At 60.7% G+C, this 54,622-nt stretch carries 60 protein-coding genes and 1 pseudogene; 29 read left to right on the forward strand and 32 right to left on the reverse strand.

What is annotated here, in order from left to right:
* Nucleotides 1-222 precede the first annotated feature (222 nt).
* A complete protein-coding gene (locus AC1DTN_RS27525) occupies nt 223-1,110 on the reverse strand; it encodes an alpha/beta fold hydrolase (protein WP_477923441.1) in 888 nt (295 codons plus the stop codon).
* A gap of 77 nt (nt 1,111-1,187) precedes the next feature.
* Between AC1DTN_RS27525 and AC1DTN_RS27530 the strand changes: the two genes are divergently transcribed.
* Both AC1DTN_RS27530 and AC1DTN_RS27535 read left to right on the forward strand, forming a co-directional pair.
* Entirely contained in the window at nt 1,188-1,790 is a 603-nt protein-coding gene (locus AC1DTN_RS27530) for a TetR/AcrR family transcriptional regulator (RefSeq protein WP_439015386.1), read from the forward strand.
* A gap of 263 nt (nt 1,791-2,053) precedes the next feature.
* Nucleotides 2,054-4,546, forward strand: a complete 2,493-nt coding sequence (locus AC1DTN_RS27535; RefSeq protein ID WP_477923442.1) for an arylsulfatase — start codon at nt 2,054-2,056, stop codon at nt 4,544-4,546.
* A gap of 130 nt (nt 4,547-4,676) precedes the next feature.
* Here the strand turns inward: AC1DTN_RS27535 and AC1DTN_RS27540 are convergent, their stop codons facing one another.
* Complete coding sequence (locus tag AC1DTN_RS27540; protein WP_477923443.1) at nt 4,677-5,915, reverse strand: alpha-D-ribose 1-methylphosphonate 5-triphosphate diphosphatase; 1,239 nt, start codon at nt 5,913-5,915, stop codon at nt 4,677-4,679.
* A gap of 321 nt (nt 5,916-6,236) precedes the next feature.
* Here AC1DTN_RS27540 and AC1DTN_RS27545 point away from each other — a divergent pair, with 321 nt between their 5' ends.
* Nucleotides 6,237-9,056, forward strand: coding sequence for an ATP-binding protein (locus AC1DTN_RS27545; RefSeq protein WP_477923444.1), 2,820 nt, complete (start codon nt 6,237-6,239; stop codon nt 9,054-9,056).
* Between the two features lie 166 nt (nt 9,057-9,222).
* Nucleotides 9,223-10,218, forward strand: a complete 996-nt coding sequence (locus tag AC1DTN_RS27550; RefSeq protein WP_442205592.1) for an alpha/beta hydrolase — start codon at nt 9,223-9,225, stop codon at nt 10,216-10,218.
* Nucleotides 10,219-10,324: 106 nt separating this feature from the next.
* Here the strand turns inward: AC1DTN_RS27550 and AC1DTN_RS27555 are convergent, their stop codons facing one another.
* From AC1DTN_RS27555 to AC1DTN_RS27575, 5 genes are all read right to left on the reverse strand, one after another.
* Nucleotides 10,325-10,894: a GNAT family N-acetyltransferase gene (locus AC1DTN_RS27555; protein WP_477923445.1), complete on the reverse strand. Its 570-nt coding sequence runs from the start codon at nt 10,892-10,894 to the stop codon at nt 10,325-10,327.
* A gap of 79 nt (nt 10,895-10,973) precedes the next feature.
* Entirely contained in the window at nt 10,974-11,624 is a 651-nt protein-coding gene (locus AC1DTN_RS27560; protein WP_477923447.1) for a pyridoxamine 5'-phosphate oxidase family protein, read from the reverse strand.
* 161 nt (nt 11,625-11,785) lie between these two features.
* Nucleotides 11,786-12,187, reverse strand: coding sequence for a type II toxin-antitoxin system VapC family toxin (locus AC1DTN_RS27565; protein ID WP_113325234.1), 402 nt, complete (start codon nt 12,185-12,187; stop codon nt 11,786-11,788).
* Nucleotides 12,184-12,417: an AbrB/MazE/SpoVT family DNA-binding domain-containing protein gene (locus AC1DTN_RS27570; RefSeq protein WP_113325233.1), complete on the reverse strand. Its 234-nt coding sequence runs from the start codon at nt 12,415-12,417 to the stop codon at nt 12,184-12,186. The genes AC1DTN_RS27565 and AC1DTN_RS27570 overlap by 4 nt, the downstream gene beginning before the upstream one ends.
* 134 nt (nt 12,418-12,551) lie before the next feature.
* Nucleotides 12,552-13,439 carry a LysR family transcriptional regulator gene (locus tag AC1DTN_RS27575; RefSeq protein ID WP_113325232.1) on the reverse strand — a complete coding sequence of 296 codons (888 nt, stop codon included), beginning with the start codon at nt 13,437-13,439 and terminating at the stop codon, nt 12,552-12,554.
* A 115-nt stretch (nt 13,440-13,554) separates the two neighbouring features.
* Between AC1DTN_RS27575 and AC1DTN_RS27580 the strand changes: the two genes are divergently transcribed.
* Complete coding sequence (locus AC1DTN_RS27580; RefSeq protein WP_113325231.1) at nt 13,555-13,911, forward strand: antibiotic biosynthesis monooxygenase; 357 nt, start codon at nt 13,555-13,557, stop codon at nt 13,909-13,911.
* A 380-nt stretch (nt 13,912-14,291) separates the two neighbouring features.
* A complete protein-coding gene (locus tag AC1DTN_RS27585; RefSeq protein WP_477923450.1) occupies nt 14,292-16,907 on the forward strand; it encodes an autotransporter family protein in 2,616 nt (871 codons plus the stop codon).
* 123 nt (nt 16,908-17,030) lie between these two features.
* On the opposite strand, the gene AC1DTN_RS27590 is transcribed toward AC1DTN_RS27585, so the two are convergent.
* From AC1DTN_RS27590 to pdxR, 3 genes are all read right to left on the reverse strand, one after another.
* Nucleotides 17,031-17,426 (reverse strand): type II toxin-antitoxin system VapC family toxin, encoded by a 396-nt coding sequence (locus AC1DTN_RS27590; RefSeq protein WP_113323546.1) that lies wholly within the window; start codon nt 17,424-17,426, stop codon nt 17,031-17,033.
* Complete coding sequence (locus AC1DTN_RS27595; protein ID WP_113323545.1) at nt 17,423-17,677, reverse strand: type II toxin-antitoxin system VapB family antitoxin; 255 nt, start codon at nt 17,675-17,677, stop codon at nt 17,423-17,425. Before AC1DTN_RS27595 ends, AC1DTN_RS27590 begins: the two co-directional genes overlap by 4 nt.
* 188 nt (nt 17,678-17,865) lie before the next feature.
* The gene (gene pdxR / locus AC1DTN_RS27600) at nt 17,866-19,374 is read right to left on the reverse strand and encodes a MocR-like pyridoxine biosynthesis transcription factor PdxR (protein ID WP_477923452.1); all 1,509 of its coding nucleotides are present in this window, start codon (nt 19,372-19,374) and stop codon (nt 17,866-17,868) included.
* Between the two features lie 133 nt (nt 19,375-19,507).
* Here pdxR and AC1DTN_RS27605 point away from each other — a divergent pair, with 133 nt between their 5' ends.
* The 3 genes from AC1DTN_RS27605 to AC1DTN_RS27615 all read left to right on the forward strand — a co-directional run bounded on the left by AC1DTN_RS27605 (nt 19,508) and on the right by AC1DTN_RS27615 (nt 21,792).
* A complete protein-coding gene (locus AC1DTN_RS27605; RefSeq protein WP_113323543.1) occupies nt 19,508-20,128 on the forward strand; it encodes a C39 family peptidase in 621 nt (206 codons plus the stop codon).
* A gap of 23 nt (nt 20,129-20,151) precedes the next feature.
* Nucleotides 20,152-21,219 (forward strand): D-alanine--D-alanine ligase family protein, encoded by a 1,068-nt coding sequence (locus AC1DTN_RS27610; RefSeq protein ID WP_477923453.1) that lies wholly within the window; start codon nt 20,152-20,154, stop codon nt 21,217-21,219.
* Between the two features lie 114 nt (nt 21,220-21,333).
* The gene (locus AC1DTN_RS27615; RefSeq protein ID WP_113323542.1) at nt 21,334-21,792 is read left to right on the forward strand and encodes a helix-turn-helix domain-containing protein; all 459 of its coding nucleotides are present in this window, start codon (nt 21,334-21,336) and stop codon (nt 21,790-21,792) included.
* Between the two features lie 382 nt (nt 21,793-22,174).
* Here the strand turns inward: AC1DTN_RS27615 and AC1DTN_RS27620 are convergent, their stop codons facing one another.
* On the reverse strand, nt 22,175-22,585 hold the full coding sequence (locus AC1DTN_RS27620) for a winged helix-turn-helix transcriptional regulator (protein WP_477923455.1): 411 nt from the start codon (nt 22,583-22,585) through the stop codon (nt 22,175-22,177).
* Between the two features lie 121 nt (nt 22,586-22,706).
* Here AC1DTN_RS27620 and AC1DTN_RS27625 point away from each other — a divergent pair, with 121 nt between their 5' ends.
* The 6 genes from AC1DTN_RS27625 (at nt 22,707) to AC1DTN_RS27650 (ending at nt 27,287) form a co-directional block, all read left to right on the forward strand.
* Entirely contained in the window at nt 22,707-23,690 is a 984-nt protein-coding gene (locus AC1DTN_RS27625; RefSeq protein ID WP_442205580.1) for an MDR family oxidoreductase, read from the forward strand.
* A gap of 141 nt (nt 23,691-23,831) precedes the next feature.
* Entirely contained in the window at nt 23,832-24,662 is an 831-nt protein-coding gene (locus tag AC1DTN_RS27630; protein ID WP_477923457.1) for an alpha/beta fold hydrolase, read from the forward strand.
* Between the two features lie 25 nt (nt 24,663-24,687).
* Nucleotides 24,688-25,407: a hypothetical protein gene (locus tag AC1DTN_RS27635; protein WP_477923459.1), complete on the forward strand. Its 720-nt coding sequence runs from the start codon at nt 24,688-24,690 to the stop codon at nt 25,405-25,407.
* 6 nt (nt 25,408-25,413) lie between these two features.
* The gene (locus AC1DTN_RS27640; protein ID WP_477923460.1) at nt 25,414-25,833 is read left to right on the forward strand and encodes a GlcG/HbpS family heme-binding protein; all 420 of its coding nucleotides are present in this window, start codon (nt 25,414-25,416) and stop codon (nt 25,831-25,833) included.
* Nucleotides 25,834-25,845: 12 nt separating this feature from the next.
* On the forward strand, nt 25,846-26,565 hold the full coding sequence (locus AC1DTN_RS27645) for a hypothetical protein (protein WP_477923461.1): 720 nt from the start codon (nt 25,846-25,848) through the stop codon (nt 26,563-26,565).
* 338 nt (nt 26,566-26,903) lie between these two features.
* A complete protein-coding gene (locus AC1DTN_RS27650; protein ID WP_442205576.1) occupies nt 26,904-27,287 on the forward strand; it encodes a VOC family protein in 384 nt (127 codons plus the stop codon).
* A 95-nt stretch (nt 27,288-27,382) separates the two neighbouring features.
* Here AC1DTN_RS27650 and AC1DTN_RS27655 read toward each other — a convergent pair whose 3' ends face one another.
* Together AC1DTN_RS27655 and AC1DTN_RS27660 are read right to left on the reverse strand one after the other, a co-directional pair.
* Nucleotides 27,383-27,880, reverse strand: coding sequence for an SRPBCC family protein (locus AC1DTN_RS27655; protein WP_442205575.1), 498 nt, complete (start codon nt 27,878-27,880; stop codon nt 27,383-27,385).
* On the reverse strand, nt 27,870-28,223 hold the full coding sequence (locus tag AC1DTN_RS27660; RefSeq protein ID WP_113323533.1) for a helix-turn-helix domain-containing protein: 354 nt from the start codon (nt 28,221-28,223) through the stop codon (nt 27,870-27,872). The genes AC1DTN_RS27655 and AC1DTN_RS27660 overlap by 11 nt, the downstream gene beginning before the upstream one ends.
* A 280-nt stretch (nt 28,224-28,503) precedes the next feature.
* On the opposite strand from AC1DTN_RS27660, the gene AC1DTN_RS27665 reads away from it, so the two are divergent.
* The 5 genes from AC1DTN_RS27665 (at nt 28,504) to AC1DTN_RS27685 (ending at nt 32,166) form a co-directional block, all read left to right on the forward strand.
* Nucleotides 28,504-29,259, forward strand: coding sequence for an SDR family oxidoreductase (locus AC1DTN_RS27665; protein ID WP_477923462.1), 756 nt, complete (start codon nt 28,504-28,506; stop codon nt 29,257-29,259).
* An 87-nt stretch (nt 29,260-29,346) separates the two neighbouring features.
* Nucleotides 29,347-29,724 (forward strand): cupin domain-containing protein, encoded by a 378-nt coding sequence (locus AC1DTN_RS27670; protein WP_477923464.1) that lies wholly within the window; start codon nt 29,347-29,349, stop codon nt 29,722-29,724.
* A 113-nt stretch (nt 29,725-29,837) separates the two neighbouring features.
* Nucleotides 29,838-30,590: an SDR family oxidoreductase gene (locus AC1DTN_RS27675; RefSeq protein ID WP_477923465.1), complete on the forward strand. Its 753-nt coding sequence runs from the start codon at nt 29,838-29,840 to the stop codon at nt 30,588-30,590.
* A gap of 100 nt (nt 30,591-30,690) precedes the next feature.
* Nucleotides 30,691-31,389, forward strand: coding sequence for an HAD family hydrolase (locus AC1DTN_RS27680; protein ID WP_477923466.1), 699 nt, complete (start codon nt 30,691-30,693; stop codon nt 31,387-31,389).
* Between the two features lie 126 nt (nt 31,390-31,515).
* A complete protein-coding gene (locus tag AC1DTN_RS27685) occupies nt 31,516-32,166 on the forward strand; it encodes a LysE family translocator (protein ID WP_477923467.1) in 651 nt (216 codons plus the stop codon).
* A 59-nt stretch (nt 32,167-32,225) separates the two neighbouring features.
* Here the strand turns inward: AC1DTN_RS27685 and AC1DTN_RS27690 are convergent, their stop codons facing one another.
* Entirely contained in the window at nt 32,226-32,570 is a 345-nt protein-coding gene (locus AC1DTN_RS27690) for an ArsR/SmtB family transcription factor (RefSeq protein WP_310388527.1), read from the reverse strand.
* A 106-nt stretch (nt 32,571-32,676) separates the two neighbouring features.
* Between AC1DTN_RS27690 and AC1DTN_RS27695 the strand changes: the two genes are divergently transcribed.
* Entirely contained in the window at nt 32,677-33,423 is a 747-nt protein-coding gene (locus tag AC1DTN_RS27695; RefSeq protein WP_477923468.1) for a glucose 1-dehydrogenase, read from the forward strand.
* An 86-nt stretch (nt 33,424-33,509) separates the two neighbouring features.
* On the opposite strand, the gene AC1DTN_RS27700 is transcribed toward AC1DTN_RS27695, so the two are convergent.
* Complete coding sequence (locus tag AC1DTN_RS27700; protein ID WP_477923469.1) at nt 33,510-33,986, reverse strand: GNAT family N-acetyltransferase; 477 nt, start codon at nt 33,984-33,986, stop codon at nt 33,510-33,512.
* Between the two features lie 213 nt (nt 33,987-34,199).
* Here AC1DTN_RS27700 and AC1DTN_RS27705 point away from each other — a divergent pair.
* The 3 genes and pseudogenes from AC1DTN_RS27705 (at nt 34,200) to AC1DTN_RS27715 (ending at nt 37,764) form a co-directional block, all read left to right on the forward strand.
* A pseudogene (locus AC1DTN_RS27705) lies at nt 34,200-35,313 on the forward strand (IS110 family RNA-guided transposase).
* 444 nt (nt 35,314-35,757) lie between these two features.
* Complete coding sequence (locus tag AC1DTN_RS27710; protein WP_477923470.1) at nt 35,758-37,353, forward strand: serine hydrolase domain-containing protein; 1,596 nt, start codon at nt 35,758-35,760, stop codon at nt 37,351-37,353.
* A 57-nt stretch (nt 37,354-37,410) separates the two neighbouring features.
* Nucleotides 37,411-37,764 carry a hypothetical protein gene (locus AC1DTN_RS27715; RefSeq protein ID WP_477923471.1) on the forward strand — a complete coding sequence of 118 codons (354 nt, stop codon included), beginning with the start codon at nt 37,411-37,413 and terminating at the stop codon, nt 37,762-37,764.
* A 62-nt stretch (nt 37,765-37,826) separates the two neighbouring features.
* Here AC1DTN_RS27715 and AC1DTN_RS27720 read toward each other — a convergent pair whose 3' ends face one another.
* A complete protein-coding gene (locus AC1DTN_RS27720; RefSeq protein WP_477923473.1) occupies nt 37,827-38,381 on the reverse strand; it encodes an NUDIX hydrolase in 555 nt (184 codons plus the stop codon).
* Nucleotides 38,382-38,528: 147 nt separating this feature from the next.
* Between AC1DTN_RS27720 and AC1DTN_RS27725 the strand changes: the two genes are divergently transcribed.
* Nucleotides 38,529-39,293 (forward strand): alpha/beta hydrolase family protein, encoded by a 765-nt coding sequence (locus AC1DTN_RS27725; protein ID WP_477923474.1) that lies wholly within the window; start codon nt 38,529-38,531, stop codon nt 39,291-39,293.
* A gap of 194 nt (nt 39,294-39,487) precedes the next feature.
* On the opposite strand, the gene AC1DTN_RS27730 is transcribed toward AC1DTN_RS27725, so the two are convergent.
* Both AC1DTN_RS27730 and AC1DTN_RS27735 read right to left on the reverse strand, forming a co-directional pair.
* Nucleotides 39,488-39,937, reverse strand: coding sequence for a DUF4168 domain-containing protein (locus AC1DTN_RS27730; RefSeq protein ID WP_477923553.1), 450 nt, complete (start codon nt 39,935-39,937; stop codon nt 39,488-39,490).
* A 300-nt stretch (nt 39,938-40,237) separates the two neighbouring features.
* Nucleotides 40,238-41,386 (reverse strand): helix-turn-helix domain-containing protein, encoded by a 1,149-nt coding sequence (locus AC1DTN_RS27735; protein WP_477923475.1) that lies wholly within the window; start codon nt 41,384-41,386, stop codon nt 40,238-40,240.
* Between the two features lie 667 nt (nt 41,387-42,053).
* Between AC1DTN_RS27735 and AC1DTN_RS27740 the strand changes: the two genes are divergently transcribed.
* Nucleotides 42,054-42,254, forward strand: a complete 201-nt coding sequence (locus AC1DTN_RS27740) for a hypothetical protein (protein WP_113323520.1) — start codon at nt 42,054-42,056, stop codon at nt 42,252-42,254.
* A gap of 156 nt (nt 42,255-42,410) precedes the next feature.
* Here AC1DTN_RS27740 and AC1DTN_RS27745 read toward each other — a convergent pair whose 3' ends face one another.
* Entirely contained in the window at nt 42,411-42,887 is a 477-nt protein-coding gene (locus tag AC1DTN_RS27745) for an Lrp/AsnC family transcriptional regulator (protein ID WP_477923554.1), read from the reverse strand.
* A 103-nt stretch (nt 42,888-42,990) separates the two neighbouring features.
* Here AC1DTN_RS27745 and AC1DTN_RS27750 point away from each other — a divergent pair, with 103 nt between their 5' ends.
* Nucleotides 42,991-43,524: an RBBP9/YdeN family alpha/beta hydrolase gene (locus AC1DTN_RS27750; RefSeq protein ID WP_477923477.1), complete on the forward strand. Its 534-nt coding sequence runs from the start codon at nt 42,991-42,993 to the stop codon at nt 43,522-43,524.
* A 61-nt stretch (nt 43,525-43,585) separates the two neighbouring features.
* Here the strand turns inward: AC1DTN_RS27750 and AC1DTN_RS27755 are convergent, their stop codons facing one another.
* Complete coding sequence (locus tag AC1DTN_RS27755; protein WP_477923478.1) at nt 43,586-44,557, reverse strand: quinone oxidoreductase family protein; 972 nt, start codon at nt 44,555-44,557, stop codon at nt 43,586-43,588.
* An 82-nt stretch (nt 44,558-44,639) separates the two neighbouring features.
* On the opposite strand from AC1DTN_RS27755, the gene AC1DTN_RS27760 reads away from it, so the two are divergent.
* Nucleotides 44,640-45,500 carry a LysR family transcriptional regulator gene (locus tag AC1DTN_RS27760; protein WP_477923480.1) on the forward strand — a complete coding sequence of 287 codons (861 nt, stop codon included), beginning with the start codon at nt 44,640-44,642 and terminating at the stop codon, nt 45,498-45,500.
* 79 nt (nt 45,501-45,579) lie between these two features.
* Here the strand turns inward: AC1DTN_RS27760 and AC1DTN_RS27765 are convergent, their stop codons facing one another.
* The 3 genes from AC1DTN_RS27765 to AC1DTN_RS27775 all read right to left on the reverse strand — a co-directional run bounded on the left by AC1DTN_RS27765 (nt 45,580) and on the right by AC1DTN_RS27775 (nt 46,832).
* On the reverse strand, nt 45,580-45,885 hold the full coding sequence (locus AC1DTN_RS27765; protein ID WP_477923482.1) for an MliC family protein: 306 nt from the start codon (nt 45,883-45,885) through the stop codon (nt 45,580-45,582).
* Between the two features lie 64 nt (nt 45,886-45,949).
* Nucleotides 45,950-46,414 carry a GNAT family N-acetyltransferase gene (locus tag AC1DTN_RS27770; RefSeq protein ID WP_477923483.1) on the reverse strand — a complete coding sequence of 155 codons (465 nt, stop codon included), beginning with the start codon at nt 46,412-46,414 and terminating at the stop codon, nt 45,950-45,952.
* A gap of 214 nt (nt 46,415-46,628) precedes the next feature.
* Entirely contained in the window at nt 46,629-46,832 is a 204-nt protein-coding gene (locus AC1DTN_RS27775) for a hypothetical protein (protein ID WP_477923484.1), read from the reverse strand.
* 12 nt (nt 46,833-46,844) lie between these two features.
* Between AC1DTN_RS27775 and AC1DTN_RS27780 the strand changes: the two genes are divergently transcribed.
* The gene (locus AC1DTN_RS27780; protein ID WP_439015429.1) at nt 46,845-47,045 is read left to right on the forward strand and encodes a hypothetical protein; all 201 of its coding nucleotides are present in this window, start codon (nt 46,845-46,847) and stop codon (nt 47,043-47,045) included.
* A gap of 249 nt (nt 47,046-47,294) precedes the next feature.
* Here the strand turns inward: AC1DTN_RS27780 and AC1DTN_RS27785 are convergent, their stop codons facing one another.
* The 9 genes from AC1DTN_RS27785 to napE form a co-directional block, all read right to left on the reverse strand.
* On the reverse strand, nt 47,295-47,801 hold the full coding sequence (locus tag AC1DTN_RS27785) for a hypothetical protein (protein WP_477923486.1): 507 nt from the start codon (nt 47,799-47,801) through the stop codon (nt 47,295-47,297).
* Nucleotides 47,802-48,021: 220 nt separating this feature from the next.
* Entirely contained in the window at nt 48,022-48,948 is a 927-nt protein-coding gene (locus AC1DTN_RS27790; RefSeq protein ID WP_439015431.1) for an alpha/beta fold hydrolase, read from the reverse strand.
* Between the two features lie 107 nt (nt 48,949-49,055).
* On the reverse strand, nt 49,056-49,418 hold the full coding sequence (locus AC1DTN_RS27795; RefSeq protein WP_477923489.1) for a DUF2200 domain-containing protein: 363 nt from the start codon (nt 49,416-49,418) through the stop codon (nt 49,056-49,058).
* 210 nt (nt 49,419-49,628) lie between these two features.
* Entirely contained in the window at nt 49,629-50,336 is a 708-nt protein-coding gene (locus tag AC1DTN_RS27800) for a NapC/NirT family cytochrome c (RefSeq protein ID WP_113323512.1), read from the reverse strand.
* Entirely contained in the window at nt 50,333-50,827 is a 495-nt protein-coding gene (locus AC1DTN_RS27805; RefSeq protein WP_477923491.1) for a nitrate reductase cytochrome c-type subunit, read from the reverse strand. Before AC1DTN_RS27805 ends, AC1DTN_RS27800 begins: the two co-directional genes overlap by 4 nt.
* Nucleotides 50,797-53,301: a periplasmic nitrate reductase subunit alpha gene (napA, locus tag AC1DTN_RS27810; RefSeq protein ID WP_477923493.1), complete on the reverse strand. Its 2,505-nt coding sequence runs from the start codon at nt 53,299-53,301 to the stop codon at nt 50,797-50,799. Before napA ends, AC1DTN_RS27805 begins: the two co-directional genes overlap by 31 nt.
* Nucleotides 53,276-53,557: a chaperone NapD gene (locus AC1DTN_RS27815; RefSeq protein ID WP_310388564.1), complete on the reverse strand. Its 282-nt coding sequence runs from the start codon at nt 53,555-53,557 to the stop codon at nt 53,276-53,278. The genes napA and AC1DTN_RS27815 overlap by 26 nt, the downstream gene beginning before the upstream one ends.
* Nucleotides 53,550-54,050, reverse strand: a complete 501-nt coding sequence (locus AC1DTN_RS27820) for a ferredoxin-type protein NapF (RefSeq protein ID WP_477923495.1) — start codon at nt 54,048-54,050, stop codon at nt 53,550-53,552. The genes AC1DTN_RS27815 and AC1DTN_RS27820 overlap by 8 nt, the downstream gene beginning before the upstream one ends.
* A 9-nt stretch (nt 54,051-54,059) precedes the next feature.
* The gene (napE, locus tag AC1DTN_RS27825; protein WP_029868513.1) at nt 54,060-54,269 is read right to left on the reverse strand and encodes a periplasmic nitrate reductase, NapE protein; all 210 of its coding nucleotides are present in this window, start codon (nt 54,267-54,269) and stop codon (nt 54,060-54,062) included.
* Nucleotides 54,270-54,622: the final 353 nt, after the last annotated feature.

Here is a 54,622-nt window from a genome sequence, read left to right on the forward strand (position 1 = left end):
GCCTCAATCAACTGTTCAGGTTGGGATTTTGAAGCGGGCGGAGGACCAAGAGCCAGCAAACGGTCTCTCACGACCAGGATTCCGACGGCCTTCCGCCCGCAACCCTTCTACYACAGTTCCAACACACAGGATTCCTGTGACATCCCTTGTGCTAGCACGAGGGCACAGGAATGAGGAGGTTGGGGTGGGCCGCGCCACCAGCCCTGCCCCCTCTCTCCAAATTCACTCGCTGGCAATCGCATCTCTGAACTTCGCCAGATCACCGTTGAAGCGCTGCGCCTCTTCCAGGAATGGCGCATGCCCCGACTTTGGATAGATCTTGGTCTGGACGGCCGGATTGAGCTCCCGCGCCCTTGCGATGCTCGGCTCGACATTGACCAGAACGTCCTTGCCGCCATAGAGCAGCAGAACCGGCACGCGCGCCTTAGGCAAACCGGCAGAAACGGTCATCGAAGGGATGGTCCGCGTCATGATCCACGAGGCCATCGCGGCATTTGACAGCAGCCGTTCGAACGTCGCCGTATCAGGCTTGGTCTCGAAACACAGGCCAAGGAACGTCCTGATGGCATCGAGGTGCACCGTCAGGTCATCCGAAGCCATGCCCGCATAGACATCAGGATGCGATGTGATCAGCGCGGCGTTGAGTTCGATGACGCCGTCGACATAGACGATGCCGCCAAGGCCATCGTCTCCATATGCGGCAAGATAGTTGGAGAGAACGACACCGCCGAGCGACCAGCCGACCAGAACCGGATTTTTCGCGCCTGTCTCCTTGAGGACGGCCGAGAGATCGTCGGCCCAGCGGCGCCCGTCATGATAGGCCTCTGCATCATCGGGCTTGCCCGACAGGCCGTGGCCGCGCAGGTCATAGGTGATCAGCCGATACTTCTGCAGATTGGCACTGCCCACCTGCATGTCCCAGTTCAGATGGCTGCCGAGCAAGCCGTGGATGAAAACGATCGCCGGCCCGGCGGGATCGCCCGATTCCTGAACAGCGATCTCGACGCCATCAGGCGCCTTCACCGTGTAATTCTTCTCCGCGGCCATCGCCATGGAAGACAGGCCCATCAGCAGGACCACCACCCAAATTCCGCGCATTATTCGTATCATGCCAAAATCCTTATGTTTAGTGATCACTACAAACTAACGGCTTGCTTTTTGCTGTCAAGCAGTCTTTAGTGATCACTATGGATAAGGTTGTGAAAACACGCCGCAGCGGCCCGCGAACCTTCGACAGGGATCAGGCGATCGATATCGCCATGCGCCTCTTCTGGAGGCATGGATATGAAGGTGTCTCGCTGAACGACCTGACGGCCGCAATCGGCGTCGCGCCCCCAAGTCTCTATGCGGCTTTCGGCAGCAAGGCTGGGCTCTACCGCGAGGCGCTCGATCGCTATTTCGGCCTGCGGGGGCCGGTGTGGGATATCAGAACGGCCACGACCCTTCAGGAGACGATCGAGACGCTGCTGCACAAGGCGATCGACGCCGTTACCGACCCAGCCGGGGAGCGCGGCTGCATGATATCAAGCGGCTTGATCCAGTGCGGGCCTGATCATGCGGACCTGGCTCGCGAAACGGCAGAGCGGCGAAACACGATGCGGGAGATGATCGCGGAGACGCTCGAGCGGTGGCTGGACCAGGAACGCGCCGTCTCGCTCGCCCGCTATCTCGTGGCCGTCCTGCAGGGATTGTCCGTCCAGGCATATGACGGCGCCTCGCGGCAGGAACTGCGGCAGGTCTCGGACGAAGTCATCGCGGGTGTGCAGGCCAGGGCGTTGAAGGGCATCTAGCGGGGCTTTCGCCCACATCCACTAGCGCGGGTGCCGGGACGGAATAGAGTTCGCTCGTCGCCCTTCGCCGTAGTGATGAAACCCATCGGACATGCTATGTTACAACCAAGGCGTATCTGCTGTGGCCTCCATCTCGAGTTGATTTCGTTGCGTCGATGGCCAGGGCGAAAGGAGGGGGAGACCGATCTCGAGCAGCATTGTACTCGTGGAAACCGCAATCGGCGGCGCTGACATGCCTACACCACAACTCGGGAGGATGTCTAATGATACGTGCAGCGCTTCTGGCCGCCTCCGCGGCCCTTTTTGCAGCCGTGCCTGCAAACGCTCAGCAGGTTACCGGGACGCTCGGCTCGCCCAACGCCACGACGACGATCGACGGGCGTTATCTCCCGCCGCCGCCGCAGCCGTTTGAGGGCACCATCAATCTCAACGCCTTGCAGTCCAAACAGGCATGGCCAGCGCGTGTCGTGCCGCCAAGGGGCGCGCCAAATGTGCTCTTGATTATCACCGATGACGTTGGCTTTGGCGCTCCTTCGACGTTCGGAGGCGYCATTCCGACACCCACTCTGGATCGCATCGCCGCGGATGGCCTGCGTTTCACGAACTTTCACACAACATCGCTCTGCTCGCCGACGCGTGCGTGTCTCATCACAGGACGCAATCACCACTCAGAAGGCTTCGGAGTGATCTCGGAGCAGGCCACCGGCTTCCCCGGCTATGACAGTGTTCTTCCCAGGGACACCGCCACAATCGGCCGCATTCTGCTTGAGAATGGCTTCCGTACCTCATGGTTCGGCAAGGATCACAACACGCCGACCTATCAGACCAGCCAGGCAGGCCCGTTCAATCAATGGCCGACTGGCATGGGGTTTGAATATTTCTATGGCTTCATGGGTGGGGACAGCAGCCAGTGGTCGCCCATGCTGTTTCGCAACACCACGCAGATCGCTCCCTTTGTCGGCAATCCGCAATGGAACCTGATCACCGCCATGGCCGACGACGCCGTCGGCTGGCTGAACCAGTTGAATTCGATCGATCCGGCGATGCCGTTCCTGCTCTACTACGCGCCGGGGGGCACACACGCGCCACACCACCCGACACCGGAGTGGATCGAGAAGGCCAGCGATCTTCATTTGTTCGACAAAGGCTGGAACGACGTTCGCGATCAGATCTTCGCCAACCAGAAAAGGCTTGGCGTTGTCCCGACGGACGCCCAGCTCACGCCATGGCCGGATATGTTGAAGAAGTGGGATAGTTTGTCGGCCGACGAAAAGAAGCTGTTCATTCGCCAGGCGGACGTCTACGCCGCCTACCTGATGTACACCGATCACGAGATCGGCCGTGTGGTCCAGGCCGTCGCGGACATGGGCAAGCTCGACAACACCCTGATCATCTTCATCAGTGGCGACAATGGCGCGAGCGCCGAAGGCACGATGAACGGCACCTTCGCAGAATTGGTTCCGTTCAATGGCATCAATCCGACCGTTGCCCAGAACTTGAAGTTTTACGACCAGTGGGGCAGCAACGAGACCTATCCCCACTATGCCGTTCCGTGGGCCTGGGCACTGGATACGCCCTTCAAATGGACGAAGCAGATCCCGTCCTTCTTCGGCGGCACCCGAAACGGCATGGCCATCTCCTGGCCCGCGCGCATTTCCGACAAGGGCGGAATTCGGTCGCAATTCCATCATGTGATCGACGTCGTGCCGACGATCCTTGAAGCGACTGGCGTTCCCGCACCGATCATGGTCGACGGCATAGCGCAAAAGCCGATCGAGGGCGTAAGCATGGCCTACACCTTCGACAAAACCAATGCCGAGGCTCCCTCGCGACACCGCACGCAGTATTTCGAGATGATGGGCGCGCAGGGTCTATACGATGACGGTTGGATGCTGAGCGCAGTCCCCATCCGTGCGCCCTGGGAGTTGGCTGGCAAGGCGATCGACGATCCCGCCACCGCGTTCAAGATGGAGCTCTATGACGTCCAGCACGACTGGACCCAGAACAACGACTTGGCTGCCGCCAATCCTGCGAAGGTCCAGGAGATGAAGGACCTGATGTTCGGCGAGTTTGCGAAGTACCAAGTCCTGCCGCTGGACGCTTCCGCTGCGACGCGCCTCGCTTCTCCGCGCCCGTCGGTCACGGCAGGAAGAAACGTGTTCACCTATAAGCAACCGGTGACGGGCCTGCCGGAAAGTGTGGCGCCCAATCTTCTCAATACCTCCTACACGATCACCGCGGACATCGATGTGCCGCAAGGAGGTGGCGATGGCGCCATTGTTTCCCAAGGTGGACGGTTTGGCGGATACGGGATGTACCTGCTGGGAGGCAAGCCGGTCGTGACCTGGAACCTTCTCGGTCTTGACAGAATTCGTTGGGAAAGCCCCGAAGCGCTCTCGCCCGGCAGGCACACCGTCGAATTTGACTTCAAATACGACGGTCTTGGCTTCGCAACGCTTGCCTTCAACAACCTCAGCGGCATCGGTCGTGGCGGCACGGGAACGCTGACGGTCGACGGCAAGACGGTCGCAACGCAGGCGGTACAGCGTACCGTACCGCTGATCCTGCCGGTCGATGAGACTTTCGACATCGGCTCGAAGACCGGCACCCCGATCGATGACCGCGACTATCAGGTTCCATTCCCGTTCACCAGCAAGCTCGAGAAGCTGACGATCTCCGTCGAGCCTCCTAAGCTGACACCGGACGACGAGAAGAAACTTATGGAAGCCTATCGAAGCGGACAGGACGCGAAGTAGTCTGCGTCCATCGCCGAGGGCCGCTTGGCCCTCGGTGCTGCTTTACGGTTTGGATGGGCTTTGATGCCGCTTCAGACGGACCGCCTCTCGATCCCCGTCTCTCAGTCATCGATGACCGATATCGCCGCTATCAGGCCACCACCAGTTCGCCCGCGGGCGCTGCGCGATAGGCTTCCCGGCCGCCGACCCAGGTGCGGCGAACCGCAGGTGCAGCACCATCAGGCCAATCGACCAGTACGAGATCCGCCCGCTTGCCGACTTCGATGACACCACGATCGGTAAGACCGGAGGCGCGCGCCGGATTGCCCGAGACGAGCGGCCAGAGCGCATGGAGCGGCGCCACGCCATCGGCCTTGAGCCTTGCAAGGCCGAGCAGCATCGCCGGATAATAATAGTCCGAGGCGAGAATATCGCAGAGCCCTTCGCGGATCATGTCGGCCGCACCGATCGAGGCGAGATGGCTGCCGCCGCGCGTCGCGTTCGGTGCGCCGAAGACGATGAAGTCGCCGGCATCGCGGGCGGCCCGCGCCACCCGCCGGTTCATCGGGAATTCGCAGATCCTGGCACCGCGGAGACGGAAGAAATCGCGCGTTTCGATCTGGCTGTCGTCATGCGAGAGCATCGGCGCGCCGGCGGCCTGGCCGAGTGCCGCCACCTCCTCGATTGCATCTGGCACCTGCGGACGGCGCGCCCACATGTTGCGCACGAGTGCCACCATGTCCGCCACCGGGATTTTCGCCCGCTTGGCGCGCTCGGTCATCTTCTCGGCGAAGGCAGGCGTTTCGGGATCGACTGTCGGGAAGGCCGGATCGAGGTCGAAGGGCCGTTCCTGCAGCGGCGTCGAAGGATGCAGCATCGCCATCGAGGTGTGGTCGTTGAAGGCAATCGACGGCAGGCGCGGACCGGCAAGCGCCTCGCGAATGAGGTCTATCGCCTCGAAGCAGAAGGTCTCCCAGCGCAGCTGCACGCGATTGTCCACCGTCAGCCGGGGCGTGAGCGCGTCGAGCGCACGCACGATGGCATAACCGGTTTCGACCGAACGCAGCCCAGGCTCCCAGCTGAGCGTCAGCGCATGATAGGCCGTGGCGATGCCGTTGGCGGCAAGCTGGCGATCGGTTTCGAGCAGCGCGGCCGCGACCGGTAGCATCGTGCCGGGTCGCGGCATGACCTGCCGCTCGAAGGCATCGCCGTGAATGTCCACGAAAGCCGGGCCGAGCAGATGGCCTCGTCCATCGATAGGATCCGCCCCGTCGCGCTGACCGTCTATATCAGTGATCCGGCCGTCTTCGACACGCACGGAGGCGGTCTCCAGACGGTCGCCGAAAACCACGGTTGCGCCCTCGATAATCACTGCCGGATTGTTTTGCATGGGTCTCGTTCCAAGAAAAGGAAAAAAGCGCAGCAGCCGAGTCCCTAGACGGGCTGCGCGCAGGCCGCCGCTTCTAACCAGCGGATATGACAAATTTGCGAACGTCGCTGTGCGTTGGCACTATTTGATCGCATGCGGCAGCGCTCCCTCCTCCTCGCCTCAATCCGGGCTCTTCTTGCCCGGGTGGAAGCTGCTTTACGGATATGTCTGCGAATGGCACGCTCAATGACAAGGCGACGCTTCGGCAGTTGCTGAACCATAGTCGGGGATTCGATTCGTTTGCATTCCTCCGCGCGGATCAGAGCAAGTAGCGTTAGATTAATGGCCAAGCAGTCGGAAAAGATCGGGTCGCCACGGCGCAGGCAAAGCAAGGGCGCGCCCGCCCGGTCTGCACGCGTCTCCGGGCCCGAATTCCTGCAGGGCCGGGATCGCGCCATTGCCCTGATCGACCAGATGATCGCGCGGATCGATCAGGGCGGATCGACGCTCGTGATCAGCGGCGAGCCCGGGATTGGAAAATCCGCGCTCATCGAGCAGGCCAGGCATCGGGCGCGCGAGCGCGACCTGAAGGTATTGAGCATGACCGGCGTTCTGGCCGAGGTTCATCTGCCCTTCGCAGCGCTCGAGCAGGCGCTCCGCCCGCTGATGAAGGAGGCCGTCAACCTGGTCCCCCGTCAGCGATCTGCCTTGTTCTCCGCTTTCGGCATGCATGATGACATGGGCGCACCCGACATCTTTCTGGTGGCGCTCGCCGCACTGTCCCTTCTGACGGAAAGTGCTGCGCGCAGGCCCATCCTGCTCATCGCCGACGACGTCCAGTGGCTGGACGAGGCGACTTATGAGGTGCTGGCCTTCATCTCACGCAGGCTGAGTTCGGACCCTATCGTTCTGTTCGTGGCCATGCGCGATGGCTTCGACCGCCTGTTCGACGATCCCTCCCACCTGCGGCTTCGGCTTTCGGGGCTCGGCGAAGCCGATGCCGAGCACCTGCTGGACGCCCATGCGCCCGATCTTTCGGCCGACCTGCGCAGCCGCTTCCTCCAGGAGGCCGCGGGCAATCCCCTCGCCCTCCTGGAACTGCCGCGCGACAGGCGAGCGGCTGGTATCAAGGATACGACATGGCTTCCACTGACGGAGCGCCTGGAACGCGCCTTCTCGTCCCGTCTGACCGATCTTCCCGCTGCAACCCGGATGCTGCTGTTCGTAGCGGCGGAAAACGACGGGACATCGCTCCACGAAATCCTGCGCGCCGGCAAAGCCGTGTTGGGCGGAGAAGTGGATGTCAGCGCTCTGACGCCGGCCATTGCCGCCAGGCTGATCGACCTTGACGAAACGGAGGTGCGGTTCCGGCATCCGCTGGTGCGTTCAGCAATGCACCAGGCGGCAGATCTGGCGACGCGGCACCGGATCCATGCCGCCCTTGCCGAGATCGTCCATGAAGAGCTGGACCGGCATTTGTGGCATCGGGCGGCGGCAACGATCGGACCGGATGAGGAACTGGCGGGCGAATATGATGCCATGGCCGGCCGGGCCCTGCGCAAAGGTGCGGTCGCCATGGCAATCGAAGTTCTCGAAAAGGCGGCGGCGCTGAGCGGTACACCGCGAGCCAGGAGCGACCGTTTCTTGCGCGCCGCCGAGCTTGCCGCCGATCTCGGCCAGCCGGACCTGCTGGAGCGACTGCTGCGCCAGGCCAATGTCAGCGAGCCCGATCCTGTTGCATCGGCGCGGATCGGCTGGTGCCGCGAGATGGGCCAGCCTCCGATGGTCAACGACCCCGCGAAAATCCCCAGTCTGGTTGGCCTCGCCGCTGAGGCCAATGCTGCTGGCGCCACGGATCTGGCAAGCAACCTGCTCTGGCGCGCCGCGCAACGCTGCTGGTGGAGCAATGCGGATGGGGATCTTCGCAAAACCATCCTGATGGCGGCAAACAGGCTCGAATTGCCCGACACCGATCCACGCCTGATCGCGATATCCGCTTACGTCGAGCCGCTTCATCTCGGGAGCGAGATATCAGGCAAGCTCCAGCAGCTTGCCGGCACGAGCGGCGGCAATCCGGTCGCGGCGCGCATTCTCGGCAGTACGGCCAATGTCATCGGCGCCTTCGACCTTGGCGTCGGTTTGCTCACCTATTCGGCTGCCGCCCTGCGCGATCAAGGGCGGCTCAGCGACCTCGCGCGCGTGCTTTTTGCTCAAGCCTGGGCGGAAATGGAAGTCGGCGACTGGACGGGCGCGATGCGGGAGGCCGAAGAATCCGTTCGCTTCGCCGAAGAAACGGGAGGAACGCTCTGGATTGCCGCGGCCACGATCGTCAAGGCGAGGCTTGCGGGCATGATGGGCAATCTGGACCAGTCACAGGCCTATGCGGCCCAGGCAGAACGCCTGGTCGTCTCGGTCGGCGCGAGTTTCCTGCTGGCAATGCTGCAGATCGCGCGCGGCACGGCCGCCATCGGCGCAGGCCGGCATTGGGAGGCCTATGAGCATCTGCGGCGTCTTTTTATCCCCGCCGACCCGGCTTTCAATTCCGGTCTGCAATTCTTCGGCCTCGCTGATTTCGTGGAGGCCGCAGTGTTCTCCGGACATGCCGAAATGGCCGAGGAGGTGATCGAGGAGATGCAGCGTGTCGCCGGTCCGTCGCCAGTGCCGTGGGTCGAAACGATGCTCTCCTACGGCAAGGCACTGCTCGCAACACCTGCGGAGGCCGAGCAGTTCTATCTGCAGGGTCTCGGGCCGTGCGCAGGCAAATGGCCTTTCCTGAGAGGACGTCTTCTGCTCGCCTATGGCATATGGCTGCGCCGCCAGCGCCGTTCCGCCGATGCGAGAGCGCCTTTGCGCGAGGCCCGTGACATCTTCGATGCGCTGAGCGCCCTGCCCTGGAGCGAGCGTGCGCGCGAGGAACTGCGCGCTTCGGGAGAAGCGAGCCGCAAGCGAACCGAATATGTCTGGGAGACGCTGACCCCACAGGAGCTTCATATCGCCCAGCTTGCCGCCGAGGGTCTGTCGAACAAGGAAATCGGCGCCAGGCTCTATCTGTCGCACCGGACGGTCGGCTACCACCTTCATCGCATCTTTGCGAAGACCGGCGTCACGTCGCGCTCGGGGCTGCGTCCCATTCTGACGGACGCCATCACGCCTGAAAGCTGACCACCGACCTGTCACCGGAGTGGTCACCAGTCGCCAGACTGGTCATTTGACAGAAGCGGAAGCTTCCGGCCGGGGGCTACCAATGCGGCTGCGTGCAACCTTCCCGGAGAGAAAGACCGTGAAATTCTTGCCCCTACTCGCAACCCTCAGCCTCGGAGTAACTCTCATGATTCAGCCCGCTCAAGCGGCGCCCGACGCCGCGACCGACCCGCGGATCGACCCCCAGGTCCGCGCCTTCCTTGCCGAGATCAACAAGGATCCAAGCCCGTTCTGGAAACTGCCGCAGCCCAAGCCCCAGGAGATCCTGACCGGGCTTCAGAACATGACGCCGGTCGACATGTCAGGCGTGACCACGACCGAGCAGACCATCACCCAGGATGGTCTGAGCGTGAAGATCTACATCATGAAGCCCGAGCACATCACCGGCAAACCCGGCGTGCTGCTCTTCATTCATGGCGGCGTCTGGATCGTCGGCAATTTTGAAAACCACCAGCGCCTGCTGCGCGATCTCGTGGTCGGCTCCGGTCAGGTCGGCGTCTTCGTCGAATATACATCCCTGCCGGAAGCACGTTTTCCCACCCAACTCGATCAGTCCTATGCCGTGCTGAAATGGGTGGCGGCTCACGCCGGTGAATTCGGCGCGGATGGCAGCAGGATCGCGGTTGCCGGCAATTCGGTCGGCGGCAACATGACCGCTGCCCTGACGCTGATGGCCAAGGACCGCAACGGCCCGAAGATCAGCTTCCAGGCCCTGCTCATCCCCGCGACCGATGCAAGCGTCGATACGGGCTCCTATCACGAATATGGGGAGCAGCGCTTCCTGGCGCGCGCCTTCATGAAATACGGCTGGGATCTCTACGCACCCGACGCCAAGACCCGTGACAACCCCTATGTGTCGCCACTGCGCGCCAGCATCGACCAGCTCAAGGGCCTGCCGCCGGCACTCGTCATCACTGCCGAGAACGATCCGCTGCGCGACGAGGGCGAGGCCTATGCCCGCAAACTGAAAGAAGCCGGCGTTACCGTGGCTGCGGCCCGCTACAACGGCACGATCCATGACTTCGTGCTGTTGAACGCGATCCGCAATGTGCCTTCCACGGAAGCCGCGATCGAACAGATCAGCGACAATCTGCGCCGCTATCTCGAACCCGCAACGCATTGATCGATGCGGCGATGCGGCGGCCATCAGCGCGCCGCGTCGCTGGCTTGCATTGATCCTTGCCTGTCCCAGGTGCCGGTCCCCGTAGTTCGAAGAAAACGGAATGGCTCTAGATCAGTGGAACCTTAAAAAACAGCTTCTGCTGCTCGGGCCTGTCTGAGGGATGGGGCGCGCGTCGCACCAGCTGACCGCCAACTCGCTCTATGACGGCGCGGGAAATGACGTTCTCTTCATTGCAGAGAATATCGAGCTCACTCAGCCCCCGGGATTTTGCGAACTGGAGCAGAGCATCAAGCGCGGCTGTGGCGTAGCCCCGGCCCTGTTTCCAGGGCACCACCGAGTATCCGACATGTCCCGGAATGCTGTCGGGAACTGTCCAGGTGACGGGCAGATAGCGCAGGTCGATCCTGCCGCAGAACTCCCCATCCCAAATCCAGAACGTGTGATTGGTGAGTGCCATGGCCGTATCGCCAATCTGCTGTCCGGCCGAAGCATGTCGCCCCATCAGCTTGTCGAGATATGCCGCAGGATCATTGCGAAGGTCCTGAAGTTCGGCTTCGATGAAGCCAGTATCTCCAATGCGCCGCGGGTCGGGCGACCAGCCCTTCGCCAGCGCCGCTTCATACCCCGAGAGCTTCTCAAGGTCCGGCATGACCAGGATTGGGCGTCCGTCCAACATCCAAATTCCAACCAACTTGAATAGACCTGCCGGATCGCAGCCGCGGTTCAGCCGATACCACCCGTCCAGTCAGGAGCCGTCAATAGAGCGACTTCCTGTAGGCGTCTTCGAGTTCGTCATCTATCTTACGCATTTCGATATCATCGGTCGGAGCGCCCGTCGTCTGATCCAGGATGATCTTTGAAAGCGAGGGCATCTCGCTGCGATCCTGAAAGTGCTCCGGGTTCCACAGATGAGAGCGCCTGAATGCCTTGGCGCAATGCAGGAAAACCTCGCCCACCTTGACCAATATAGCAAGCTTGGGCACACGATCGCCGACGCCCATATCCCCAAGAATATCAGGGTCGGTCACGAGCCTGGCCTCGCCATTCACGCGAAGCGTGTCGTCAAATCCCGGAATGATGAAGAGCAGTCCAACACTCGGGTTGGTGAGAATATTGGCCAGCGTATCGAGGCGATTATTGCCCGGCCTGTCCGGGATCGCCAGCGTGTGCGGATCGAGGATTTTCACGAAGCCGACCGGGTCGCCGCGAGGGCTGACATCGGCTTTGCCATTCCGGTTCTGGGTGCCGATGCACAGGAATGGCGAGCGCCTGATAAATTCCTGGGCGTGCCTGTCGAGCGCGCCCATGCATTTCTGAGCTGCCAGAGCATGCGTCGGTTGAAACAGCTCTCGAAGAGCCTGTTCATCCCTCACGACAAATTTTGGATCGACACTGAACTCCTTCATTCCATTTTCCTCCCGCAGCCCCCTGTCGGACGGATCGCGTCCGAGGTAATGACGTACGTACCTCAGATTTGAGGCATTCGTCAAGCCGCGGTATCCTGGGAAGCGAAGTAGGTTCGTGAATGCAGGTATCTGCCCTGCCCTCAGTCCCCGTCTCTCAGCCATCAAGCTGGTGATATCAACTCGATGGTCGGGAAATACGAGCGGTACCGGCCAACATCGCGCGTCAGGACCGGCAGCTTCTGAACCGCAGCCTGCGCGCCGATGAGAAAATCCGGCAAGACACCGGTGCGGGACCCGCCGGCGCGGCGATACTGTGTGAATGCCTTTCCTGCCAGAAACAGCGCAGCGCGCGGGAAAGGAGCCAGGATCAGCTCCGCTTCGTCGATAAACGCATCAAGTTCCTCGATGCGTTCATAGCGGACGGCAAGTTCCGCATAGATGATATCATTGATGAGCAAAGGCCCCGCGAGACTGGCTGCTTCGAGCTGCTCTATCGACCAGTCGGCCCAGATCGGGTCGTTCGTTACGAGGTCGAGCAGGACGTTGGTATCGACAAGCGTCACGCATCACCGCGAGTGAGCGCCATGATCGCATCCGTGTCGAGGCCCTTTCCGGCATGTCCGCGGAGATGCTCGAAGCGGCTGGCCGGCTTTTTCCTGTCGGCGCGCGTCAGCACCACGCTGCCATCTGCAGCCCGATGAAAGTCGACCTTACTTCCGGGCGTGATCCCCAGGAGCTCGCGAACCGCCTTCGGAATCGTCACCTGCCCTTTTGCCGTCACCGTCGTCGCCATGATCGCAATCCTGTAATACCGCTCCACAATCAGGTATTACTTTTCGCATTCGGTTTCAAGTTCGGCTCAGCGATCGGCCACCTTCAAGGCCTGCATAGCAGCCGGCCAAATGGATCAAAGCGCCCATGAACACCTCATGCGCTGAACAGGTTGGCGGCCATATAATCGACGAAGGCCCTGACCTTGGGTGACAGATACCGGCTGCTCGGCCAGAGAACCCTGAAGGTTCCCGTATCGTCAAGATGATCGTCCAGCAGCCGGACGAGCTTGCCTTCGGCGATCTCCGACGCCACGGCGAAAGGCGGAAGGCAGGTGATGCCGAATGAGCGTTCGGCAAGGTAGATCAGCGGCTCCAGCGTGCTTGCCACCGTGGTCACCGGCAGATCGAGCTTGACCGCAATGCCGTCACGCACCAATGGCCAGGGTTCCAGCCTGCCGGAATTGGCGAAGCGATGGTGCAGGCACCGGTGATCGACCAGATCCTCGGGCACATCAGGATGACCTGATGTCGCGAGATATTCGGGCGAGGCCACGATCACGTGCCGGAATGTGCCGAGCTTCCGGCTCATCAGTCTCGTATCCCTGACATCTCCGGTCCGGATGACCGCGTCGAACCCCTCCTCGATGACATCGACGAGGCGGTCGGTGAAATCGAGATCGAGATTGATCTCCGGATAGGCTGCCATGAAGGACGATATGGTCGGCATGAGAAGCATGCCGGCGAGCGGCAGGCTGACACGCAGCTGGCCCCGCGGCACAGAATGCGATCTCGAAAGCCTCGCCCGTACCTCCTCATATTCGGCCTGAATGCGTCTGCATGTTTCGAGGAAGAAGCTGCCCTCCTCCGTCAGGGCCATGCTGCGGGTCGAGCGGTTGAACAGGCGCACGCCGAGCTCTTCCTCCAGCCGCGCGATCGCCTTGCCGACCGCCGAGCCCGAGATGCCCAAGCGATGCCCGGCGGCCACGAAACTACCGGCCTCTGCGACTTGAACGAAAATGCCTGATGTGCCGAGCCTGTCCATTGCGGAAAAAATATCCGATCTGTTGAGAATACCGGCCCATTTCTCCGATATTTGCCATCCGATATCCAGACCTTGCCGCGGCCATTTCGTCCGTGCGCTTCAAATGGAGATCTTCATGAACACCAAAGCGATCGCCGCCTTTGCGGACGCTCCCGTTCCCACCACCTTCATCGTCAACGTCATTCATGCCCATCCCGGAAAGCAGGAGGAAGCCTTCGAGATCATCCAGGACGTGGTGCATTACGTCGCCGAGCGGAAGGAAGGTTTTCTCTGGAGCAGCCTGGCGAAGAGCAGCGATGGCCTGACGGTCGTCAACATCGAGGCGATCCAGGACGCCGGCAATGTCGGCGAGTTCTTTTCCGATCCTGATTTCGCCGAGAAGTTCAAGCGGCTGGACACGGTCTCCAGCAGCGAATTCCACACCTATACGGTCGCGGACCTCGTGCTCCCGAAGCGCGAAATGGCCGGGTGATCCATAATGACCGGATCCATTTCCGAACGGAATGCGCCCGGCCGACAGAAATCCGGCGGAGGGACCTTCCCTTTGCCGGTGCTGACCACGCTCGCGCCCTCCGGTTTGTCAAAATCCTGACCGAATCGCCTCCGGGGAACCGCAGAGCCTGCTTGCCCGTTTTGCGACGGCGACAGCCGGAAGTTACCAAAACCCTAACATGTTGATTTATAGAGCTGTCGCATTTGAATATTCTGTTGCCGCCCGGCAACGGCCTGTCGCCTTTGGCGCAGTACGGCTCGCTTTGTGATAAGCTGATCTTGCGGGACAGGCCGAACCGGCGCAGAAAAAGCACACCCTTTAATCGTATTTATATTAGCAACAACTTCATAAGAGGCAGCATGAGCTTCGGCGTTGTCGGGACTTTTGATAAGGCAAGACTTTTTGCGAGCGTGAGCCTCGCTGTGCTGGCGTTCTATTGCTGGCCCTCATCGGCGGCGACCGCGAGGGAATACCGGGTCAGCAACGAAACGGAATTGCGCAACACCATCACCACCGCGAATGGGGATGGCGACGCCAGTTCGACGATCGTCATGACCGGCAGCTTCTCCATTTCAACGGCGATACTGCCAGTCCCGACGAAGCCGATCACGATCGATACCAACGGCTTCGTCTTGACGAATACCTATGATCCCGCAGCCGGCGCGAGCAGGGGCACGCTCACGATCCAGCAATCGGTCGGAGCTCTCGTCCCCGTGACGTTCTCGGGCACTCTGGTGGCAGCAAGCGCCGGTGCCGCCGCCACGACATCAGGGCAAATCGGTGCCGTCGTTACTGCCACCGCATTCACGAATGATGGATCGATCCGCGGCGGAAATGGCGGCGGCGGCGGCGGTGCCGCAGCTTCAGGCGGCATTGGCGTACGTGCGCTGACAGGCTCGTCTCTCACCAATAACGGCACCATCGTGGGTGGCGACAGCACGTCGGCTGGCGGTGGACAAGGCGTCGCCTACGGCAATGCGGTGGGAGGTCCCAATACCATCCTCAACATGGGAACGATCCGCGGAGGAAACGGGCCGACCAACGGAACGGCGGGTGCCGGCATTCTCGCGCAAGGAACAACGGCGGGCCAGATCGTCAATTTCGGCACGATCGAGGGCGGAACGGGTGCCATCGCCATCGTGGCCTCGAACGGAATAGTGAACCTCGATATCGTCAATAGCGGCACGATCCGCGCAGGCGCCGGCCAGACGGACGCGATCGGGCGCGGCGCGGCGGCAACGACGGGCACACTGAAGCTCGAGCTGCAGCCGGGCTCGGTGATCGAGGGCAACGTCGTCGCGGGTGCCGTGCCGACGACAGACGTGCTGCGGCTTGGCGGCACGGGCAGCGACACATTCGACGTGTCCGCGATTGGCGCGGCCGCGCAATACCGGAACTTTGACACGTTCGAAAAAACCGGCACCAGCACCTGGCTGCTGACGGGCGTCGGCACCACCGCGACGGACTGGACGATCTATGACGGCACACTGCTGATCGGCGACCACAGCGCCGCTTCGAGCATCATCGGCGATATCACCAACTTCGGCACGCTGGGCGGCAGCGGTACCATCTTTGGTGACGTCACGAACTCGGGCACGGTCTCCCCCGGCAATTCGATCGGCACGCTGACGATATCGGGCAACTATATCGGCAATGGCGGCACGCTTCTTATCGAAAGCGTGCTCGGCGGCGATGCCTCGCCGACCGACCGCCTTGTCGTCACGGGCAACACCTCGGGCACGACCAGCGTCAAGGTCACCAATCTCGGCGGCGGCGGGGCGCAAACCGTCGAGGGCATCAAGATCGTCGATGTCGGCGGCAGCTCGGCCGGAAATTTTTCGCTGCTCGGCGACTATGTTTTTCAGGGAGATCAGGCCGTGGTCGGCGGTGCATACGCCTATCGGCTCTACCAGAACGGCATCGCAACCCCGGCCGATGGCGACTGGTATCTTCGCTCGGCACTGGTCAATCCGGCCGCATCAGGCGCATCCGCAGCCCCACTCTATCAGCCCGGCGTTCCGCTTTACGAAGCCTATCCGCAACTCCTGCTCGCTCTCAACGGACTTTCCACGCTGCAGCAGCGCCTCGGCGACCGCACCTGGCCGGACGAAGGCAAGGCGACGCCGACGAGCGGTCCTGACAATATCTGGCTTCGCACCGAGGGGACCCATGCCGGCCTCGAGCCGGACACAAGCACGAGCGGCACCACCTATGACTACGATCTGTTCAAGCTGGAGGGCGGTCTGGATGCGGAGCTCTACCAGAACCAGAACGGCCGGTTGATCGGCGGCCTGACCGTCCACTACGGCACGGTTTCCGGCGATATCGGCTCGGTCTACGGCGATGGCGATATCGACACCAGAGGCTATGGAGTGGGCGCGACGCTCACATGGTACGGCGAGAACGGCACCTATGTCGACGCGCAGAGCCAGGCGACGTGGTACGACAGCGACCTGAAATCCGATCTCGTCGATGGCGCCATGGAGAACGGCAACAACGGCTTCGGCTATGCGCTCAGCCTTGAGGCCGGCCGGCGCTTCGCAGCCTTCGGATCCTGGTCGATCACGCCCCAGGCGCAACTCGTCTATTCCTCCGTCGATTTCGACAGCTTCGACGACCGGTTCGGCGCACGGGTTTCGCTTGATGACGGCGATAGTCTGGTCGGCCGGCTCGGGATGGCGCTCGACCGCGAGGAGAGCTGGCAGCGGGCCGATGGCCAGACGGCGCGGGCAAAAATCTACGGCATCGCCAATCTCTACGGCGAGTTCCTGGATGGCACGGCAGTCGATGTCTCCGGAACCGGTTTCGAAACCAGGAACGATCCGGTCTGGGCAGGCCTGACCCTCGGCAGCTCCTACATCTGGGGTGACGAACGTTTCTCGCTCTATGGCGAAGTCGCTGCAAAATCCTCGCTGAAAGACTTCGGCGACAGCTATGCCGTCAGTGGAACCGCCGGATTGCGCGTGAAGTGGTGAAGGCGGAAGCGCGCAGCGCTAAACGTAACGAGGGCTAAGCGTATCGCCCTCGCGCATGTAGTCCAGCGGCGGAGAGCTGCGCAACGGTGGCCTGATCCCGCTTCGAGACACGGGCGTAACCAATCAGCGCCATTGCTCGATATCCGTGTGTACGAAGTCGTCGCCCTTGAAGAGCAGAGGAGCCGAAAGGCTCTTGGCGAGAGCGTAGGCGGCGCAGTCCGCAAGATTGAGCCTAGCTTTCGAGTGAATGCCCTTGCCGTACCGCCCGAAAGTTTCGGAAGCTCCTCGCGCCTGATCCTCATCAAAAGGTGCGACGGCTATCTCATTGGCCGCAAGGAAAGCCCACAGCATTGCCTCACCTTCCGGCCCTCTGCGACCGCGTAAGACAATGGCGGTTTCATGTGCGTTGACGGCCGAGATCACGAGATTATCGGCCTCGCGGATCGCGCGAGCGTAAAGGGTAGCGTCGCTCTCCTTTTCGAGGATTGCGAGGATTGCCGACGAGTCGACGACGATCATGGTTGGTTGAGATCGTCAGCGATCTCTTGTGGAGAGCGCGGATCGAGCAGCGGTAGGGCCGTGATCTTTTCGCCGACAGCGAGCATTTGTTCCACGGTCATCCGGCGGCGCTTGGTCTGCGGCTCGTCGGAGACGCCGAGCGCCTTAGCCTCGCGTTCGAGCGCGGCGCGGATCAGGTCTTCGGGCTTGCGGCCGATGCGGGCCGCAAGCCTGCGGGCGAGCTGTTCCGTATCGTGGGTAAGGTGCAGCATGATCTTTCTCTAAAAACTCGACGTTAAGTATCATATTCTGAGAGATGTAAACAAGCGACAGTATTGAGAGATCGGGTTCAACACCGGCTGCGCGCTGCATGCGCCGATGGGATTTATTCGCAGCACTCGCGGAAGCTGAGGACGCGATATGGTTATCGAGCCCGCGCGAGCCGCCGCCGGTTACCCTCCTATCTCGGCCTTACCCTGCAGAAACGCCCCGCCCCGAAAACCTCGGCAAGCACCCGTGTCCCCATATCCGCCTCCTCCTCGGAAAGCCCGGAAAAGCCAAGCAGCAATCGCGACCGATCCGTCGAAACCACATTCATCCGCGAGAGCGGCATCACTACGACACCCTTCTTCAGCGCGGCAGCGGAAACAGCCGTGTCATCATCCCAACTGCCGGTACTCCGAACCGTGAGATTGATCCCCTGATCCGGCAGCAGCACCGCCACATGCTCCGCCAACCGCTCCACCAAAAACCCGGCCAGCATATCGCGCGAGGCCCGCAGCCGCTCCCTCAGTCGTCGCAGATGCGCCGGAAAATAGCCCTCCTCCAGAAAATCGGCGATCACCCGCTGCTGGAAGCTCGGCGGGCAGCGGTCGACGGCGGGGCGCACGGCGCGGAAGGCGGGCACGAGGTCGGCAGGGACGACGAGGTAGCCGATGCGCAGGCTCGGCAGCAGTGCCTTGCTGAACGTACCGGTGTAGAGAACGCGGCCCGCCTTATCGAGGCCGTGCAGCGAGGCGATCGGGTGGCCCTGGTAGCGGAATTCGCTGTCGTAATCATCCTCGATGATCCAGCAGTCGTTCTCTTCTGCATAAGAGAGCAGCCCGAGACGGCGCGAGAGCGAGAGAACGGAACCGACCGGATATTGGTTCGAGGGCGTCACATAGAAGGCGGCAGGCGGAGGCAGCGTGCCGTCGAGCAGCCGCGCGATGTCGACGCCATCAGCGTCGACGGGCAGTCCGACGACATCGATGCCATTCAGCGCCAGGCATTGCCGGGCCGGCGGATAGCACGGGTCTTCGACGACGGCCGTATCGCCCGGCGTCATCAACACGCGGAAGGCAAGGTCGAGCGCCTGCTGGGTTCCCGCCGTGATGAAGATCTGGTCGGGGCTGCAGCGCACGCCGCGCGAGACGGCGAGATGCGCGCTGATCGCGGTCCTCAGCGCCCTTTCTCCCTGGATATCGCCATAGCCTTCGAAGGCATAGTTCATATGCCTGACGGCAATGCGGTTCAGAAGCCGAGCCGTGCGCTCGTCATGGGCGATGCGGCCGGTGACGAATGGCAGCGCCTTCTGCGGTTCGAGGCTTGGCCCGCGCGTGAGGATAGCAGTGGCRGCGGCCGAGACGCCACGGCGGATCGCCTGCGCGCTGCCTGTACCCGATGGATCGATGCGCGCCGCACCCTCGGGAATGGACGAGGCGATATAGGTGCCGGAGCCATGGCGGGCGACCGCAAAGCCCTCTGACATCAGGATCTCATAGGCCTCGGCAATGACGCCGCGCGAGATCGCCCATTCCGTCGAGGCGAGCCGCGTCGAGGGCAGCCGCTGCCCGCCGGTCAACCGCCCTTCGGCGACGGCGTTGCGCAGCGAGAGATAGAGCTGGCGCGGCAAAGGCGCTGATGACGACGGATCGATCGTGGGGCGGAAAGAAGCCGATGGCCCTTCGCGTCTTCTCGTCAGCGTCATCAAAGCTCCCCAATGGCTGGTTCAAGTGGCCCACGCGCGACAAGCAAAGTGGATCTTCAAAGATACACTAAACTGCATTTAGATTGAGCCACTTTCAAGCGGATTCGCAATCGCAGTGCCTGACGGAGACGACATGAACCAACTGAGCCTCGACGTGCCCTATTTCAGCCAGTGGGAAACGCCCGAGATGACCTTGCCGGTGCTGGCCGAAGGTGCTGCCGCCCTGCACCGCGATGTCAGGTGGAAGAATTCCGGCGCCGAGACGATTGAGGAATATGCGCGCTGGGCGGTGAATGTCTGCGGCATGGCCTGCCTGAAGATGATCCTGGCGGCCCGCGGCGAGGCGCATCCGATCCTGTCGCTCGCAAGGGCCTGCACCAGCTATGGCGGCTATGTGGTCAACGAGGCGGACGCCTCGATCAAGGGGCTGATCTATGCGCCCTTCGTGACCTTCGTGCGCGAGCGTTTCGGGCTTTCGGCAGATGTGCGCACCGAGCTCCCGACGCAAACCATCCCCGAAATCCTCGCGACCCATCGCTTCTTCATCGCCTCGGTCAGCAGCTCCATCCGCTGGCCGGAGCGCGAGCCACCCGGCAAGGGCGGGCATCTTGTACTGGTGACGGCCGCCAACGAGGATAGCGTGCGCTTCCACAACCCTTCCGGCCACGAGCGCGCCACCCAGGCCGATGTCACCCTGCCGCTTGCCACTTTCGACCGCTTCTTCGCCAACAGAGGCATTGCGGTCAGCTTCTAGGTTTTGTTTTCAGGAGAATTTCGATGAGCCCTTCCCAGACCAGGCTGCGCATCGCCGTGCTTTTCGGCGGCCGTTCCAGCGAGCACGACGTCTCCGTCATGTCGGCAACCAATGTGATGCGCGCGCTCGACCCGGAAAGATACGACGCCCTGCCCGTCTTCGTCACCAAGGACGGGCGCTGGCTGCAAAGCCGCTTCGCCGATGGCGAACTCGACAAGCCCTCCTCCGGCACCGAGCTTTGCCTCGTGCCCGGCGGGCGTGGACGGTTGCTGGCGATCGCGCCCGATGGAAAGGCGGCCGAAGCCGGCAGGATCGATATCGTCTTTCCGGTGCTGCATGGCCTGCATGGGGAAGACGGCGCGGTCCAGGGCCTCTGCCAGGTGGCGCGCGTACCGCTTGCCGGCTGCGGCGTTCTGGGCTCGGCAACAGCGCTCGACAAGGATATCGCCAAGCAGCTGCTGAAGGCCGCTGGCCTGCCCGTTGCCCGCTCGGTGACGCTCGATCAGGCCGCACCRCCCGCGCTKGAGGCGCTSGAAGGCGCGCTCGGCCTGCCGCTCTTCATCAAGCCGGCCCGCCAGGGCTCCTCGGTCGGYGTGCGMAAAGTCTCSGGCAGCCAGGAATTCGSSCCCGCCCTTGCCGAAGCYTTCAGCCACGACCGCAAGCTCATCGCCGAGGAATTCATTGCCGGGCGCGAGATCGAATGCAGCGTGCTGGAAGACACAAAAGGCGGCCTCTTCGTCTCCCGCCCCGGCGAAATCGCACCCGCCGAAAGCCACGGCTTCTACAGCTACACCGCCAAATATCTCGATGAAAATGGTGCAGCCCTGAAAGTGCCCGCCGAGCTTCCCGCCGATGTCGAAGCCAGGATCCGCGACATGGCCGCCCGCGCCTTCCGCGCACTCGGCTGCGACGGCATGGCCCGCGTCGATTTCTTCGTGATGGAAGACATGCGCTTCGTCGTCAACGAGGTGAACACCATTCCGGGCTTTACCGATATCAGCATGTATTCCAAGGCGATGGCCGCAAGCGGTGTGGCCTATGCGGAGGTCATCGACCGGCTGGTGGAGCACGGGTTGGCCAGAGGGGCGTGAATGAGAAAACGCCTTCCGGGTTATCGAATTTCGAATGTTTCGAATAATTCACTTGTTTCGTTTAATGCGCCAGACTATTTTGATTTGTTCTGATGATGACGAAGGATCGGAAACATGAGTGCGATTAGAAAAGATGCCTTTGCCGAGCGACTTCCTGATGATGTTGAAATCAAAAATGCTGAGCAATTGCGGACGATTATCGCCTCTCAGTTGAAGTCTGACGAGGGAGCACGGCTGTCATTGGCACAGCCGACGGGAGAGATTGAAACAATCGCGCTGTCACCAGCTCTTGCTGCTTCCTTTATGGAAGTTCTACGGCTTGTTTCAACCGGACGCGGCTTTCGCATGATCCCCGTCGATGCAGAGCTTACCACGCAGGAGGCTGCTGATTGTTTGAACGTCTCCCGCCCATACCTCATCAAGCTTCTGGAAACTGGCAAGATTCCCCATATCAAGACCGGACGTCATCGCAAGGTCAGAGCGTCAGAGTTGTTCGCATACAAGCACAAGCGTGACGAAACCCGTTCAGCAGCGTTGAATGACTTGGCTGTTCTGGATGCAGACCTGCTGTGAGTCATTTTGCAGACAGGTTTACGGTGCTGATTGATGCCTGCTGTTTAGCAGGCGCACTGCGCAGAAATATGCTTCTAAGCCTCGCGGAGGCGGGCTTCTATCGCGCGAGGTGGTCCGAAATGCGATTGCGCTTCCAGCGACCCGAATACACTTGGGATGCGTTATGTCAAAAAATTGAGGCGCAAGGCCTTAGTCAATCTGCTTCGATGATGCAGGAATTTTCTGATCTGTTTAAATAAATGATCCTGGCTGCAATAGCAGTTGGTGGAGACAAGCGAGCGAAGCTGCGCACCGTTTTCGGAGCAACCGGCAACAGGCGTTTGCAGACTACCGCGCAGAAAGCTGCCGATTGCCTGAACGTCTCCCGAGTTTTGCTCCTGATCTAGCGGGCTGCCGCGGCTCTGCGACCAGCGGAAACCGGCGCTTCATCGGCCGGGCAGAGCGGATCCAGTTCTGGAAGGTTCTGCTGTTCCTCGCGATATCGGTCCCCCCAGTCCCTGAGGTTGCCAAGGATCGGCACCAGCGAGCGCGCAAGCTGCGTCGCCTCGTATTCGACGCGCGGCGGGACCTCCGGAAAGACGTGGCGCGTTATCAGGCCATCAGCCTCCAGCTCCCGCAGCTGGAGCGTCAGAACCCGGTGGGTCGCGTCCGGCATGAGACGGTTCAGTTCCATGAAACGCTTCTTGCCCATCAGAAGGTTGGCCAGGATCGTCGGCTTCCAGATTCCGCCGATGATGGAGACGGTGAGTTCGACGGAACATCCGCTCTTGGGCTGGAGTCGCTTGGGTCGCATCGACGGTGTCCTCTTCGGTCCTCACGCACATAATTGATAGTATAGGCTGTAATTGTGCGTTCTTTCAATGACTTCCGAGTGCACATACAACAGCGAAATCATTTCAAGAAGGAACGATTTCGTGTCTTTTCAAGCAATCCTCGCAAGGCAATCGGCAGACGGCGTAACGGCAACCGTCGAGACGGTTGAGGACGATATCCTGATGGAGGGCAGTGTCACGGTCGCGATCGACTGGTCGACGGTAAACTACAAGGACGCCTTCGCTCTCGCCGGGCAGAGGATCATCCAGACATTTCCGCTGATATCAGGCATCGACTTTTCGGGAACCGTCGAAAGCTCGCGCGACGCCCGCTTCGCACCCGGCGACAAGGTCGTCGCGACAGGTTGGGGACTGAGCCAGACGCATCATGGCGGGTTCGCGCAGAAAGCGCGCGTGCCGGCGGACTGGCTGATCAAGCTTCCGGCCTCGATCTCGACGCGGGACGCCATGGCGATCGGCACGGCTGGCTTCACCGCGATGCTGAGCGTGCTTGCCCTGGAGCATGGAGATGTGGGGCCTGAACGAGGAGAAGTCCTCGTCACGGGCGCGTCCGGCGGCGTCGGCTCCATCGCGATCGCCATTCTGTCCAGGCTCGGCTACCGCGTCGTCGCCTCCACCGGCAAGAGGAACGAGACCGATTATCTCCAGCGGCTCGGCGCCGGCGAAGTGATCGACCGGGCAATGCTTGCGCAGGAGGGTGCGCCGATCGCTGCCGAGCGGTGGGCGGGAGCGGTCGACGCCGTCGGCGGCCGGACGCTCGCAAACGTGCTTGCCCAGACGAAATACGCAGGCGTGGTGACGAACTGCGGCTTCGTGGGCGGACGCGATCTTCCGGCCAGCGTCCTCCCGTTCATCCTGCGAGGCGTCGCGCTCGCCGGCATCGATTCCGTGAACGCGCCGATGGCGATCCGCCAGAAGGCATGGGCAAGGCTTGCGACGGATCTCGACCTCGACAAGCTGGCATCCACGATCACGCAGGTCGGTCTCTCCGATGTGCCGAGGATTGCGGCAGAAATGCTGGAAGGCCGTGTCCGCGGCCGCACGCTGGTCGACGTGAACAGCTGAGCGGTTCCGCGATCCCCTCAACCGCCGAACCGCTCCGGGTCGGCCCCAACAATTCGCGCAGCATGGCGGATGGCTCCCCTGGAACCGGACGGCGATGACGCGCGCCCCGATACTTGAAAACCTCCCCCGAAAGGAACTGACATGACCGATTCACTGCAGACTGCGCCCACGCAGTATCTCGAAGCGGATGGAATCCGCTTCGCTTACCGCCGCCTCGGCCCTGATGCAGGCACGCCGCTGATCCTTCTGCAGCACTTCACCGGCACGATGGATTCCTGGGATCCTGCAGTGATCGATGCGCTGGCGGCGGAGCGCACCGTCATCGTCTTCGACAATGCGGGCGTCGGCAGATCGTCAGGCGCCACGCCTGACAATGTCGAGCAACAGACGGCGGACGCGGAATCCTTCATAGCCGCGCTCGGCTTCGACGAGGTCGATCTGCTCGGTTTTTCCCTCGGTGGCTTCCTTGCCCAGCTGATGGCAGTCCGGCCGAAGGTCAAGGTTCGCAGGATCATCCTGGCCGGCACCGCGCCGAAAGGTGGCGAGGAACATCTGCTGCAGGTGGTCGGGGAGGCTTTCGCAAAAGATGCGCGGGACGTAAGGCTTCCGCTGTTCTTCACCCCGTCGGCGCAAAGCCAGCGAGCCGGCGAGGCCTTCGTCGACCGCGCCCTCGCCCGGAGGCAGGACCGCGATCCCGATAGCGCAGATACCGTCAGCGATCCGCAAGCCGCGTCGATCATCGCATGGTGCTCTGAGCGCGACCCGCATCACGCCTCGCTAAAGGCGATCGGGCAGCCGACGCTCATCGTCCACGGCAGCGACGACACGATGTTTCCGTCGGTCAACGCCTACGAGCTGTTCAAGGCGATGAGCAACGCAACGCTGATCATCTACCCGGATTCCGGCCACGGCGCGCTTTTCCAGTATCCGGAAACATTCGTCTCGCACGTCAAGACCTTCCTCGACGCCTGAGCGTCATCTTTTTAGGAGTACTAAAATGAATGCATTGGCGCAGAAGATCATCGACGCCCACGGCGGTCTCGAGATCTGGAACAGGTTCTCTTCTCTGACGGCCCACCTCAGGCAGGGCGGCGCGCTCTGGGGGTTGAAGGGTCATCCCGGGAAGCTCGACGAGACTGATGTCACGGTTGGCCTGCGGGAAGAATGGGCATCGCACGCTCCGTTCGGCCCCGAGGGCAAGGTCAGCCGCTTCGAGCCCGGCAGGGTCGTTCTCAGGGATTCCGCCGGCAGCGATCTCGACACGCTTTCCGACCCGCGCAGCTCCTTTGCGGGCCATGCACTCGAAACGCCGTGGACGGAGCTTCAGCTCGCCTATTTTGCCGGCATTGCCATGTGGACCTACCTCAACATGCCTTTCCTTCTTGCTCAACCGGGCATCGAAAGCGAAAAGATTGCGGACTGGCATGAGAATGGCGAAACGTGGCAGCGTCTCAGGGTGACCTTCCCCAAGAGCATCGCGACCCATAGCACGGTGCAGACCCTCTATGTCGACGAGGCCGGGCTTCTCAAGCGCCATGACTACGACGTCGAGATCGCCGGCAACACGCCGGGCGCCCATTATATCGGCGGTTACGTCAATGTTCAGGGCCTGATGTTCCCGACCGAACGCCGGATCTATCCGCGCCTGCCGGATGGTTCCAGCCTGTCCGAACCGCTGGTCGTCTCCATCGACCTCTCTGATATAAGTCTGGCCTGACACGTCATGCGACATCCAAGACTCGATCTGGCGGCCGCACGCGCGATGATCGCGGCCGCGGAAACCCGTGCCGGGGAGACCGGCGTCAGGGCGACCATCGCCATCCTCGACGGCGGGGGCGATCTCCTCGCCATGATCAGGATGGACGGCGCATGGCCTGGCGGGTTCGACCTCGCCCTCGGAAAGGCCACGACCGCCCGATCCTTCCACGCGCCCTCCTCCGCCTTCGTTCCGCTGATCCAGCCCGGCCAGCCGCTGTTTTCGGTAAGCAGCGTGGGAGGCGGACGATACGTGATCCTCGGCGGCGGGTTTCCTGTCGAACTTGACGGCAATGTCATCGGCGCCATCGGCGTGAGCGGCGGCTCGGTCGAACAGGACATCGCAATCGCCGAGGCGGCGCTCGCCGCCTTCAATCTCAGCAAGTGACTGGAGTACATAATGACCGATCTCGTCAATCTGGCGATCGAAGCGCATGGCGGCCTGAACCGCTTCAACCAGTTCTCCTCCCTGACGGCCAGGCTGTATCAGGGCGGCGCGCTATGGGGCCTGAAAGGGAAGCCGACGGTCCTGGAGAACTGCAACGTCAAGGTGGACCTCAAGCGCGAGCGGGTCTCGCACTGGCCTTTCGCCCCCACGCAGCACCGGTCTGCATTCACGCCTGATCGTGTGGCGATTGAAACGGCTGATGGAACCGTCGTCGAAGAACTGATCAACCCACGGCAGTCTTTTGAAGGCTATCTGATGGAGACGCCGTGGAGTGATCCCCAGGTGGCCTATTTTGCTGGCTACACGATGTGGACCTACCTGACGTCTCCCTTCATCCTGAAGCGCTCAGGGGTTACGTCGAGGGAGATCGAGCCGTGGCATGAGAACGGAAAGACCTGGCGGCGGCTGCATGTCACCTTTCCGGACGAGATCGCGACACACAGCGCCGAGCAGATCTTCTATTTCGACGACGCCGGGATTCTGGTCCGGCATGACTACGAAGTGGACATCCAGGGCAGGAATGCAGCGGCCCGGTACCTGAGCGATTACGTGTCTGTCGATGGAATTCTCCTGCCCGGGAAGATGCGCATCTTTCCGCGTGGAAGCGACGACATCGCGCTGACCGAACCGTTGATCGTCTCCGTCGACCTGTCCGACTTCCGTTTCGAGTAACGAAAATTCCGCAGCGCGTGTTCGCGCGCGCTGCAAGCTTGAGGCTGCAAATGAGCGGCGCACCTTGAATTTCAAGGCAAGCGTCGAGCATGGCCTTGAGTTGCGGCGCATCGACCTTCTCGATGTCTCCCCGCAAATGGTCCATGATGTCGTGAAGCGCGTCTGTATCTTTTGAGTATGGCGGCGCGGATCATGATCGACTGCACTGACGAGAGATATTCTCCCATGGGTCGATGTTTCGATGAACCGACGATCCGCTTGGCGGTTGCAAGCCAAACTCCTGCCGAACTCTTTGCTGCCGCTGCCACCACCCTACTTTGTCCGAAGGAGGAATTGATATGGCTACCGTCAGCGTTCGTTATATCGTCGACGACGTCGATGCAGCGATTGCATTCTATACGCAGTCGCTCGGCTTCGCGCTCACCATGCATCCGGCTCCGAGCTTCGCCATGCTCACCAGGGGCGATCTTCGCCTGCTCGTGAACGGCACGACGGGGCCAGGCGGCGCCTCCCAGCCCATGCCGGATGGACGCCGGCCCGAACCCGGCGGATGGAACCGCATCCAGATAGAGGTCGACAATATCGAAGACGAGGTCCAACGCCTGAAGACATCAGGCGCCAGATTTCGCAACGATATCGTCACCGGGTTTGGCGGCAAGCAGGTCCTCGTCGAAGACCCCGCGGGCAATGCCGTCGAATTGTTCGAGCCGCCGAAAAAGTAGCTGCGCAGCGGCGGCCCTGAAATTTATAGGGCGTGGTCTTCAGGCTGGACTGCACTGTCTCAGTCTTCGCCGCGCCACCCGCGAGATCGGCGACGTCATGCCCCTCCCGCGCCGAGGGCAACGAGAAGCTCGTCCAGTTGCTCGAACTGCTCGGGCATCCCGCCCTCCGCCCCGGAATTGGCGTCGAACGCTTCCTTCGAGGGATAGAGTTCGTGCAGCACCAGCAGTGTCTTGCCGCCTTTTTCCTCGAAGGTCACCGTGGTGATGGCAGCGTCATCACTTTCCTCATTCGTCCAGACCAGGCGAGCGTTCGGTATCACTTCGAGATACTTGCCGAAGAATTCCATGGCGCTCGAGGCATCGTGGCCAAACGCAACACGGTAGCCACCTCCGACGCGGACATCCATATCGCAGGAAAGCATGGGCACGCCCATCGACTTCGGCGCCCACCACCGCATGAACAGCTCGGGCTTGGTCCACGCCGCAAACACGATATGTGCCGGGCCGTTGAAGGTTCGCGTAACGACGAGCTCACGCTCGGACGTCCGTTCCACCGTCGTGGGGTTCTTCATGGGGGTAGGCTTACTCTCCATCGTCCTTCTCCTTCCGTTTCAGTTCCTCGATAACCTTGTCCAATTCGTCGAAGCGTGCGTCCCAGAGCTGGCGGTAACTCTCGATCCATGCCGCCTCTTCCTCCAGCCGGCGCAAGCCGAGCTTGCAGGTCCTCACGCGCCCGACCTTCTGCGTGGTGACGAGCCCCGCCTGTTCCAGCACGCCGACATGCTTCTTCATGCCCGTCAGCGTCATCTGGAACTTCTCGGCAAGGTCCGTGATCGACGCATCTGCACGTCCGAGCTGCTCCAGAACGCCGCGTCGTGTGGCGTCCGAGAGCGCGGCAAACGAGGCATCGAGGCGGGCTTTCGAATACTGAACCATTTGGTTCAGTGTATAGCGCAGGGACGATCGGCGCGCAAGGGGACCGGGCGATCTTGCCGATCGAGCGCCTCTGCCTTTCGCCAATTATGGTTGCCCCCGATCTCATATGAGAACAATATACCCGCGCGATGCGAGATCGCCCCTCGGCCTAAGCCGACCGTGGCGACGACAGTCGATGTGTTCCACTTAATCCAAGCATGGAATTTCTCGCGGCTGTGTCGGCTTTCGCGATCGTAACCTGGAACTCCGGCCCAAGAGGGTCGCGGGAGGAGAACCCGTTATGAAAATCGTACTTATCGGAGGCACCGGCCTCATCGGATCGAAGACCGCAGCGCGTCTGCGCGACAAGGGCCACGAGGTGCTGGCCGCATCCCCGAAAACCGGCGTCAACACCGTCACCGGGGAAGGACTGGCGAGCGCGCTCGCCGGGGCCGACGTGGTCGTCGATCTCTCAAACGCGCCGTCCTGGGAAGACCAGGCAGTCCTGGACTTCTTCGAGACATCGGGCCGCAATCTGCTCGCCGCAGAACGCGACGCCGGCGTGAAACACCATATCGCCTTGTCCATCGTCGGATCGGAACGGCTGCCGGAGAACGGCTATTTCAGGGCCAAACTGGCCCAGGAGAGGCTCATCAAGGGATCGCCGATCCCGTACACGATCATTCATTCGACCCAGTTCATGGAGTTCTTGAAGGGCATCGCCGATGAAGCGACCGTCGGGACTGTTGCCCGGCTCTCTCCTGCGGCGTTCCAACCCATAGCGTCAGACGACGTTGCCGACATCGTGGCGGACGTTGCCCTTGCAAGGCCGATCAATGGGATGATCGAAATTGCAGGTCCGGAGCGCTCCCGCATGAATGAGATCATCGGCCGTTATCTGAAGGCGATCAATGATCCGCGCACCGTCGAGGCGGATGTTCACGCGCGCTACTTCGGGGCCGAGMTGGACGATCGCTCGCTCGTGCCTGGCGAGGGTGCGAGGCTCGGCAAAATCGGCTTTGCCGATTGGTTCCGCCAGTCCCAGCAGTCCAGGTAGCTTGCAATGGCTTGCAGGCTCTAAACGCATTTTCGCACGGCAACGAAGAGGGTTACGACAATGAATTTTGCCCTATCCGCATTGCTGGTGTCAGCCAGCATCTGTCTCTCCGGCACTTTGGCTGCTGCCGCCGACGACACTGCAAAAGTAACATCGCTCATGAGCAAGGACCTTCCGGACTATCCGGGCAAGGAGGGACTCATGATTTCGGTCGATTACCGACCGGGAGGCTCCTCGCCGGTTCACAAGCATGAGGCGGACGCCTTCGTCTACGTTCTCGAGGGCTCGATCGTGATGCAGGTCAAAGGAGGAAAGGAAGTGACCTTGTCTCCAGGCGAGACGTTCTACGAGGGCCCTTCCGACATTCACCTGATCAGCCGTAACGCGAGCAAGACGAAACCGGCGAAATTCATCGTCGTGCTGGTCAAGAAAAAGGGCGCTCCGGTGGTGATGCCGGTAAAATGACATCAGGCGCTCTAAGCGCCGAATTTTTGCGGTGCCGGCCGAACCAGTGCCGGCATCGTCCCAGCTTTTGATCGTTGCGATCGAGGTTAGGGGCGAAAACACGGAGGGGATCAATGAGAGTAACGGTCATGGGAGCGAGCGGGCGCATCGGAACGCGCCTCGTTGAAAGCCTCCGGCAGGCGGGGGCCGAAGTCGTCCTTGCATCCCCCACTTTCGGGGTAAACAGCGTGACGAGGGAAGGCCTGAGGACCTCGCTCACGGGAGCGGACGCCGTCATCGACGTCACGAACGCGGCATCCTTCGGAGACAATTCCGCGTTGGAATTCTTCAGGACATCAACCCGAAATCTGCTGGCCGCCTCCGCGGATGCAGGGGTCGGCCACTATCTCGCCCTGTCGATCGTCGGGACCCCTCGCCTTGTCGAGAGCGACTACTTCCGCGCAAAGATGGTGCAGGAGAACCTGATCAAGGCGGCCCGCCGGCCCTATACGCTTGTCCACTCGACGCAATTCTTCGAGTTCATCAGCGGCGTGATCGACATGGCGGCAGGTGATGACGGTATCCGGCTTCCTTCCGCATCGGTGCGGCCCATAGCCGCCGACGACGTCGCGGAGGTGCTCACGCAGTTGGCGTTGGAACCTCCGGTGAACGATACGGTGGAAATAGCGGGACCGGAGCAGTTCGCCCTCGATGAGATCGCCCGCATGCTTGTCGCAGCCAACGAAGACATGCGCCCGGTAATCACCGACGAGACCGCGCGCTACTATGGCGTCGAACTGAACGACGACACATTGCTGCCGCTTCACCTCGCCCATGTCGGTCCTATCAGGTTCGAAGACTGGCTGAACCAGTCCATGGCCAGTTAGGGGCAATCCCGGCCCGAGGCTGACATCGCCTTTGTGTTTTCATGGCCGTCGTGACAATACGGATGCAGCCAAGGAAACATCGCTCTTGTCAGGTTCATAGATGAAGCGCCTGCCCCGTATCCCCCAAGCCGTCTTGTTCGACATGGACGGGGTGATTTTTGACACCGAAACTCTGTATCGCGATGCGACGATAGCGGCTGCTCGACACGCCGGTTTTCAATTGCCTCAATCCGTCTATCTTGAAACAATTGGTTTACCCGCTCCCGCTGTTCGCGAACTTTTGCTGGCGCAATTCGGAAAGGACGCTCCTTTAGAGGATTTTTGGAGGCATGCTTCGGAGCTGTTTGAACAGATGGCTCAAACGGATTTGCGAACAAAGCCAGGCTTGCCGGAAATTCTCTCTCTTCTCGAAACAGAAGAGATACCTTCAGCCATTGTCACCTCTTCAAATCGGGCTCTTGTAGAGGCGCACCTCTCCGCAGCCGGCCTGCAAGGTCGCTTCAAAACCATTGTTGCGTATGGCGACTACATCGCGGGAAAACCACACCCCGCCCCGTATCTGCTGGCCGCTGAGCGGCTAGGCTTGCCCATTAGTGATTGCGTTGCACTTGAGGACTCCCGCAACGGGGTTCTTTCTGCGTCGGGTGCGGGAGCCATGACCATCATGGTGCCGGACCTCGTTCAGCCTGGTCGAGATATTTCCGGCCTGTGCGAGTGCATAGTGGCCGATCTTCATGTTGTACGGGAATTGATCTCGAACAGTTTGATTAACCTCGTCGGCTGGGCCGCAGACTCATAAGCGCGGAGCCAAAGCCGCATTGAGGCGAGCTGAACCACAGCGCGGCCCGCTGTCGGATACGCATACCTCGCCTTGCACGCAGACCAATGCTATCGTTACTGTCATAGGAAACGGAGCAAGACAATCATGGATTTGGCAATTCCCAGCGCAACCAATCTCAGCCTGTTCGTCAGCGCCACGCTCGTGCTGCTTCTCGTACCTGGACCCGCAGTCCTTTACATCTTCGCGCGCTCGGTCGAGCAGGGCCGTTCTGCCGGCCTCGTTTCCATCCTTGGCATCCACACGGCCACACTTGTTCATGTCGTCGCCGCCGCTGTGGGGTTGTCGGCTCTCCTGGCATCGTCTGCGCTCGCCTTCAGCGTCGTGAAATATGCCGGCGCGGCCTACCTGATTTGGCTTGGCCTCAAGAAGCTCTTCGGCCCGTCGGGCATTCCCGACGTCGAGGGAGGTTTACCGACGCGCAGCCGTATGCGCATCTTTCGTGAGGGCTTTATAGTCAACCTCCTCAATCCGAAGACAGCGCTGTTCTTTCTGGCTTTCCTGCCGCAGTTCGTTGAGGTCGACCGTGGCCATGTGGCAATGCAGGTCGCTTTTCTCGGGATTCTCTACACGGCGATCGGCGTTCTGACGGATAGCTCCTATGCCCTTGCTGCCGGCACCGCCGGCAACTGGCTAAAGCGCAGTCCCGTCTATCTCAAGGCTGAACGCTGGGTTAGTGGCTTCGTCTACATCGGCCTTGGCTTGACGGCCGCTTTTGCGGGCAATCAGAAAAAATAGCCCGTCTGGCTTCCCTTGAAAGTCGCTGGCGGCGGCCAGACCGCGATGTCATCAGGTGATCAGCCTGCGTTCGTTGCTGCCGGTGGCCGTCCGTAGGCGCTCAGGATGGCCCCGATGAGACCGGGGAAGCGGCTGTCCACCTCCTGGCAGCGCGAATGGTTGCGCATCTCCACGCCTTGACGCTCGCCCCGGATAAGTCCGGCCTCGCGCAGCACTTTCATATGCTGCGACAACGATGATTTGGGGATGACTCGGCCCCCGAGATTGGAAAGCGCAGTGCATGTGCCGCTGGAGCCGAGGCCTGCGATTTGCGCGAAGATCGCCACACGCTCCGGATCGGAGAGCGCATACAGGATCGCTTCCGGCTTCAAATCCTCGACGGCTGGATGAAAAAGCGGTCTCATGAATTTTATATAGGGCTACTTGAAATCGAGATCAACAGTTCCGAATTTCTGAACTATGGAACAATGCCGTCAACCCCGGCGGCAATCCAGGTCGAAAGGAATTGATATGTCTAAGCTTGCTGGAAAAGTCGCCGTCGTGACAGGGGCCTCCAAGGGTATCGGCGCTGCGATTGCCAAGGCGCTCGCCGCTGAAGGTGCAAAAGTGGTGGTGAACTACGCGTCGAGCAAGGCGGGTGCAGACGCCGTCGTCGAGACGATCACTGCCGCCGGCGGCAAGGCCGTCGCGGTACAGGGCGATGTTTCCAAGGCGGCACAGGCGCAAGGGTTGATCGACGCCGCAGTCAGGGAATTCGGCCGTCTCGACGTGCTGGTCAATAATTCCGGCGTCTACGAATTCGGGGCGATCGAAGAGATCACCGAGGAACACTATCACCGCCAGTTCAACGTGAACGTTCTGGGCCTGCTGCTGACCACCCAGGCCGCTGTCAAACACATTGGCGAGGGCGGCAGCGTCATCAACATCTCGTCCGTGGTAACGAGCCTCACTCCCCCCGCTTCGGCCGTCTATACCGGCACCAAGGGAGCCGTGGACGCCATCACCGGCGTGCTCGCCAAGGAGCTTGGCCCGCGCAAGATCCGCGTCAACGCCATCCTCCCCGGCATCGTCGAGACCGAAGGTACGCACACCGCAGGCGTCATGGGATCGGATTTCGAGCACAACGCGGTGGCACAGACCCCGCTCGCGCGCATCGGCCAGCCCAACGATATCGCCACGGTCGCGACCTTCCTCGCTTCTGACGATGCCGGTTGGCTGACTGGCGAACGACTGGTCGCCGCCGGCGGTTTCCGCTGATTGACGATTGATGCTGCTGCGTGCTCTTTCAGGGAGCACGCACCCTGCCCCGGTTGCCGGTGCATGCGCTGGCTTGCGAGGCGGGATCAGTCCGGAAACTCTTCCCAGACTTCGGCATAGGCCTTGAAGCCGATGCGCTCGTAGGTGGCTTTGGCTTTAGGATGATCCCAGGTGTCGGTGTGGAGCCACACGCGGTCAGGTCGATGGTTCCATATCGCTCGCAGCGACCAATCCAACAGATAAGGTCCGAGACGACGGCCCTGGACATCGGGAACGAGGCCAAAATGCTTCAGCTCCACATCCTTTTCGCCCACGCCCACGAATTCGCAGAGCCCGACCGATTGTCCGTCGTGTCGCAAAATGTAGAGCGCTGTGGAACGGGTGCGCAGAAACGCCAGAAGCCCTTCCCTTGTCATCCTGAGACGCTCGTCCCATTGCAGGGGCATCCCTATGGATTGATAGAGGCTGAGATAGTCGTCCGCATCAGGACGCTCCTCCGCGATGCCGGCGGCCGCAAGCGGAGACGACAATGCACCGCCCTGCGGGGGCGCAAGCTGTTCCATATATGTGACGAGAAGACGGACCATGGATGCGGGGACTCAACAACTGCCGATCGATAGCAGACCCGGTTCATGAAATCGATGTCTCACATGGCCTGCGGAGAAGAAGCGTAAGTCCGTATGTCCTTCTTCGTGGCTGAGGTGGCTCGCCCTACACTGGTCTTCCGAGGGTTGCTCGGACAGGCCGAGCCGATCCTCATCACAGGAGGACGAGCCGTGGCAGATTATAGAGAAGCTTTTGTTGGAATCGATGTTGCCAAGCTGAGGAATGCGATTGCGATTGCTGAATCTGGCCGGAACGGAGAGATCCGTTATGTCGGCGAGGTTGAGGCATCGGATGCCAGCATGCGCCGCATTATCCAGCGTATAGCCGCAAAGTTTGATCAGGTGCATTTCTGCTACGAGGCTGGCCCCACCGGTTACGGCCTCCACCGGCTCATCAAGTCGCTGGGCCATGACTGCATGGTGGTCGCTCCGTCGCTGATCCCGAGAAAGCCTGGTGATCGCGTCAAGACGAACCGTCGAGACGCGCTTGCTCGCCCGGCTATTGAGGGCCGGCGAGCTCACGGCGGTCTGGGTTCCCGACGAGGGTCACGAAGCTATGCGAGATCTCGTTCGCGCCCGCTCTGCCGCTGTCGAGACGTTGCGGGTTCATCGGCAACAGGTAAGTGCCTTCATGCTCAAGCACGGGCGCGTCTATCCGCGCAAGAAAGGCTGGACGATGCGGTATCTGCACTGGCTGCAAGAGCAGTGGTTCGATCATCCGGCACATCAGATAGCACTGCAAGAAATGGTCGAGGCAGTTCGCATCTCGAAGGAGCGTGTCGAACGATTGGAGAAAGTGATTGAGGAATTCGTTCCGGACTGGTCTCTCGGCCCGGTTGTTCGAGCGCTGCAAACGCTGCGCGGGGTCGATCTGATTGTCGCCGTCACCTTTGCCACGGAAGTCGGTGACGTGACCCGCTTTGAAAGCCCACGCCAATTGATGGGCTATCTCGGTCTCGTTCCTGGCGAGCGATCCACGGGGGAGACCGTAAGACGAGGCGCGATAACGAAGGCTGGCAATGGACGAGTTCGGCACATGCTTGTTGAGAGTGCCTGGACGTACCGGCATCCACCTAAGCTGGGCGTGAGGAAGCTTTATCTCCTGCGAGAAGCGCCTCCGGCAGTCAGAGAGACCGCGTGGAAAGCTCAGAGCAGATTGACAGCTCGATATCGCTTGCTCGCAGCACGGGGAAAACGAACGACGGTAGTTTGCACCGCAATTGCTCGTGAACTGGCTGGCTTCATGTGGGCTGTTGCAAGGGAGGCGCAGGCGAACAGGACATAGGTCACCGCAGCCAACTTACACCTCGCGCATGGGCGGAGGCGGGACAACGGCAGGGGAACATCCGTCAGCCGCTTTGTGGCCGGTACCGACCGACGCCCGTAGTAAGATAGGAATAGCCCCGGACGCATTATCGGGAATGCGGTATCCAATCCGCGCATCAGAGCTTGATCACCGACGTCCTTGAGTTCCGCCTCCACCCATACGCGATCATCATGCCCGGACGTTCTGTGGAGCGTGGGATTCCTCGTGGCCAAAACATTGACAAAGGACATCAGAGCGGTGTCGCAATCACATCGCTATGTACGATCGTCCATTGCAAGGATCGAATTGACCCTCCATAGTTGCGTTTAGTGCGAAGATGGATAGTGATGCTTCGACAAACTTACGATCGAAAGATTCAGCTCTCCGCTTCCTTGCCATATGAAAATGATTTGGGAGAGACGGATGACGGAAGCCGAACGCGTCGATCAACTATTCGAGGCCTGGAACAATCAAGATTCGCCCGGCTGCGCGGTCGCGGTCATACGCGATGGGGATGTTGTCTATAAGCGCGGCTTCGGCATGGCCAATCTGGCCTATGGCATCGCGATCGGGCCGTCCACTGTCTTCCATTCGGCATCCGTCTCCAAACAGTTCACGGCATTTGCAATCCTGCTGCTGTCATCAGAAGGAAAATTGTCGCTCGATGATGCCGTGCGGAAATACGTGCCCGACCTACCTGATTTCGGCGCGCCGATCACGCTGCGACATCTGCTCCACCATACCAGCGGCATCCGCGATCATTGGGAATTGCTGGCCCTTGCAGGCTGGCGTTACTCCAAGGACCTGATCACCGACGACGACATCCTCGCCGTCGTCTCCCGCCAGCAAGACCTGAATTTCCAGCCGGGCGACGAACATCTCTATTGCAACACGGGTTATGCCTTGCTCGCACAAGTCGTGAAGGCGGTCAGCGGCCAGTCCCTGCGTGCCTTTACCTCGGCCCGGATTTTCGAACCCCTCGGCATGCGCAATACGTTCTTTCGCGACAACTATGCCGAGGTCGTCAAGAATGTCGCCGACGGTTATGTGAAGACGGAGTTCGGGGTGGAGATCTCGAACACCAATTTCGACACTGTGGGCGCGACCAGCCTGCTGACGACAGTCGAAGATCTCGCGCTTTGGGACGAAAATTTCTACCATGGGCGCGTGGGAGGGCCGGATGTCATCGCAGAGATGCCCAAACGCGGCCAGCTGAACGATGGCAGTGAAATCGGCTATGCCTCGGGCCTCGGCATCGGTACCTATCGCGGCATAACGATCGTCGAACATACCGGCGGCGATGCCGGCTTCCGCTCCGATATCATCCGTTTTCCCGAGCAGCATTTCTCCGTGGCGATCCTCGCCAACTTCGGGTCGATCGTACCCAGCGATCTCGTCCGACGGGTCGCCGATATCTATCTCGCGGATGTGTTACAGCCGGTATCAACGCCTGTGCCGAACCCGTTTCCGCAACCCGACGCGAATGCATTGGAACTGCTGACTGGCTATTACGCCGAGCCGCGACTAGCCGGCCGCGTTGCCCGTCTCGCGCCGCATGATGGAAAGTTGCTGGTAGGCTATGACATCGAGTATGGCAGCTATGCCCTTGAAGCAGTCGATGATCGTCGTTTCCGTTTCAGCGATTTCCCCAACTATGAGATCGAGTTGGAGCAACAGAAAGGTGAGCCCGCAACCGAGCTGACGTCCTATCTCGACGGCAAGCGCGGATATCAATACCGGCGATTGCCGGCATATACGCCTTCGCCAACAGAGCTTGTCGATTTGGCCGGCTCCTATCGTCCGGTCGAAAACGACATGCCCTATGAGGTTAATGTCAGGGAGACGGGCCTGGTGTTCAAATCAGTGAAGTCCCGAGAAATCACGCTGACGGCCGTCGCTCCGGACCATTTTCTCGGTGATGGCGACCGTTTCACCTTCACCCGCGACGGAGACGGCCGGGTGAACGGCCTGCTGATGAACAGCGGTCGCGTCCGCCATTTCCGCTTCGACCGGCTTTGATCTGCTCGCTTGTGACACACAACGTAAGCAGCGTGCCGCTCGCACCTTGACTGAGATTTGCTGCTCGATATCGAAGGCTTTAGCGTTGGAGCAGGCCAGCAACAACACGCCAAGACGGTTATTGCGTTTGGCAGAGGTTGCGCCAATCATGAAATCATAAACCCGACCATCTTCGGAGGTGGAGCCCCAGCCGGAATTCCGACGCTTTGGCTGCGCGGCAGTCATGACCAGTACTATCGAATAAGGCACTGCCGGGGAAATTTTGAAAAGTTTCTGTCGGCGGGCGGACAGGGGAAATTCGTTGCTGCCGCCGCGGGCCATGCCTTGCTGTTCAAGCCGGCATTGTGGAAGAACTGTCTCGATCATTACATCGATAGTGTTGCTAAGGGGATCACTCCGCAAAGCTTCTGACATCAACGACGATAGCAAGACCTATTCTCCGGCCTTGTCATGTCGCACCGGCGTGTCGGCTACTATCCCAACCGTCCGGCAACCCGCAGCGCCAGAAGGATGGACGACACGTGAAGAGCCTGCCCGATCAAGCCGGCCTGCAGCCCATCCAGCACCTCCGCAATGGGAAGGGCATGAACGGTCAGGCCCTCCTCGCCCGCATCGAGGCGTTGCTGATATTTTTGCTCGGCGCCGGTTGCGAGATAGGTGTGAAGACGGTTCGTGTGAGAGGCCGGATTCGGGTAAAGCGTGCTGATCAATTGCCAGTTCTGGGCAATGTAGCCGGTTTCCTCCTCCAGTTCGCGACGGGCTGCCTTTTCACTATCCGCGTCCCGCTCGTCGAGGCCGCCTCCCGGTATTTCCAGGAAGAACCTGCCTGCCGCATGTCGATATTGGCGGACGAGCAAGAGGCGATCGTCCGGGGTGATCGCAACGATATTGATCCAGTCGGGATAGGACATCACGTAATAGGGAGAGATCGACACTCCACCTGAAGTCAGGCAATCGTCGGCCCGCAAATTCAGCCACCGATCCTGCAGGATCGTCCTGGATTCAACCACCTTCCAGCCATCGTCCATTCGAAAATTCTCCCGTTTCGAACTCTCCGATTCCGAAGACTAGTTCAATGCACGCCCGTCGGCCATGGCACATGCCTTGCGAAATTCATTGCAGTTTTCGAATGGCTTGTGGGAGTTTGCATCAGCGGAAATCGGGCGCGAATCCAGATGGCGACAGCTCTCACCAGGCTTGAGAAATATTTCATACCCTCCGGCGAGCCCGATGCCCGACTGGAAATTGTTGCGGCCAGGCCCCGGCACGAAGGACCATATCCGACCATCGTCTTCAACCATGGCTCCACCGGGCGCGGCCACAACAAGTCCTTCTATACGAGAACCGCGAGCCCGGCTGTCGTGGCAAACCATTTCGTCGAACGGGGCTGGATGATCCTCTTTCTGCAACGCCGGGGTAGAGGCAAATCAGGCGGAGACTATGGCGAGGGACTTGCTCCTGATGGTTCCGGCTATTCCTGCAATGTCGACATTGCGATTGCGGGCTTCGAGCGGGCCGTCGAGGATGTGGATGCTGTCGTGCGCCATCTGCGCGAGCGGCCTGATGTGGAGCAGAGCCGGCTTGTCATCGCGGGCGTCTCGCGCGGCGGTATCCTGTCGATCGCCTATGCGGGCATGCGTCCGGCTATCTTCCGAGGTGCTGTCAATTTCAACGGCGGCTGGCTCGGCCGAGGTTGCGCCAACCATGAAATCGTCAACCCGGCCATCTTCGAACGCGGAGCAGCAGCCGGGATTTCGACGCTCTGGCTGCACGGCACGCATGACCAGTACTATCGGATTGAGCACTGCCGGGGAAATTTCGAAAGGTTCCGCTCGGCGGGCGGACAGGGGAAGTTCATTGCGGCGGCCGCGGGCCATGCCCTGATGTACAAGCCGGCATTGTGGTCGAACCATCTCGATCACTACCTGGATAGTCTGTAACCGCTGTTCTTAGGCCGCCAAGCAGGGATGTAGCTCCTCCCTTTGTTGACGCGATGTACCAAAGGCGCAAAGCGATACTCAGCGGCGATCGGGGGGGAGCCAGGCCAGGATGGCGCTGACCTTGCCCCAGTGATCGAGGTGTACGCCTCGACGTAATCCTCTGCGATTTAAGGATTATGCAGAAGCGCGCAGCCCTATTGCTGCTGCTGCGCCGGCGGCGGGGTGCCGATCTTTTCCAGAACCTTCTTGGCGAGAGCCGGGTCGCTCTGTGCTGCCGTCAGAATCGACGAGTATTCCTCGACAGAGATGCCGTTAGAGGCTTCGACGGTGTCGACCATCTGCTTTTTGGCTTCATCCTGCAGCTTTTGCTTCGCAGCCTCGTCCTTCGTCGCGCCGATTTTGGCCGAATATTCCTGCCTGACCTTGTCGACCTGCTGATAGGCAACGGCAAAGGCCTCGATTTTCTGATCGCTGACAGGGGCGGCTGCACCATTGTCTCCGGTCTGCCCCTGCATCGGCGCCTGGCCCTGCGCCGGCGGCTGCTGTTGCGCCTGGGCCAGATCCACGGCGGATGCCGGGCTGAGAGCAAGCAGGCTGAAGACCGCAGCGGTCATCGTTGCGACGGGTATGTAACGAGTGATCATAGTCATTCCTTTTCACGTGCATGATTTGATCGGCAGCAGGACCGCCTCGGTCGATCGCTCAGCCGCTTGAGGCCGGCGAGGTCGCAACGATGGACCGTTAAGAGGGCACGGTGCGGCGGTGGCGGGGCAATTTGCTGACGATTGAGCGGCAGCTTTGTGACCATCGACATGCCGGCTCGGCGCGGATAAATCCGGTGCTAGTTGACGAGGCTGGCGTTCTTGGAGGTCTCCCGCCGGGAAGTTGCATCCGGAGGTGGATCTCAGACTTGGCTGAGCCAAGGCCTCCACCATGACATCGGATCAGCCTGCAAGCGTCAGCCAATCGCCGATCGTTGTCCCGTGATGCCGTGTGGAACGCGCAGCCGGAACAGCCGGGCGCTCGGTTGCCACGGTTCTTCGGATTTCACGCGGGCTCAATCCGAATTCGTGGCTGAAAGCGCGCGTAAAATTGGCAGCGACGACGAAACCGGCGGCCTCCGCGATCTCGGAGATTGGCCTGTTATCGGCCGGGTTGCTCAGATCCGCATAGGCCTGCAGCAGTCGCCGCTTGCGGATATAATTCAGCACTCCCCCGCTCGCTTCGAACAGCTGGTAGAGCCGCGTGCGCGAGATGCCCAGGGCGCGGCAGATGGAGTCGGGCGTCACATTGTCTGATTGCAGGTTGAGGTGAATGTAGCGATGCGCCCGCTCCATCATTCCCATACTGCCTTGGACTTGACCCGTATCCGACCTTATGGATGAGGCAGCACTTGCAACGACCATGTCGGCGATTGTTTGTATGATCCGCGGCACCTCCCCAGCCGTCAGGTTGCCCAGCTTCGTTTCCAGACCGGCGATATAGCTGACGAGCAATTCAGCCAGGCTACCGGACAGAAGCGTATTGTTGGCACCCTGGAGAAGGCTTGCATCCACGGCCAGCAATTCATAGGGCAGGAAGACAAGCACGGCGACGCAATCGGTCATCCGCCCGCGATAGGGATAGCTGAGAGATCTGAAAAATACCTGGCCGGCACCGGTTTCCGTAACGTGACGGCTGACCTCGGTCCAGATCCGGCCGCTGCGAAGCAGGCCGACGTTCCAATGGTCTATCGGGCTCGAACGGAGCATGGATTGATCGCGAATATAGCCATGCGCCTGTGTGTGCTGCTGGACGATGAGCACGCTGCCGAGATGCCAGCCGATCTGTTCGGCAAGAAACCCGTCGTCGGGTGATTTTCCATCCGGCAGATGGACATCCACGAGCGGCGCCATATGCGCACGCCAGGCCTGGAACTGGTCTTTCGCCGGCAAATCCCTCGTCGAGAAACGCAGGGGCACCAGCGCAGGCGCGACATCCTGAAGTCGCTCCTTCTCCATGGCCGGCTCGCGCGGCCAGCGCCGCCGCTCCAGATGGGCCGGCCATGCCTGCCCCGCAGCGGGGTCATCTCCAGATCCAGAACCCGTAGCCATCCAATCCCTCCAGCGTGCCAATCGATCCGACCGGGCCGTTGAAATTGAGAGTGAACAATCGTTTTTGCGACAAAATCGCCGCCAGAAACCGCCCTAGCCGGGAATCGGCAAGCAGCCACCTCCATAAGTTGTTTATCATAATCCCTTTGGATCAGAAATGTACGCAACGATAATTTTCAGGACGCGCGGATAACGACAATTGCGTCCCATGGCTGTATTTAAATAAGCACGGTTAATTCCCGAATGAGAACGGAATAGACCAGAATACTTCACCTGCCAGCGCCCCATAGAGACGGAGCAATTCCAGGTGAAACGACAAGAACTCAAGAAAAAACACGAGAGTACGAGAAGGTAGTCGTGAACTACCCGGGAAATATTCGTGCGCTTTCTGCATAAGCTTCGGCCCATTGCAGAGACTCTTCGTCACACAACCTGCAGCCGCCAAAAAGAATACTTATAACCGGCTACGGAGGCTTCCTTGATCACTCAACTGGGGGGATTGAGGCGATCGTTAGCAAGGCCAAGTGGGACGAAGCGAGGGGTTGCGCGCAAATTCAGGCGCCATTGAGTCGATGCGTATGAGCCTGATGCTGACGCGCAACCCCATTCTATCGAACCTGGAGAATTCTGATGCGAACTGCCCTCTTATGGGCAAACGGAGGCTAAGATGATCACGACGGAAGACCAGAACCACATCGAATTGAAACAGACTTCGAACTGCAGAAGGGACGTCGAAATCGCAATGATGGGAATGCTCACCAATCTGCAGAAACACGGATGGTCAGCAGCGGAATTGGCACTGGCRCTTGCGGATGCCTCCGAAGAGCTCGTCATGCTGATCGCCAGCAAAACGGTGAGATCGAATTAGGCTGTCGTGACGAATTCGTCATGTAAGACAGATCTAACGGCGAGTTTGTCGTATCGCGTTGCGATACGACGCCGCTGTTTGAGCCTGGCAACAAAGCTCTCGTCGCGCCATCGCTGTCGCTTCAGCCACGGCACCTCTATCGCGATTACCGCGAAATCAGCTCTTCATCATGAGCTCGCGCCCGATACGTTTGGTGGGCTCGCTGCGTAAAACGATCGCAGTGTTGACCGAGCCGTAGCGGGCAACGGCATCGACGATGCTTTCCAGCTCCGCCGGCGACGGCACGATGACTTTCAGGTGAAAACAGTCTTCTCCCGTCAGCCTGAGAACCTCAATGACTTCAGGCATTTCCGAAAATTGCTTCAAGCAAGTCTTGATATATTCGTGCGTGGTGCGCAGGCGGATGATCGCCATCATTCCAAGCCCGACCGAAGCAGGGTCGATGACAGCCCTGTAGCCGCTGATGATGCCGCGTTCTTCAAGCCGCTTCAGGCGTTCCGACGCTGCCGGCTGCGAGAGGCCTACCCTTCTTCCAAGTTCGGAAACGCTGATGCGCCCGTCGCCTTGCAAGGTTTCGATCATGGCAATGTCGGTTGGATCGAGCTCGGCACGACTATCGAAATGTCTCACCATTGACTTTGAATCCATCGGTTTGCGGCGAACTTCTCCGATGAATGCCAATTTATCCTCTCTGAGTAAACGGTCATGTTGGCGCGGTAACCACGAGAGGCGAGACATGACCGAAATCATCCATCTGCCGGGTATCGGCAATTCCGGCGAGTTCCATTGGCAAAGCCGTTGGGAGAGCGCCGATCCCTCCATCCGTCGTTTCGATCCTGCGAACTGGGACGAGCCAGATCTTTCCGACTGGATCGCGGCGCTGGAGCAGGCCGTGCATGCCGCGCGGACGCCACCCGTTCTCGTGGCTCATAGCCTCGCCTGCCTGCTCGTCGCACATTGGCATCAGGTTTCTGATCTGCCGATCAAGGGGGCAATGCTGGTCGCCGTGCCGGATCCGGCGTCTCCGGCTTTTCCCTCAGAGGCTATAAGCTTCGCAGAGGTACCCCGGAAACGGTTTCGATTTCCGTCTCTCATCGTGGCAAGCACCGATGATCCCTATGGTTCGTTGCCCTATGTCGAGACACGGGCTGGGCAATGGGGAAGCGAATTGAAGGTGATCGGTGCGGCTGGCCACATCAACGGCCAAAGCGAACTCGGCGATTGGCCGGAAGGCCTGGCGCTCCTGAGAAACTTCGCAAGCCGCCTGTAACCCGCGTCGCCTCTAGAGAGGAATGAGGTGGCGACGCCCGCCACCCAACCCTCGGCAAGCATCACGGCAGGAGCAATATGCTGCCGGCCGACCGCCCGGTTTCCATCTCCTCATGCGCCTTCGCAACCTCCGCCAAGCCGTATTCGGCAGCGATCTCGCAGACGATGCCCCGCTCCATCGCGGCGATCGCAGCCTCTGCGGCCTCGCGGTATCGGCCGACATCGGCGCACCAGGCCATGATGCTCGGATGCGAGAGCGACTTGCCGGGCCGAAGTTCTTCCACGGCAACGGGCGGGATGGGGCCGGCGGCCTGGCCGATGGTGATGGCGGTTCCGAAGGGGCGCACGGCGCGGATGCTCTTCAACAGCATGTCGCCGCCGATCCCGTCATAGGCGACATCGACGCCGTTTCCGCCCGTCAGCCGCTTCACCTCGGCGACGATATCGGCCCCTCGCCCGATGATCAGGTGATCGGCGCCATAGGAGGTGGCAAGGGCCGCCTTTTCGGGCGAACTGACCGTGCCGATGACGGTGGCTTCGAGCGATTTCGCCCAGCGTACGAGAATGCTGCCGAGCCCGCCGGCGGCGGCATGGATCAGCACGGTACTGCCCTGCCCGACATTGGTGACTTTCCTCAGGAGCATATAGGCCGTCATGCCCTTGAGCAGCGAGCTGGCTGCCACCTTGGCCGATACCGCATCGGGAAGCGCAATCACCCTTTCGGCCGCAATGATGCGGGTCGAGGCATAGGCGCCGGCTGGCGGGCCGCCATAGGCGACGCGGTCACCCGGTTTGAAGCCGGAGACATCGGCGCCGATCTCTTCGACCACGCCTGCGGCCTCCACGCCGATGACGGCGGGATAGGATGGCAGCGCATAGAGCCCCTTGCGGTGATAGATATCGAGGAAATTGGTGCCGACCGCCTGATGGCGGATCTTGACCTCGCCGGCACCGGGGGACTTTGACGGCTGATCCTGCAGCCGGAACTGGGTGACGTCGCCGGGGGCATTCAGCAGGATGATCTGGTCGGGCATCGGTCGTTTTCCTCTTAGGAGCAACTTGATGCAAGCAAACTAGCCGATAGCCCTATGTGTGAAAATTCCCTATTGTTGCACAATGATTGGGAAGGAATTCACACAAATAGACTGGGACGACCTGAGGCATTTCCTGGCGCTGGCGCAGGCAGGAACCTTTCTCGGCGCAGCCAGACAGATCGGCGTCGAGCACGCGACGATCAGCCGGCGTGTCGCCGCTCTTGAGAAAGGCCTTGGCCGCAAGCTCGTCGACCGCCGCGGGCGCCGCGTCATCCTGACTGGCGATGGCGAGCAGATTGCCAGGCACGCCGCCCTCGTCGCCCAGCAGATGGCAGCCATCGAACAGCTCGGCCGGGCAAGCGCCACGGAGACGCGCGGCCATGTGAGGATCAGCGCCCCGCCAGCGCTCTCGAGCGTGCTCCTCGCAAAGCCCGTCGCCGCCATCAGGCGGGAGCATCCGGGCGTCGAGATCACGCTTGTGGGCGAAAAGCGCCTTGCCTCGCTGAACCGCCGGGAGGCGGATATAGCTGTGCGCATGTCGCGGCCGGAAGACGGCGATTATGCCATCACCAAGGTCGGGCAGATGGCCTTCCATCTCTATGCATCCAAGGCCTATCTCGAAACCGTGCCGGAGGCGCAATGGACCTTCATCGGCTATGACGAGGGCATGAATGCCTCGCCGCAGCAATTGCGCCTCTTCGAACTCGCCGCCGGCCGGCCGATCGCGATCCGTTCATCGGTTCTGGAATTTCAGGCCGCCGCCGCAAGGCTCGGCGGCGGTGTCGTCCTGCTGCCGGATTTCGCGGTTTCGGGCACGGATGGTTTGCAGCGGATCGAGGATGAAGATCCTCTGACGCGTGAAGTGTGGCTGGTGGTCCACGCGGAGATCAAGGATGTGCCGGCCGTCCGTGTGGTCATGGAGGCGCTGAAGAGCGCCTTTTGAGATGCGGCGGGCCGGATGCAGGCCTCTCCAACTCTCAATCGAGCGGCAATACCACGACCGGTTTGCCCATCACATCGGATCACTGCACGTGGCAGCTGGTCGACCTTCCAGGCGCTTCCAGCTGCGCATCGTTGCCCTTGATCCAGAACAGAACGGTCCCATCGGTATAGCGCGCGCCGGAGCCGGACATGCCCTGCGGCAGGCGGAAGCTCTGCCCGCCGGTGGTCAGCAACACCGCGTTCGGTGCAGTCACGAAGCTTGCGGTGGCACCCTTGCCGTCATCGCAGCGATAGATGACGTCCGCCTTGTCCTCGGCAAAGGCAGGCGCAAGGCTCATCAAAAGCACGATACCCGACAATCCAAACACACCACTCTTCATCCTCATGCCTGTCTCCCTCGGTTGGAAAGTGTGGGACGTTAGCAGCAGATGATGACCGCATGAGCGGTCGTCAACGCAGGACGTTATACGGCCGACGCACATACCGTTGGCGGACTACTTCACCCTCTTTCCAGATGTCCCCTGGAATGAAGCCGCAGCAATCATACAGCCGCCTGGCGGCACCCGCTCCCGGACTACCTGCGACGAAGGTATCCACATGAATAGTAGACTCGGGAGGTGTGCTTGAAATGGCAGCCTCGACAAGTAACTTGCCAATGCCGAGCCGCTGAAAGTTGGAAGAGACCGCGAGCCAGCGGATGGCATACTCCGTACCGCTGCCGCCTATGATAACGCCTCCTAAAAAGCAGCCATCTCCAGCATCGGTTCTTGCGCAGTAGGCCTGTCGCTGCGCGATCTTCCGGATAAGAACATTATCGAAACCGGGCATGGGACCGAACAACGGCACCACTTCGTCAGCCAGCCGAAGCCAAGGTGCTACATCATCATGTTGTGCCAAGCTGATCCGAACTTGCATCCACCGCCTCGCCATGTCCTGAACCAAATTTCCATAGCAGGCAGATGTTGGCTTGTCCGCTTCGGGCGCAACAGCAGACTTCAGCCGTGTGTTCGCTCCGAGTAATTACACGGCATTGGCTCGTCGACCAGACTCTGCTTGTGGCCATTGACGATGGAGCCATCTGGCCAGAGCTAGGCGCGCTGCGACCTGGCTCGGCGCCCAGGGCTGACGGTCATTTTGCTGCGTAAGCGATGGCGAAAAATGGCACCGGCTGTCGAATTCGCGCCCGCTCGCGCGTCTTCTTGACAGAGAGGTCAAGGAGAACAGCCATGAGGATTTCCATTACCGCCTTTGAACGCACGCCGCTCTTGCCATGTTTTTGCCACCACCCTGACATGCATTCTTTACAAATAACGCCTACCATAGGTTCGGACATGGAGGACCTGCGATGAATGAGATGACCGCATCGGACATGCTGAGGGATCCGCTGATCCGCCAGATGCTGCGCGCCGACAGGATCAGCCTTGCGTCCTTCGCGACCCTGCTCGATACCGCCAGCCGTCGGCAGGCCCGCCGCGCCGGCGAAAGCGTTCCTCCCCAGCCTGCGGCTCCGGAGGCCTGGAGCAGCGAGGCTCTTTCCTCCGTTTGACATCCCCATGCCCGATCAGGGCAGACAGTTTGGGCTCGCCTTAGCCAGGCGGGTCTTTTTTTTGCGGGATTAGGTAGCAAAAACCACCAGATTTGAATTCCTGCATACCGTAGCCTTGATCCAAAGCAGATGGAGCGGCAGTGGATCAAGCAGATGAGAGTCGATCGGGAAGGTTGGGGCTGGTTAATGCCTGGAGCTCAGGTTAGTCGCCGTGAGAGTTGGTCTATCTCAATCAATTCGCAAATCATTTCAGAAACACTGAACGGCCGAACATTCCACAATCACCTCTTGCCATTCGTAGTACCACAACAGAGCTTGCGCGATAACAGTCGAGACCGCGACAACCAATATCATCTGTCGGAGCGTGAGGGATTTCCAAAAGATAAACCGAGCTAGAAGTAGGCAGCTCGTCATTCCTGCCGGAAACATCAAAACTGGCACCCACGAAACAATTTCTGCTTCAAATCGGACTTTCGACAAACAGCACAAGAAGTGTTTGTGGTCTTCCGAAAGCCCAAGAATGACCTCGGTCAGCGCTATATACGCACTCCAAACCACCGACACCGGGCCAAGAAGAAACCCCACGACAGCGACGACGAAGAATGCCCCGAATAAAAACAGGAACAGATTCAGGCCATTCATAAAAGCGAGTGTTTTCAGAACGAGGAAGGCTGGCGATGCGAGAACACAAAGCAACGCCGCCGATGCCCACTTTTGTCTCTGAGTTGGAAGGTCGACTTCGGCTTGCACATCCATTCGTGGCCCTCAAATGTGAAAAAGCAAAACGACCATGTGGTGGTAGTGTGCCAACTATATGCTGATCACACTGTCAAGCCATCTATCGCGCGATCAGTTTGACTCTAACTCAAGAACATCTTTTTAAATCTTTGGATATTTTGCAATATTTTCCGGATGTTCGACGATGTGTTCTGTGGTTTTTGCTGCCTAATTCCCTTTTTTTGCGCTGCCCTCTGAGCTAGGCCACCGTAATTATCGGCTGGCTGGCCTCACCGGTTTCGGCAGGCGCTGGAACCGGAGCGACCTTGCCGACAAGATCACCCAGCATGGTCACCGCCAGATCGGGCGCGACATGGTGCGGCATGTGGCCGACGCCATCGAGCAGTTCGACGCGGACGGCCGGATGCCTCTCATGGAGCCAGTCGAGATGCCAGCCTGGGTCGATGATCCGGTCTTCCCGCCCGAAGAGAACGGAGACCGGCAGATCGGCCGGCAGGCCCTCGGGCGGCTGCATGTCGCCGTTGAAGGCCCAGAGCTCCTCGGCCATGGTGGCGATCGACGCGGCATTGACCATATGCATGGCCGGCAGGGTGGAAAGCTCTGATGTCACCGGATTGGGATAGGACGAGGCGCGCAAGCCACGCTCGAGGAAATAGGACGACCAGCGGGCAATCACATGCTGGCGGATGACCGGGCCGACGAAGGGTGCCACGGCGCTGCGCAGCACGATGAACGGCTTGAAGGGAACGGGCCGGCAGCAGGGCGAGATCAGAAACAGGCCCTTCAGGAGATCCGGCCGGCGAGCGGCCAGATGCAGTGCTGCCGCACAACCGATCGAATGGGCGGCCACCACGACCTTGTCGAGCTCCAGCGCCTCGAGGAAACGCTCCAGCCAGAAGGACTGGCCACGCGGGCCGCGCTCCCCGGCAGGCAGTGCCGGGCTGAAACCATAACCCGGCCTGTCAGGCGCGATGATGTTGAGGCCGCTGCCCGAAAACGGCATCATCACCTCCTCGGCGATACTGCCGCAGCCATGCAGCAGCACGACGGGATTTTCACCTGCGCTTCCGCTTTCGAGCATGTGGATCTGCTCGCGACCGGTTTGAATGATTTTGCCAACCTGCGGGGAGACGGCCGGTGGAGGGAGAGGCTGGACGTAGATCATGCCGGGCAAAACGTGAACATCGGGGAAATGTTCCCCCGCCCCAGAAAATCGCGCCGCCTTCAGATGGTTAGCGCTTTCGGCGAGGCGTCGTGCCGATATCAGCCATTTCAGGCGACGGGCGTTTTCCGCAGGATCTTCTCCATCGCCTTTCCTCGCGCAAGTTCGTCGACGAGCTTGTCCAGGTAGCGGATTTCCCGCATGGTCGGCTCTTCGATATTTTCCACGCGCACCCCGCAGATCACGCCCGTGATCAGAGCGCGGGATGGATTCATTTGCGGCGCCTGCGCAAAGAAATCCTCGAAACTGGTCTTTTGCGCCAGCTCCCCGTCAAGGCTTTCCGCGCTGTGCCCCGTCAGCCAGCAGATGATTTCGTCGACTTCCGCCTTGCTGCGCCCCTTCTTCTCGGCCTTGGCGAGATAGTGGGGATAAACGCTGGCGACGCTGATGGAATAGATGCGATGCTTCGTCATGGGCCCTCTCAGGCGCTGCAGAGATCGTCCGGCCGAAGATAGCCGAGATCGGCGCAGGGAGGAATGCATGAGTGGCAGGCCGGACGCGATGTTGACGGTGTCTTCGCCCGAGCTTCCGCTTTGGAGCATATGGAAGGTAAGGCACCGGACCAACAGTTGGTCGCATGCCCTGCCCCTCTCCTCAGGATATTTCGGCAAAGGCGGCAGCCGTCAGTAATCGACGGCCACCGCATCCGCTGTGCCGAGATAGGCCGCGAGTTTGGCCCGCTCATGCCAACCAGGATCGGCATTCCTGCCCATCAGCTCCGCCGGAACCTTCCAGCCCGGATCGACGCCTTTCATGTCAGGAAGTTCATGCGCGATGCCCTTGTGGCAATCGATGCAGGTCGCCTTGCCCGGGAGCAGGTATCGCGTGTGGATGTCAGCGGCGCGCACGGTCTGTTTCGTCAGGTCCATAGCGCCCATCGAGTGGCAGTTCCGGCATTCCAGGCTGTCATTGGCCTTCAGCCGCGCCCATTCGTGCTGGGCAAGTTCCAGCCGCTTGTCGAGGAACTTCTCGCGCGTGTTGATCGTCCCGAATATCTTGCCCCAGACTTCCTTCGACGCCTGCATCTTACGGGCGATCTTGTCGGTCCATTGGTGCGGCACATGGCAGTCCGGGCATGTGGCGCGAACGCCCGAGCGGTTCGAGAAGTGAACCGTGCGGCTCAGCTCCTCGTAGACATTCGTTCGCATTTCATGGCAGCCGGTGCAGAAGGCCTCGGTGTTGGTGGTCTCCAGCGCGGTGTTGAATGCACCCCAGAACATGACGCCGCCGACGAAGCCGCCAAGCGTCAGGAAAGCCAGACTGAGTGTCGTTGCCGGCGAGCTCAACAAGCGCCAGCACCAGAGTACTATCGCCTTTATCTTGCCGATCATTGCTCGCTTCCCGCAGGTTTGAAGCCCAGCTCGCTCATGTCCTTGAAGSTGTTCGGCACCAGGGGCTTCGCATCCGCCTGAGGCACGTGGCAGGCGGTGCAGAAGTATCGCCGAGGCGAGACGTCGGCCAGCATCTGCCCTTCGCGGGTCATGAAGTGCGTAACACTAATCATCGGCGCGCCGGAGCCTTCGGTCAGCTCGCGGCGATGGCAGGAAAGACAGCGATTAGCGTTCACCGTCAGCTGGTAGCCCTCGATCGAATGCGGGATGATGGGAGGCTGGTCCGGATAATTCCGCATCTTCCTGACGTCATCGACGACCCATTTGGGAACCGGCTTCGCCTCCTTGCTCTCCATCGGATTCTCGTTGCCCGACAACGAGGGCACCATCTGCGCCACGGTGACGGTGCCTGTGAACAGGAGAAGGGCGACGGCCGCGATCGCCCAGACGCGCCTTGATATTAGGCGACGGGAAGAATCTTGACTGCGCATTTTTTGAAATCCGCTTGCTTGGAGATGGGGTCGGTGGCGTCGAGCGTGACCTTGTTGATCAACTGGCTGGCGTCGAACCACGGGACAAAGATCACGCCATGCGGCATTCGATTGCGCCCGCGAATTTCCACGCGGCTGATGATCTCGCCGCGCCGCGACTGGATCCGGACCTCCGCCCCCTGATTGATGCCCATTTTCCTGGCGTCGTCTCCGTTCATGAAACAGCGCGCGCCGGGAAACGCCCTGTAGAGCTCGGGAACACGCATCGTCATCGAGCCTGAATGCCAGTGTTCGAGAACACGGCCCGTCACGAGCCAGAAATTGAACTCGTCATCAGGCGACTCCGCGGGCGGTTCGTAGGGCACCGCCAGAATGACCGCGCGGCCGTCCTTCTGCCCGTAGAATTTCAGCCCCTCGCCTGGCTTGACATAGGGGTCGTAGCCTTCGCGGTAGCGCCAGCGCGTCTCCTTGCCGTCGACGACCGGCCAGCGCATGCCGCGCACCTGATGGTACATGTCGTAGGGTGCAAGATCGTGTCCATGCCCGCGACCGAACTCGGCATATTCCTCGAACAGCCCCTTCTGGATGTAAAAACCGAAGGCCTTGGCCTCCCGGTTCTCGTATTCGGCCGAGACGTCCGACAGGGGAAATTCGTCCACCTTTCCGTTCTGGTAGAGCACCTGGTAGAGCGTCTTACCCTTGTATTCCGGGTTCTTCGCGAGGATCTCGGCAGGCCAGACCTCGTCGGTGGTGAAGCGCTTGGAGAATTCCACCAGCTGCCAGAGGTCGGAGCGGGCTTCGCCCGGAGCATTGACCAGCTGGTGCCAGACATGCGTGCGCCGTTCGGCATTGCCGTAAGCGCCCTCCTTCTCCACCCACATGGCCGCCGGCAGCACCAGATCGGCGCTCATGGCGGTGACTGTCGGATAGGCGTCCGAGACGACGATGAAATTGTCCGGATTGCGATATCCCTTATAGGTCTCGTTGCTGGTGTTCGGCGCGGCCTGGACGTTGTTGTTGACCTGCACCCAGTAGAAATTCAGCTTCCCGTCATGGAGCATGCGATCCTGCTCGACGGCGTGATAACCGGGCTTCTCCGGAATCAGCCCGCTCGGCACCTTCCATATGTCCTCGGCATGCTTGCGATGCTCCGGATTGGTGACGACCATGTCGGCCGGCAGGCGGTGGGCAAAGGTGCCGACCTCGCGGGCCGTACCGCAGGCGGACGGCTGTCCCGTCAGCGAAAACGGACTGTTACCGGGCTCGGAAATCTTGCCCGTGAGCAGATGCAGGTTATAGACCATCTGGTTGGCCCACACGCCGCGGACATGCTGGTTGAAGCCCATGGTCCACAGCGACATGACCTTGGTCTTGGGATCGGCGTAGAGTTCGGCGAGCTGTTCCAGGAAGGCGCTGTCGACGCCCGAAAGCTCGACGGCCTTTTCGAGCGTGTATTCGGAGACCATCTCCTTGAACGCCTCGAAATCGATCGGCTCCATCTTGGCAGCGTCCGCCACCCCCTTGGCCTTCATTTCAAGCGGATTGTCGGGACGCAGGCCGTAGCCGATGTCGGTCGTCCCCTTGATGAACTTGGTATGCTTGTCGACGAAATCCTGGTTGACGCGGCCGGTCTGGATGATGTGGTTGGCAATGTAGTTCAGGATCGCGAGATCCGTACCCGGCTTGAAGATCAGGGGTATGTCGGCAAGGTCCATGCTGCGATGCGTGAACGTGGACAAGACCGCGACCTTCACATGCTCGTGCCCGAGCCGCCTGTCGGCGACGCGCGTCCAGAGGATCGGATGCATCTCGGCCATGTTCGAACCCCAGAGCACGAAGGCGTCTGCGTTCTCGAAATCGTCGTAGCATCCCATCGGCTCGTCCATGCCGAAGGTGCGCATGAAAGCCACCGCTGCCGAAGCCATGCAGTGACGCGCGTTGGGATCGAGGTTATTGGAGCGGAAGCCCGCCCGCATCAGTTTGGTCGCGGCATATCCTTCGAAGATGGTCCATTGGCCGGAGCCGAACATGCCGAGTGCCGTCGGCCCCTTTTCCTTCAGCACGCGCTTGGCCTGCGCCGCCATCACATCGAAGGCCTCTTCCCAGGTAACGGGTTCGAACTCGCCGTCCTTGGCGTAGACGCCGTCCCGCTTGCGCAGGAGCGGGCTCGTAAGCCTGTCCTTGCCGTACATGATCTTGGAGAGGAAGTAGCCCTTGACGCAGTTGAGGCCGCGATTGACCTCGGCCTCCATGTCGCCATGGGTCGCGACGACCTGGTTCTCCTTCACGCCCACCATGACGCCGCAGCCGGTGCCGCAGAAGCGGCAAGGCGCCTTCGACCATTTGATCTCCAGCGCCGCCACTCCGCCGGGCACCGACTGTGCCGAGGCGGGCGCGGCAAGGCCTGCGGTCGCAGCGGCGATTGCCGCCGCCTGCGCCTTCAGGAGATCACGCCGCGTGAGTTCGGTCGTCATCGATCGTCTCCTCTATTTCCAATGCCTGTTCGAAAACCATGTGGGCGGCGAGCACGCCGTCCATCCCCGAGATGCCGATGAGCGTTTCCCCGAGCACGCCGGAATGCGGCCCCTCGATCACGACGACGATCTTGCCCGGTCCCGTCGCGTGAACCTCGACCCCTTCGATTGCAGCGAGACGCGCTGCGACATCTTCGGTCAGTTCCGGGCGCGTGATGACGACGGCACTGGAGACGTGATGCCGGCTGTTAGACATGAGCAGACTCCGGATGATGGGGCTTCATCGTGATTGCATCGGCCGGGCAGACCGAAATGCAGGCGCCGCATCCCGTACATGCCGCCGCATCGAGTTCGGGAACGAACGGTCCGCCGAGCCGCGGCCGAAACCGGATCGCACCGGCCGGACAACAATCACGGCAGGCCTGACAGTCGACGTAATTATTGGCCAGGCACCCATCGCCGATCGCCGCATAATGGGCAAAGCCGCCCGCAGAGCCGGCCGGAAAGACATTCTCGGGACATCGTTCCGCGCACTTGCCGCAAAAGGTGCATTCCCCCTGCCGAAAATCCACGGCCGGAATGCCCGAACGGATCGAAATGATCTTCGTGGGACAGGCATCGACGCAGGCGCCGCAGCCCGAACAGTTTTGAACGGATGTCTCACTCGCTCCGGGAGGCAAGATCCTATCCAGATCCTCCGGGGATCTGCCGGTCAGAAAACCGCGTCGGGTACGAGTTGCGAGAACCATTGGAGATCCTCACTCTACGGAGGCCGAAGGCGCGGGCTTGACCTCATGAGGTCCGGGCGGCCCATTGACGATCTGGTACATCCAGACCAGGAAGCCATAACCGCCGACGACCCCGACAGCGACAACGGGCCAAATGCCGAAAGCGAGCACGGCGAAGGTCAATAGCTCCCGCCGGCGCTTCTTCCTGAACTCTCCGCCAGTATCCGTGATTTGAGCCACAACGCCTCCCCAGAGTTGCTGACGCTACTGGTATAACCCCTTAAGCGTGTCCAGCCAATCTCCATCTGTTATCGCGACTTGCGCCAGCGCTTCGCGATCGGGAAATCGGCTATGCGAGAACGGTGTATCGCACGCCCGCCCGGCAGTCCTTGACAGAGATCAAAGCAGGCAGTCGACGGATTGAATCCACCGAGCGGCCGACCCGGCCTTGCCGGACCAACGCACCCTGTCAGGCCTCGTTCTTTGTGACCGGCACGCTATCGTTCCAAGGGTGAGCGATGGCGCACGGCCGGGCTACGCTTGGCCGCGCGCGGGGATTATTTTCGACATCGCCTGTCGGCTTCCCGTTCAGC

The sequence above is a fragment of the Rhizobium sp. 01T444 genome (genome assembly GCF_056398305.1).

What these genes read in the sequence shown, in the direction of transcription:
- AC1DTN_RS27720 (WP_477923473.1), bottom strand. Translation starts at nt 38,381, where the DNA reads ATGGACGATGGCTGGAAGGTGGTTGAATCCAGGACGATCCTGCAGGAT.
- AC1DTN_RS27795 (WP_477923489.1), bottom strand. Translation starts at nt 49,418, where the DNA reads ATGACGAAGCATCGCATCTATTCCATCAGCGTCGCCAGCGTTTATCCC.
- AC1DTN_RS27590 (WP_113323546.1), bottom strand. Translation starts at nt 17,426, where the DNA reads ATGATCGTCGTCGACTCGTCGGCAATCCTCGCAATCCTCGAAAAGGAG.
- AC1DTN_RS27725 (WP_477923474.1), top strand. Translation starts at nt 38,529, where the DNA reads ATGGCGACAGCTCTCACCAGGCTTGAGAAATATTTCATACCCTCCGGC.
- AC1DTN_RS27815 (WP_310388564.1), bottom strand. Translation starts at nt 53,557, where the DNA reads ATGTCTAACAGCCGGCATCACGTCTCCAGTGCCGTCGTCATCACGCGC.
- AC1DTN_RS27650 (WP_442205576.1), top strand. Translation starts at nt 26,904, where the DNA reads ATGGCTACCGTCAGCGTTCGTTATATCGTCGACGACGTCGATGCAGCG.
- AC1DTN_RS27790 (WP_439015431.1), bottom strand. Translation starts at nt 48,948, where the DNA reads ATGATCTACGTCCAGCCTCTCCCTCCACCGGCCGTCTCCCCGCAGGTT.
- AC1DTN_RS27545 (WP_477923444.1), top strand. Translation starts at nt 6,237, where the DNA reads ATGGCCAAGCAGTCGGAAAAGATCGGGTCGCCACGGCGCAGGCAAAGC.
- AC1DTN_RS27530 (WP_439015386.1), top strand. Translation starts at nt 1,188, where the DNA reads ATGGATAAGGTTGTGAAAACACGCCGCAGCGGCCCGCGAACCTTCGAC.
- AC1DTN_RS27690 (WP_310388527.1), bottom strand. Translation starts at nt 32,570, where the DNA reads ATGAGACCGCTTTTTCATCCAGCCGTCGAGGATTTGAAGCCGGAAGCG.
- AC1DTN_RS27555 (WP_477923445.1), bottom strand. Translation starts at nt 10,894, where the DNA reads ATGTTGGACGGACGCCCAATCCTGGTCATGCCGGACCTTGAGAAGCTC.
- AC1DTN_RS27780 (WP_439015429.1), top strand. Translation starts at nt 46,845, where the DNA reads ATGAATGAGATGACCGCATCGGACATGCTGAGGGATCCGCTGATCCGC.
- AC1DTN_RS27615 (WP_113323542.1), top strand. Translation starts at nt 21,334, where the DNA reads ATGAGTGCGATTAGAAAAGATGCCTTTGCCGAGCGACTTCCTGATGAT.
- AC1DTN_RS27550 (WP_442205592.1), top strand. Translation starts at nt 9,223, where the DNA reads ATGATTCAGCCCGCTCAAGCGGCGCCCGACGCCGCGACCGACCCGCGG.
- AC1DTN_RS27755 (WP_477923478.1), bottom strand. Translation starts at nt 44,557, where the DNA reads ATGCCCGACCAGATCATCCTGCTGAATGCCCCCGGCGACGTCACCCAG.
- AC1DTN_RS27770 (WP_477923483.1), bottom strand. Translation starts at nt 46,414, where the DNA reads ATGCAAGTTCGGATCAGCTTGGCACAACATGATGATGTAGCACCTTGG.
- AC1DTN_RS27680 (WP_477923466.1), top strand. Translation starts at nt 30,691, where the DNA reads ATGAAGCGCCTGCCCCGTATCCCCCAAGCCGTCTTGTTCGACATGGAC.
- AC1DTN_RS27800 (WP_113323512.1), bottom strand. Translation starts at nt 50,336, where the DNA reads ATGATCGGCAAGATAAAGGCGATAGTACTCTGGTGCTGGCGCTTGTTG.
- AC1DTN_RS27675 (WP_477923465.1), top strand. Translation starts at nt 29,838, where the DNA reads ATGAGAGTAACGGTCATGGGAGCGAGCGGGCGCATCGGAACGCGCCTC.
- AC1DTN_RS27785 (WP_477923486.1), bottom strand. Translation starts at nt 47,801, where the DNA reads ATGGATGTGCAAGCCGAAGTCGACCTTCCAACTCAGAGACAAAAGTGG.
- AC1DTN_RS27635 (WP_477923459.1), top strand. Translation starts at nt 24,688, where the DNA reads ATGAATGCATTGGCGCAGAAGATCATCGACGCCCACGGCGGTCTCGAG.
- AC1DTN_RS27685 (WP_477923467.1), top strand. Translation starts at nt 31,516, where the DNA reads ATGGATTTGGCAATTCCCAGCGCAACCAATCTCAGCCTGTTCGTCAGC.
- AC1DTN_RS27525 (WP_477923441.1), bottom strand. Translation starts at nt 1,110, where the DNA reads ATGATACGAATAATGCGCGGAATTTGGGTGGTGGTCCTGCTGATGGGC.
- napA (WP_477923493.1), bottom strand. Translation starts at nt 53,301, where the DNA reads ATGACGACCGAACTCACGCGGCGTGATCTCCTGAAGGCGCAGGCGGCG.
- AC1DTN_RS27700 (WP_477923469.1), bottom strand. Translation starts at nt 33,986, where the DNA reads ATGGAACAGCTTGCGCCCCCGCAGGGCGGTGCATTGTCGTCTCCGCTT.
- AC1DTN_RS27645 (WP_477923461.1), top strand. Translation starts at nt 25,846, where the DNA reads ATGACCGATCTCGTCAATCTGGCGATCGAAGCGCATGGCGGCCTGAAC.
- AC1DTN_RS27775 (WP_477923484.1), bottom strand. Translation starts at nt 46,832, where the DNA reads ATGTCCGAACCTATGGTAGGCGTTATTTGTAAAGAATGCATGTCAGGG.
- AC1DTN_RS27585 (WP_477923450.1), top strand. Translation starts at nt 14,292, where the DNA reads ATGAGCTTCGGCGTTGTCGGGACTTTTGATAAGGCAAGACTTTTTGCG.
- AC1DTN_RS27595 (WP_113323545.1), bottom strand. Translation starts at nt 17,677, where the DNA reads ATGCTGCACCTTACCCACGATACGGAACAGCTCGCCCGCAGGCTTGCG.
- AC1DTN_RS27765 (WP_477923482.1), bottom strand. Translation starts at nt 45,885, where the DNA reads ATGAGGATGAAGAGTGGTGTGTTTGGATTGTCGGGTATCGTGCTTTTG.
- AC1DTN_RS27660 (WP_113323533.1), bottom strand. Translation starts at nt 28,223, where the DNA reads ATGGTTCAGTATTCGAAAGCCCGCCTCGATGCCTCGTTTGCCGCGCTC.
- AC1DTN_RS27655 (WP_442205575.1), bottom strand. Translation starts at nt 27,880, where the DNA reads ATGGAGAGTAAGCCTACCCCCATGAAGAACCCCACGACGGTGGAACGG.
- AC1DTN_RS27640 (WP_477923460.1), top strand. Translation starts at nt 25,414, where the DNA reads ATGCGACATCCAAGACTCGATCTGGCGGCCGCACGCGCGATGATCGCG.
- AC1DTN_RS27750 (WP_477923477.1), top strand. Translation starts at nt 42,991, where the DNA reads ATGACCGAAATCATCCATCTGCCGGGTATCGGCAATTCCGGCGAGTTC.
- AC1DTN_RS27760 (WP_477923480.1), top strand. Translation starts at nt 44,640, where the DNA reads ATGATTGGGAAGGAATTCACACAAATAGACTGGGACGACCTGAGGCAT.
- AC1DTN_RS27620 (WP_477923455.1), bottom strand. Translation starts at nt 22,585, where the DNA reads ATGCGACCCAAGCGACTCCAGCCCAAGAGCGGATGTTCCGTCGAACTC.
- AC1DTN_RS27605 (WP_113323543.1), top strand. Translation starts at nt 19,508, where the DNA reads ATGAACCAACTGAGCCTCGACGTGCCCTATTTCAGCCAGTGGGAAACG.
- AC1DTN_RS27580 (WP_113325231.1), top strand. Translation starts at nt 13,555, where the DNA reads ATGAACACCAAAGCGATCGCCGCCTTTGCGGACGCTCCCGTTCCCACC.
- AC1DTN_RS27695 (WP_477923468.1), top strand. Translation starts at nt 32,677, where the DNA reads ATGTCTAAGCTTGCTGGAAAAGTCGCCGTCGTGACAGGGGCCTCCAAG.
- AC1DTN_RS27560 (WP_477923447.1), bottom strand. Translation starts at nt 11,624, where the DNA reads ATGAAGGAGTTCAGTGTCGATCCAAAATTTGTCGTGAGGGATGAACAG.
- AC1DTN_RS27710 (WP_477923470.1), top strand. Translation starts at nt 35,758, where the DNA reads ATGACGGAAGCCGAACGCGTCGATCAACTATTCGAGGCCTGGAACAAT.
- AC1DTN_RS27570 (WP_113325233.1), bottom strand. Translation starts at nt 12,417, where the DNA reads ATGGCGACGACGGTGACGGCAAAAGGGCAGGTGACGATTCCGAAGGCG.
- AC1DTN_RS27540 (WP_477923443.1), bottom strand. Translation starts at nt 5,915, where the DNA reads ATGCAAAACAATCCGGCAGTGATTATCGAGGGCGCAACCGTGGTTTTC.
- AC1DTN_RS27820 (WP_477923495.1), bottom strand. Translation starts at nt 54,050, where the DNA reads ATGGTTCTCGCAACTCGTACCCGACGCGGTTTTCTGACCGGCAGATCC.
- AC1DTN_RS27630 (WP_477923457.1), top strand. Translation starts at nt 23,832, where the DNA reads ATGACCGATTCACTGCAGACTGCGCCCACGCAGTATCTCGAAGCGGAT.
- AC1DTN_RS27730 (WP_477923553.1), bottom strand. Translation starts at nt 39,937, where the DNA reads ATGATCACTCGTTACATACCCGTCGCAACGATGACCGCTGCGGTCTTC.
- AC1DTN_RS27735 (WP_477923475.1), bottom strand. Translation starts at nt 41,386, where the DNA reads ATGGCTACGGGTTCTGGATCTGGAGATGACCCCGCTGCGGGGCAGGCA.
- AC1DTN_RS27575 (WP_113325232.1), bottom strand. Translation starts at nt 13,439, where the DNA reads ATGGACAGGCTCGGCACATCAGGCATTTTCGTTCAAGTCGCAGAGGCC.
- AC1DTN_RS27745 (WP_477923554.1), bottom strand. Translation starts at nt 42,887, where the DNA reads ATGGTGAGACATTTCGATAGTCGTGCCGAGCTCGATCCAACCGACATT.